We start from the raw sequence: 56840 nt of genomic DNA on the forward strand, positions 1-56840 counted from the left end.
GCCCTCCGGCACGAGGCGGCGCATCAGGCGGCGGTTGTCGCGCTGATCGAGGAAGAACCCGGTCTTCTGCGCTTCCAACGGCCGGAAGAACAGCTCAAGGTCGTCCTCGTGGAACGTGACCTTGTCGGGCAGGTCGCCCCACAGCACGCCGGCACGCAGGTCCAGGCCTTCCTTGCGGCGCTCGCCGGTGTCGCTGCGTTCGAACGCGGCGGTCGCGCCGGTTTCCTCGCGCAGCGCGCGCAGGATCAGGTCCCGGTGGCGTTCCACGCCGGCGTTGCGCAGCTGCACGCTGAGCACACTGCCGAATTTGTCCGCGATGATGCCGGGCAGGCCGTCCGCTTCGGCGTGCGAGACGCGCAGGGCGTCCGTGCCGGTGATGCGGCCCTCGCGGCGGGCGAGGGCCGCGCGGAGGCGGCGGCGGTAGAACGCTTCACCGATGTCCTCGCGTTCCAGCGTGAGCATGCGCAGGGGCGTGGCGCCCTCCGCGTTGAAGTACCCGCGGCCGATGAACGCGCCGCCCTCGGCGTGTACGTCGACGACGTCGCCCGCGCTGATGCCGGCGTCGGCGTCGAGAATGTCGCCGGCGTGCCCGAACGGGTAGCGTCCGAGGAGTTTGCGTTCCCGGCCTGCTTTGATCCTGACCTTCATCCGGGCAGGATACCGTCCCTCGTGGGCAATCACCCGGTGTTGACCCCCCATTCGCGTTACGCTGCCCGCAGAACGCCCATGTCGTCTGCGCCGCTGCTCCGCCCCACCACCATCTACCTCGAACCGGCCGTCCCCGGATACCCGCGCGGCCAGCAGATCCTCGCGCGTTACCCGGACGCCACGCGCATCGAGGTGCCCTCCCACTGGAACATCCCTGGCCTGCACGGCAACGCCGGGCTGGTTCACGACTGGGTGCGCACGAAACGCGACGTCCTCGTTCTCGGCGTGCGCAAGAGCTTCACGATGCGCGCGAACGGTCGCAGCGCCGACTGGATCGCGCCCGGCCCCGCCAACGGCTGCGCCATGGCGTGCGCGTACTGCTACGTCCCGCGCCGCAAGGGGTACGCGAACCCCATCACGACCTTCGTGAACATCGAGCAGACGCTGGACTTCCTCACGGACCACGCCCGCACCCTCGGCCCGAAACCCGAAGCGAACCAGGTGGACCCCGCCGACTGGGTGTACGACCTCGGGGAGAACAGCGACCTCAGCGTCGACGCGACCCTCAGCGACAACGTCCAGGACCTCGTGCGCCTCTACCGCGACCTGAACGGCGCCAAGATGTCCTTCGCGACGAAGTACGTGAACCGTGACCTTCTCCAGTACGACCCGGGTGGCGGCACCCGCATCCGCTTCTCGCTGATGCCGAGTCGCGTGGCGCGCATCGTGGACGTCCGCACCACGCCCATCCCCGAACGCATCGCCGCCATCAACGACTTCGTGGACGCCGGGTACGAGGTGCACCTGAACTTCAGCCCCGTCATCCTCTACAAAGGCTGGCGTGACGACTACGCGGAGCTCTTCACGCACCTGAATGACACGCTCAGCGCCCGCGCCCGCGCGCAGCTCGCCGCCGAAATCATCTTCCTGACGCACAACGAACAGCTGCACGACGTGAACCTCGGCTGGCACCCGCGCGCCGAGCAGCTCCTCTGGCAACCGCAACTCCAGGAAACCAAACGCAGCGAACACGGCGGCGACAACGTCCGCTACCGCACCGGCTTCAAGGGCCGCATGGTCCGCGAGTTCCGCGAACTCCTTGCGCGGCACCTCCCGGACTGCCGCGTCCGGTACGCCTTCTGATGCCCACCCTCGACGCCCTCGCCGCGTGGCTTCAGTCGCGCCTGCAGGAACCGCGCCCGCTCTGGCGCCCTGGCCCGCCGGATGTGCGTCACCTCGCGCTCGCCCTCGACCCGGACGACCTGCCGCAGTCACCCCGCGCGGACGCGCTGTTCCTGCACCGCGCGTTCCGCCTCGGTGACCGGTACGCCCCCCTGGGGGTTCTCACCGCGCACGACGGCTTCGACGCGCACCTCACGACCGGGCAGAACCACGCCCTCGCTCACGCCCTGCAGTGGCGCGACCTTCGCCCCCTCGACCACCAGGGCCGAACGTACGGCCTGACCGCCACGCCCCCGCAAGCGACCTGGCCGGCGCTCCTCGCGGCCCTCACGGACGAACTCGGCGGCGTGGAGGAAACCCGGCCGCCCACCCGCCCTGCAGCGCGCGTGGCGCTCATGAACGCCATGCGCCCCGAACTCCTCCAGGCCGCGCACGACCACGGCGCGAACGTGTACGTTACCGGTCAGCTCCGCCCCGGCGCCCTCGCGCGCGCCCACGAACTCGGCGTGGGCATCGTCGCGCTCGGGCACCGCCGCAGCGAAGTCTGGGGCCTTCAGCAGCTCGCCCGGGAACTCCGTGCGGCCTTCCCGGACCTGCGCCCGCACGTGCACACAGGCTAAGTCCTGACGCACGCGGTACAGTCCGGTCATGAACCAGCCCCTGCACGGCCGCACCATCGCCATCACCGGCGCCAGCAAAGGCATCGGTTACGCCCTCGCCCGCGACCTCACCGCCAGCGGCGCGACCGTCATCGCCGGCGCGCGCGACATCACCGGCCTCGACCTCCCCGGCGTCACCTTCCTGACCCTGGACGTCACCAGCGAACCCAGCGTCGACGCCTTCACCGCTGTTGCCGCGCAGGCTGGCGTGGACGCCCTCATCAACAACGCCGGCGTCGGCGCGTTCATGCCCGTCGAGGACATCACCCCCGAGGTGTACCACCGCGTCATGGACACCAACGTTCTCGGCACGATCCTCACCACCCGCGCCCTCATCCCGCACTTCCGCACGCGCGGCGGCGGGCAGGTCATCAACGTCACCAGCGACGTCTCCGCCCGCACCTTCGCGAACGGCGCGCTGTACACCGCCAGCAAGTACGCCCAGCGCGCCGTCACGCACGCCCTCGCGCACGAGGGGCACGCGTACGGCCTGCGCGTTACCGAAATCCGCCCCGGCATGGTCGACACGCACTTCGGCGACACCGAACAGGGCGCCGAGTACAAGGCCGCGTGGCTCAAGCCCGAGGACATCGTGCAGGCTGTCACCTACGCCCTGACGGCGCCCGCGCACGTCCGCGTGGACGAAGTGCTCCTGCACCCGGTCATTCAGGACGTCGCGTACTGAATCACGGGCGGGCCCGCCTGGCCTGCAGCCGAGGCCGGATGGGGCAGTGGCGCCCCGTCCAGCGGACGGCGCCGTTGAGGCTCGTCGGGTCGGCCCTGGTGGCCGGAGGACGCCCGGGTAAGGCTCGCAGGGTGGTAGCCCGCGCGAACCGTGCGCCCCGCACAAGCTCAAGGGACCATCACGCGGCGCTGAGCGTCCCCGCGCGCGGCCCTGCTACCCTGAGGCGCATGAAGCTGCTGCTGCTCCTCGCGCCCGCCGCGCTGCTCGCCTCGTGCGGCACGGGCCTGATTCCCCTCGGGAACTTCAACCTCCCGGACGTGACCATCACGCTGCCTGCCGCCAGCGCCAACAACGGGTTCGTGGCGTACTCCACCACGAACGCCGTCGCGGACGCCGACCCGCGCGTGGCGAGCATCACCAGCGTCACCATCGAGGCGAACGCGTTGTACACCACCCTGCTCGGAACGGCCACCAGCGCGGACATGTACGTCCGCACGAACTTCACCGGCTGCGACCAGAGCACCGCCGCGAGCGGGTACGTGCTGTGCCCCGTCGCGGGCGAGACGAACAACCGGATCAGTACCCTCACCCTCAAGGCGGGCACGCCGCAGGCGGCGGTGCTGACTGGCGCGGCCCTGAACACCGCCGTGAAGACCCGCCAGGGGTACTTCGGGTTGAGCCTCACTGCCGGGTCGACCGTCATGGGCGACCAGCTGAAACTCACGAACGTCATCGCCAAGCCGCGCCTGTAAATCCAGACGGGAAGCGGCCCGCGCTGAGGGGCCGCTTCCCGTCTGGTTGTGCGTTCAGGACAGGCTCGCCCGCGCAGGCTGCTCCGCGCGCAGGCGGTCAAGGTCCGCCAGCACCTCGGTGGCGTGGCCGCCCACGTTCAGGACGCGGTACACGTGCGCGACGCGTCCACCCGGGTCAATCAGGAACGTGCGCCGTGACGCCATGTTCAGGAGGCCGCCCACCACGCCCACCGCGCCGTACGCGCGCGCGATGACCTTGTCGCCGTCGGGCAGCAGCGGGAAGCTCAGGCCGCAGCGGTCCCGGAAGAGCGCCTGTTTCGCTTCCGTGTCCGTGCTCACGCCAATGACGGTCGCGCCGCGCCGCTCGAATTCCGGGAGGGCGGTTTCGAAGGCGCGCGCTTCGACGCTGCATCCGGGCGATGACGCGCGCGGGTAGAAGTACAGCACCACCCATCGTCCACGCAGGGCGGCGAGGCTCACGTCTTGCCCGTCATCACTGCGCGCGCGGAAGTCCGGGGCGAGGTCACCAACTCGAGGCGTCATGCGCGGATTGTACGGGCTGGACGGCGCGCGCGACCAGCGCCGGGGACACGGCATGAAGTGAACCCGGGGGGCCTCCAGGGGCGCTGCGGCGTGCCCCACTACCGGTCGGCAGCTCGGGCTGGCATCGCCTGAGGCCCTGAGCGTGGGCGGGTGGCGCGCTGCGTGAATGCCCGTTCATGCAAGTGAAGGACAAGGTGCGGCTTTGCTCAAGGGTTGCTCGGGGGACGCGGGTGGCGTCAGGCGGTACCGTGCGGGTAGTTTTCAACCTCCAGCAGGGCCACGGAAAGGGGTAACGCACGTGACGAACGAACAGTTGGGCGCGGACGCTGGCGGGCCGGTAGGCTCGCCAGCGCCCACTACCCCCATCAGGGTGCTTGAGACGCAGGTGTACCGCGGGCCGAACGTGTACGGGTACGAACCGATGATTCGCGTGCAGCTGGATCTGGGCGCGCTGGAAGGCGTCCGGGTGGGCACGCTGGCCGGACTGACGGAACGCCTGGTGGAGTTGCTGCCGGGCCTGCACGGGCACGCGCGGGGCGTGCCGGGTGACTTCACGCGCTGGTTGCAGGAGGACGCGGGCGTGGCGGACGTGGTGGAGCACGTCGCACTGGAGCTGCAGACCCTGGCGGGCACGCCCGTCCGGTCGGGCACGGCGCGGCCCGCGCGGGGGCAGGCGCCGGGCGCGCGCGTGCTGTACCGGTACGTGGAGGAGCGCGTGGGCCTGATCGCCGGGGCGGTGGCGCTCCGCCTCGTGCACAGCCTGCTCCCGGAGGGACCGCCGGCGCTGGAGGACGTGGACCTGCTGCTGCCTGGCAAGGTCGTGGCGCTCGACCCGGCGGACCCGTTCGAGTTCGAGGCGGAACTGGGGGACCTGCGGCGCCTCGTGCGGCGGTACGCGCTCGGGCCGACCACGCAGTCGCTGGTGAGTGAAGCGGAGCGGCGCGGCATTCCGCACCTGCGCCTCGATGAGGGCAGCCTGGTGCAGCTGGGGTACGGCCGGTACCAGCGGCAGGTGCGGGCGAGCATCACGAGCATGACGCCGTTCATCGCGACGAGCACCGCGAGCGACAAGGACCTCACGAAGCGGCTGCTGGACCGCGCAGGCCTGCCGACGCCGCAGGGCGCCGTGGTGCGCAGCGCGGACGAAGCGGTGCGCGCGGCGCGGCGCCTGCGCGGGCCGGTCGTGACGAAGCCGCTCGACGGGAACCACGGGCGCGGCGTGTCCCTGAACCTGACGGCGCCGGAAGACATCCACCGGGGCTTTGAGGAGGCGCGGCAGCACAGCCGGGACGTGGTGGTCGAGCAGTACTACGCCGGCAACGACCACCGCGTGCTGGTAATCAACGGTGAGGTGATCGCCGTGGCGGAACGCGTCCCAGCGCACGTGGTGGGGGACGGGACGCGCACGATCCGCGCCCTCGTGGACGCCGTGAACGAGGACCCGCGCCGCGGTGACGGGCACGAGAACGTCATGACGCGTATCAGCATTGACGAGCACGTCCTCCGGCTGCTGGAGCGCGCCGGCCGCACGCCGGACACCGTTCCCGCGGCGGGCGAAACGGTGTTCCTGCGCGACACCGCCAACATGTCCACCGGCGGCACCGCCGTCGACCGCACGGACGTGACGCACCCGGAGAACCTGACCATTGCGCGCCGCGCCGCGCAGGTGATCGGTCTGGACGTCGCCGGCATTGACCTGATCAGCCCGGATATCTCCCAGTCGGTCCACGAGACGGGCGGCGGGATCGTGGAGGTGAACGCCGCGCCGGGCTTCCGCATGCACCTGCAGCCCAGCGAGGGGCAGCCTCGGAATGTCGCCGGGCCGGTGCTGAGCATGCTCTTCCCGAAGGGCACGCCGTGCCGCATGCCGATCATTTCGATCACCGGCACGAACGGGAAGAGCACCACCTCGCGTATGGTCGCGCACATCATGCGGCACGCCGGGAAGGTCGTGGGTCTCACCACCTCGAACGGCATCTACGTGAACGGCGAACTCATCATGACGGGCGACACCACCGGCCCGAAAAGCGCGAAGGTCATCCTCAGCGACCCGAACGTCGAGGTGGCCGTGCTCGAAACGGCGCGCGGCGGCATCCTCCGCGAGGGCCTCGCGTTCGACCGGGCGGACGTGGGCGCCGTCCTGAACATCCAGCCGGACCACCTGGGCGTGAAGGGCATCAAGACCGTCGAGGACCTCGCGTGGGTGAAGGGCCTGGTGGTGGAGGTCGTCACGGACACCGGCACCAGCGTCCTGAACGCTGACGATCCCCTCACGCTGGCGATGCGGGCCAAGGCAAAGGGCCGCGTGACGTTCTTCTCCATGCGCGGCGGCATTGCCGTCTCCCCGGAACTGCAGCAGCACATCAACGACGGCGGCACCGCCGTCGTCCGCGAACCGACCGTGCTGGGGGACGAACTGGTCCTGTATGAGGACGGGCAGCGCCTGCCGATCATGCGCGCGCGGGACATTCCCGCGACGCTTGGCGGGTTCGCGGAGGTGAACATCGCCAACGCCCTCGCGGCGGCGGCCATGGCGGTCGCGCAGGGCGTGGAGCTGCCGGTGATCCGCGCGGCGCTCGGGAGCTTCAGCACGTCGTTCGAGCAGAGCCCCGGACGCCTGAACCTCTACGAAGGCCACCCGTTCCGCGTGCTCCTCGACTACGCCCACAACCCGTCCGGCCTGGAGTACCTGCGGGACCTCGTGCAGCACATGCGCCCGCGACGCGGCCGCGTGATCGGCGTGGTCGGCGTCGCCGGGGACCGCCGCGACGACGACATGCGCCGCATGGGCGAAATTGCCGCGGAGGCGTTCGACGAGATCATCATCCGCGAGGACGAACTGCGGCGCGGCCGCGCGCCCGGTGAGGGCGCGCGCCTCGTCGCGGAAGGGGCGCGCAGCGCGGGCTTCGCCGACGAGCACCTCACGACCATCCTGTCCGAGCCGGACGCCGTGGACCACGCGCTGCGCGCCGCGCGTCAGGGCGACCTGGTGGTGCTGCTCGCCACCGAGGTCGAGGACACCTGGGCGCAGATCCGCAACTTCAACAGTGCCCACGCACCCGCCGGGGGGTTCCCGGACGACACTCCACACCAAGGGACATACCATGAATGAACCGAAGCCCAACTGGGCCATTATCGTGCACGGGGGCGCCCACGAAGTGCCCGCCGGGAAGGAAGCCGCGTCCCGCAGCGGCTGCGTCGCCGCCGCGAACGCGGGCCGCAAGGTGCTGGAAGGCGGCGGCAGCGCCGTGGAGGCCGTGGAGGCCGCCATCCGCGTGCTGGAGGCCGACCCGACATACAACGCCGGGTACGGCTCGGCCCTGAACGCGGACGGACAGGTGGAGATGGACGCCGCCATCATGGACGGCGCCACCCTGGACGTCGGCGCCGTGGCGGGCCTGCCGGGCGTGCGGCACCCCATTTCCGTCGCGCGGCGCCTGCTGCGCGAGCAGGAAATCCTGCTGATCAGCGAGGGCGCCCGCCGCTTCGCGCGGGAGTCCGGCGCGGAACTGTGCGCGCCCGAGGACCTGATCACGCCGGAGCAGCGGGCGGCGTACGAGGACCACGACACGGTCGGCTGCGTCGCCCTGGATGCGGACGGGCACCTCGCGGCGGGGGCGTCCACGGGCGGGCTGAGCGGGCAGCGCGCAGGCCGCGTGGGCGACTCCCCGCAGCCCGGCTGCGGGTTCTACGCGGACGACGGAATTGGCGCCCTCGCGCTAAGCGGCGAGGGTGAGAGCATCGCGCGCATGATGACGGCCGCGCGCTTCATGCACCGCCTGCCGGACCACACCCCGGACGACGCGATGCGCGAGGTGCTGGAAGCCATGCGCCTGCGCGTCGGCGGCGACGGGGGCGGTATCGCCATCAAGGCCGACGGGCAGATCGGCTGGTGGCACAACAGCCCGCACATGCCCGTCGCGTACGCGTACGCAGGCCTGAACGAACCGCGCGTGTACCTGAAGAAGACCGAGGAGGTCGAGGACCGGTAGGCGCCGCCCGGCCCCTGACCCGTCCAGTCACCCTAGAATGCGCGCGTGCACCGCTTCGCGCGTCTGCTGGAGCCGCTCGCCCCCTACGCGGGGCGGGCGGTGCTGGTGGCGGTGTCCGGCGGGGCGGACAGCGTGGCGCTGCTGCTCGGGGCGCACGAGGCGGGCGCGCGCGTGGTCGCGGCGACGTTCGACCATCAGCTGCGCGCGGACTCCGCGCAGGACGTGGCGTTCGTGCAGGACGTGTGTGCCCGCCTGGGCGTGCCGTGCGAGGTGGGCGGCGCGGACGTGGCGCGGGTGGCGCGCGCGCGCGGGTGGAGCGTGGAGGCGGCCGCGCGGACGTTGCGCTACGCGTTCCTGACGCGCGCCGCGAAGGCGCGCAGGGTGGACGTGATCCTCACGGCGCACACCGCCCGTGACGACGCGGAAACGTACCTGATGGAGGCGCTGCGCGGCGAGGCGCACCCCACCGGCATCCCGGAAGCGAACGGGCACGTGCGCCGCCCGTGGCTGCGCGCCGCGCGCGCGGACGTGGAGGCGTACCTCCAGGCTCGCGCGCAGGCATGGCGGGAAGACCCCAGCAACGCGGACACGTACTTCACGCGCAACTGGGTGCGGCACGCGGTGATGCCGGTGCTCACAGCGCGCGAGGCGGGCGCCGAGGACCGCCTCGCGCGGACCGCGCGGCTCGCGCGGGAAGACGACGCCGCCTTGGAGGCGCTGGCAGCGCGCGTGACGCCGCACATGCCGAAAGGAGCCCTGCCGCGCGCGGTGCGGCGCCGGTATGTCACGCGGGCGCTGCGCTCGGCGCGCGCCGCCTACCACGCGGAGCACGTGGACGCCCTCGCGGACGCCCTCGCGAACGGCGGAACGACGCACGTGACCCTGCCGGGCGCGCGCACCGTGACCGTCACGGACGGGGAATTGCACCTGACGCCGCCGGCCACGCCGACGCCGGAGTTCCCCATCCCGCCCGGCTGGACGCTCCGCCACCGGCAACCCGGCGACCGCGTGCGCCTCCCCGGCGGGACCCGTAAGCTCAGCGACGTCCTCACGGACCGCAAGGTGCCCCGCGCGAACCGCGACGCCGTGTGGGTGCTCGCGCTCGGCGCGGACGTGCAGTGGGTGGGACTGCAGCCGCCCGTGTGGGCGGTCGGCGCGGCCGAGACGACCGGGGCGCCCGCCGACCTGGACCACGTGGCCATGGGGGAGGCCCTCGCCGCCGCCCGCGAAGCGTTCGGGAACGCGGAGGTCCCGGTCGGCGCCGTCATCACCGGCCCGGACGGTCAGGTTGTCGCGCGCGCCGCGAACACCGCCCGCGCGCACGGCGACATGACCCGCCACGCGGAACTCGACGCTCTGCGCGCCGCCGCCGCCACGCTCGGCACGGCGTACCTGACGGGCTGCACGCTGTACGTGACGCTCGAACCGTGCCCCATGTGCCTGGGCGCCGCGCTGGAGGCGCGCGTGTCCCGCATCGTGTTCGGCGCGCGCAACCCGAAGCTCGGCGCGCTCGGCGGCGTCACGGACGTCCTCGCGTACGCCTGGGGGCACCGCCCGGACGTGCAGGGCGGCGTCCGCGCCCGCGAGGCGAGCGCCCTGCTGACCGGCGCGTTCCGCACCTACCGCGCCGACTGACCCGCCCTCAGACGGGCCGGCCCGCCATCATGAAGCTGGCGGTCATGCCGCCGTCCACCGGGAGGATCGCGCCCGTGATGAAGCTCGCGGCCTTCGACCCCAGGAAGTACACCGCTTCCGCCACCTCGCGCGCCTCGCCGATGCGGCGCAGCGCGTGCAGGTCCTCGTAGTCCCGGCGGGTCTGCACCGGGTCGTCCGTCGCGGCGATGGCGTCCTCCACGGCTTCCGTGGCGATCGCGCCGGGCGCGACCGCATTCACGCGCACGCCGCGCGGCGCGAGGTCCAGGCACATGGCGCGCGTGAGGTTCACGAGGCCGCCCTTGGTGGCGTTGTACGCCGCGTTCCCCGGCTCCGCGAACAGGCCCTGCACGGACGCGACGTTCACGATGGCCGCGTCGCGCGGCATCAGGTCGATGACGGCGCGCGTGAGCAGGAGCGGCGCCGTGAGGTTCACGGCGATGGCCTGCGCCCAGCCGTCCTCCGGGACGTCCAGCACGCCGCCGGGCGCGCCCTGAAACGCGGCGTTGTGCACGAGGACGTCCACGCCGCCCAGGAAGGTGCGGGCGCCCTCCACGATGCGTTTACGCCCGCCGGGCGTGGCGATGTCGGCGCGCAGGCCACGCGCGCCGCGCAACTTTGGAGGCGTGTGGAGGTCCACCATCAGGACGCGCGCGTCCCGTTCCGCGTACAGTTCCGCGATGGCGCGGCCAATGCCGCGCGCCGCGCCGGTCACGATGACTCGGGGGGCCGTTTCACTCATGCGTTTCAGTGTGCGGCGCGCTCCGCGCGGGCGTGCGCGTTCCGTAAGGGCCGCTCAAGGCGGCGCGCGCGCGCGGGCGCGTAGGGTGGTCGGCATGAGCATCCGAGCGGTCATCATGGATCTGGACGGCACGCTGGTGGACAGCAACGACGCGCACGCCCGCGCGTGGGTGGCGGCCCTGCGTGACTTCGGCATCGAGCGGACCTTCGAGGACGTGCGCCCTTTGATCGGCATGGGCGGCGATCAGCTGCTGCCGCGCGTCGCGGACGTCGACCCGAACAGCGAGCGGGGCGAGGGGCTGACGCAGGCGTGGGCGGAACACTTCAAGCCGATGATCCCGGAGCTGCGCGCCACGCGCGGCGCGCGTGAGCTGCTGGAGGCCCTGCACGGCCGGGGGCTGCGCGTGATCCTCGGCACGAGCGGCGACAGCGACGTGATCGACCCGCTGCTGGAGCACATCGGCGTGCGCGACCTCGTGCCGGACCGCGTGACCGCTGACGACGTGGAGGCCAGCAAGCCCGAACCGGACATCCTGCACGCGGCGCTGCAGAAACTGGGCGTGGGCGCGCACGAGGCGCTGATGGTGGGCGACACGCCGTTCGACGCGGAAGCCGCGAAACGCGCGAACGTGCGCGTGGCGCTGCTGCGCGCCGGCGGGGATGAACGCGTGAACGCCGAAGCGTTCACGTTCGACGACCCTGCGGACCTCGCCGCGCACCTGGACGACGTGCTGCGCTGAGCGGCTTCCGGGCGGCGGGTTCGGCGCGGTACACTCGCCGCCATGACCGCCCATACCGAGGTGCCCCGCGACCTTCCGCTGATCGTGAGTGCCGGTGAGGCCCTCACGGACCTCGTCACGGCTGGAGGGGACCTCTGGCGCGCCCATCCGGGCGGCGCGGGCTGGAACGTCGCGCGCGCCGCGGCGCGCCTGGGCGTGCCCGCCGCGTTCGCGGGCGCCGTGGGCGACGACAACTTCGGTGACGACCTGGCCCGCGCGAGCGCCGACGCGGGCCTCGACCTGCGGTTCCTGCAGCGCGTGCCCCGCCCGACCCTCATGGCGGTCGTGCATCAGCTGACGCCGCCCGCGTACCGCTTCTTAGGGGAGGGCAGCGCGGACCTCGCGTTCGACGCGGACACCCTGCCGGACGGCTGGTGGGCCGCCGCGAAGTGGCTGCACCTGGGCGGCATCAGCCTCACGCGCGCGCCGCTCGCGGACGCCCTCGTGACCCTGATGCACGCCGCGCGCGCACGCGGCGTGCGCGTCAGCTTCGACCCGAACGCCCGCACCCCGCACCGGGACCCGGCGACGCGCCCCGTCTTCGAGGAGGTGCTGCGGCACGCGGACCTGCTGAAGTTCAGCGACGAGGACCTCGCGTTCTTCTACCCGGACGTCAGCGAGGACGACGCGCTGCGCGCCGTGCGCGGCTTGAACGCCCGTGCACCCCTGATTCTCACGCGCGGCCCGCACGGCGCGACGCTGGTCATGCCCGCGGGCCGCGCGGACCTGCCGGCCGCGCTCGTAACGGTCGCGGACACGGTCGGCGCGGGTGACGCCCTGATCGCTGGCGCGCTCGCTCACGCCGTGCAGCACGAGGCGCAGACCTGGGTGGAGCACCTGCGGTACGGTCTGCGCGCGGCCGCCGCCGCGTGCGCCCGGCCCGGCGCGTACGCGCCCACCGCCGCCGACGTGGCCGCGCTGCCGTGAGCGGATGAACGAACACTGCAGATGCGCAGGCCGCGCGTCTGCTACCGTGACGGTCAATCATGGCATCCCCCATTCAGGTCACCGCAGCGGGCTTGCAGCGCCTTCAGGGCAGTCTCGATCGTGAACGTGAACGCGCGGAGGAGGCGCGGCGCGTCCTGCGCGAGCAGATGGAAGCGAACGAAGCCGAGAGTCTCGGCCTGACCGAGGCGCAGCAGCACCTCGCCGCCATCGAGGCGCGCATCGAGGAACTGGAAGGCATGATCGCGGACGCCGAGGTCCTCCCGGCCAGCACGTCGGACGCGGTGGCGCTCGGCAGCACGCTGACGCTGCTGAACGTCGAGAACGGGCAGGTGCGGCGCGTGCGCCTCGTGAGCCCCGTGGAGGCCACCGGCAGCGTGGACGGGGTGGCGCTCATCAGCACGCAGAGCCCCGTCGGCGCGGCGCTGCTGGGCCGCCGCGTGGGGGAGACGTTCAGTGTCCGCCTGGGGGGGCGCACTGCGGAGTATCAGGTGCGCAGCCTTGAAGAGGCCTGAACGCCCGGGAGCGGGGACGCCGTAAGGGCCTGCGCGCGCTCAGGGAAGCGCGCGCGCGTACAGGCACGCCTTGAAGAACCCGTTCCACGCGTACGGCCACGTCTGCCCGCTCGACGCGAGCGCCGGGTTGTTGTGCCAGCCGGGGCCGGTGAAGAACGCCCACGCGTCCGTGTGCCGGCGCACGTCGAGCGGGCCCGCGCCGACCTCGTGGTTCAGGTAGCCGGCGAGGCGCGAGGCGCTCAGCAGCAGGTTCGGTGCGGGCCGGTTCAGCAGCGCGCGCACCTGCGCTTCGGTACGCGGGAAGCGCGCCAGGTGCACGCCGTGCGCGCGCAGGCGTTCCTCCTGCCCGAGCGCGTCCTGCCAGGACATCTGCGCGACCCCGACCGTCTGCGAGAGGCGCCCGGTCAGGCCGCTCGCGCCGTACGTCTGCGCGGCGCGTTGCGCGGCGGTGTCCGTGAACGTCCGCAGCAGCCCCGCGAGGCCGTACCCGCTGGCCTGCCCGGCCTGCTCGTTGTCGACGATGGCGGCCAGAATGGCGGGGGAGAGGTGCAGGGCGTTCGCGGCGCGCAGCAGGCCCGTGCGGTTCCCGAACACCACGTCCGGCGCCATGGGGACGGGCGCGTGCGCGCGGATGCGCGCGGCGAGCTGCGCGGACGTGCCGCGCTGTGGGCGCGCGAGCGTGTCATGCAGGAACGCCAGCCACCGCTCCACGTCCGCGAGGGCCGCTTCGGGGCTGCTGAAGACGCTGCGGCGTGCGCGGGCGGGGTTCTGGTTGCGAACCTCCGCGGCGATCAGGCGCATCAGGCTGGCTGCCTGCGCGCGCCCGAGTGTGCCGCGCGCGCGCAGGTACACCCGGAAGTGCCGTTCGAGCAGCGTCACGCGGCGCCGGTCGGAGGGCCGCAGGTCGTCGAGCGCGGCCGTGAACTCCGGCAGGGTGGTGGCGTACGCCTGGATGTCCGCGCGGGTCGCGTCCGGCACGGGCGCCAGAGGCAGTTCGGGCGTGTCGCGCGGGGCGACGCGGCCGTACAGGTGCCCGAGGTAGTACGCGGCGTTCGGGCTGAAGCTCACCAGGGCGAGCGCGACGAGCATGCTGATGGTCCGTCCGCGCCGCACGCGGCGCGGGTCCGGGCGCTGCGCGCGGGCCATCATCGCCCGTCAATCTACGCGCCGCAGGGGAGCGCCGCCAAGGGGCGAGCGGAACGAGAGCGGCCCCGGCGCGCGCCGGGGCCGCTCTCGTCGGGCGCTGCTCAGCCTTTCACGGCGCCGGCGGTCAGGCCGGACACGATGTTGCGCTGGAAGATCAGCACCAGGATGATCAGCGGGACCGTCACGATGACGCTGCCGGCCATGATCAGCCCGAAGGGATTCTCGTAGATGCTCGCGCCACTGAACTGCCCGATGGCGACGGGCACCGTCTTGGCCTTGTCGTCGCTGGTGAAGGTCAGCGCGAACAGGAACTCGTTCCACGCGTTGATGAACGCGAGCAGGCCGGTGGTGACCAGGGCGGGCGTCATGACAGGCAGCAGCACGCGGAACAGCGTCTGCATGGGCGTGGCGCCGTCCACGAACGCCGCTTCCTCCAGTTCGGTGGGGATGTCCCGCACGAAGCTCGTGAGGACCCACACCGTGAACGGCAGCGTGAAGATCATGTACGACAGCATCAGGCCCCACCACGTGTTGTACAGGCTCAGCGTGCGGATCGTGGTGTACATGCCGCCCAGCACGGCAATCTGCGGGAACACGCTGACCGCCAGGATGATGTACATCAGGATGGACTTGCCCTTGAAGCGGAACTTCCCGAGCGCGTACGCGGACAGCGCGGAGAGCAGCAGGCTGATGATGACCGTGCCGACCGCGACGACCAGCGAGTTCAGGAGGTTGCGGCCGAACGGCTGGCCGCGGAACACATCCACGTAGTTCTGGAAGGTGGGATTGTTCGGGAACCACTGCAGCGCCTGGCTGCTGAGCTGCGCGGAGTTGGTGAGGCTGGTCTTGATCGCCCAGTAGAACGGGAACAGGATGTAGAAGAGCACGGCGGCGATCAGCACCCAGAACAGCGCCTGGCCGAGCGCGCGAAGGGCAGGATTCTTGTTCATGACGGTCCTTTCCGGGGCGCTCAGTCGAATTTGACGCGCAGGCTGGTGACGTAGATGACCGTGAAGATCATGATGACGAGGAAGATCAGGATGCTCACCGCGGAGCCCAGGCCGAACTGCGCGTTCTGGATCATCTCCTGCCGCGCGTACATGCTCATGGTCATCACTTCGGGCGCGTTCCCCTTCACGATGTAAGGCATGTCGAACACGCGCAGCGCGTCGAGCGTGCGGAAGATCAGCGCGACCAGCATGGCGGGCGTGAGCAGCGGCAGCGTGAGGCGCCAGAACTGCGTCCAGCGGTTCGCGCCGTCCACGTCGGCGGCCTCGTACATGTCGCTGGGGATGCTCTGCAGGCCCGCAAGGAGCAGCAGCGCCATGAACGGCGTGGTCTTCCAGACGTCCACCGCGACGAGCGCCCACAGGGCCGTGTCCGGGTTGCTGATGAACGACTGGCCGTTCTGCAGCACGCCGAGTTTCTGGCCCCATTCGCTGAGGATGCCGAACGAGTCGTTGTACATCCAGTTCCACATCTGCGCGCTCACGACGGTCGGGATGGCCCACGGCACGAGGATGGCGGTGCGCAGCAGCCCTCGCGCGCGGATCTTGCTGTTCAGGATCAGCGCGAGACCCAGGCCGAGGACGGTTTCGAGCAGCACGGACACGCCCGTGAACTTCACGGTGTTCCACACGGACTGCCACCATTCTGGAATCTGCAGGACGCCGAGGCCCACGCCGTCCTCGGTGGTGAACCAGTAGTTGCCGAGCCCGATCCATTTGGGCGCGGCGTCGGTGTTGATGTTGTATTCCGTGAAGGACAGGTAGATGGTGCGCAGCAGCGGGTAGCCGGCCACGGCGGCCAGGACGATCAGGGTCGGCAGCAGCAGCCACAGCGCCGTGCGGGCGCGGGTGGCCGCGAGACTGCGGGTGCGGCGGGCGCGGGGTGTGGTGGTCATGGGCGCTCCTGAAGGGTCAAGTCGAGGTACGGAAAAAAGGTGCCCCCCTGGGGCACCTTGGCGTGACGGTGGGGGTGGGCGTATGGCCAGGCCCCGGGGGGGTTACCAGCCGCGACCTTTGATGCGGTTGATCTGCGACTGCAGGCTGCTCAGGGCCGCTTCCGGCTGGGCTTTCTTGGTGAGGACGCTGTACACGGCGGTGCTGAAGGCGTCGCTGACCTGGTTGTACTTGCTGCCCGTGATGGTCGCGGGGCGCGCGACGGCGTTCGTGAACACGTTGTACAGGCTGCCGAAGAACGGCACGGCCTTCAGGACGCCCTGGTCCTTGTACAGGCTGGCGATGGTGGGGTTGTAGCTGGCCTCGATGGCGCGGCGCTTCTGCTCCTGCGCGCCGGTCATGTAGCGCACGAGGTCGGCGGCTTCCTTGGGGTGCTTGCTGTAGGCGTTCACGGCGAGCTGCCAGCCGCCGAGCGTCGCGGCGGGTTTGCCGCCTTTGCCGGCGGGCAGGGCGGCCACGCCGATCTTGCCTTTCACGGCGCTGCCTTCAGCCTGGCCGGCGGCGTACGCGTACGGCCAGTTGCGCATGAACGCGGCGTTCCCGGCCTGCCAGACGTTGCGGGCTTCTTCTTCGCCGTAGGTGGTGACGGCGCTGGGCGCGATGCTGCCGACGAAGCCCTGCGCGGCCTTGAGGGCGGCGACGGCCTGCGGGTTGTTGATGGTGACCTTGCCGCTGGCGTCGACGATGCTGCCGCCGCCGAAGCTGCTGATCCACTCGAGGGCGTCACAGGTGAGGCCTTCGTAGTTCTTGCCTTGGAAGACGAAGCCGACGAATTTGCTGTTGGCTTTGCGTTCGCCGTCCTGGATCTTCTTGGCCATTTCGGCGAGTTCGTCCCAGGTTTTGGGCGCGCTCTTGTAGCCGTACTTGGCGAGCAGGTCCGTGCGGTAGTACAGGACGCCTGCGTCCGTGAAGAACGGCATGCCGACGAGTTTGCCGTTCACGGTGTTGTTCTTGACGATGGCGGGGAAGTGCTGCGCGACTTCGCTCTGGGGGATGTATTTGCTGAGGTCGAGGAGGTGCTGGCTGATCAGGCCGGGCCAGACCACGTCGATCATGTACACGTCCACGTCGCTGGCGCGCGCGCCGAGCTGCTGCTGGTAGAGCGCGAGGCGCTGGTCAGTTTCTTTGGGCACCTGCACGAGTTTGACCGTGTTGCCGGTCTTTTTGGCCCAGGCGTTGGCGCCTTTCTGGCACTCGTTGTATCCGCTGCCGACGCTGTCGCAGGCAAAGGTGAGGGTGACGCCGGCCGCGTGGGCGCTGTTGGCGAGGGCGCACGCCGCGGTGACCGTGATGAGGGCAAGGGCCTTCTTCATGCATGACTCCTTCTGGATGCACACTCTCTGGGAGCGGTTCCAATGGTGAAGTGAACTGACGCCCGAAAGGTACACCCGCGCTTCACCACGTGTCAAACACAAAAAAACGTCCCCCGGACACTATGAGAACCGCTCACAGCGCGCAGGACGCATAAAAACGCACAATTTGCAGGACAACCGACCATAAATCCTGACATTTCCCAGGCTGAGCTTGTATAGAAGCTGGGTAGGGAATATTCATTCCTGAAGGAATTCTCAAGGCAAGCGCTTTCACACACAGCGTCCGGGCAGGCACCACAACCCAGCCACCCACACGACCGCAGGGCAGCCCCCGGACCTCGCCGGACGCCCCCTGCCCCTCCACCCCTCAGCGAGGACGGTCTGCCTGGCCCGACACGTAGTACCGCGCCGTCCGGTGCCCACTCCCGCGCTTCTCAATGTGCCCACCGGTACACAACGCGTTCAGCACCCGCCACGCCTGCTGCGTGTTCAGCCCGCACGCCTCCCGCAGGTCTGCATTCCCCACGCCCTCCTCACGGCGCGCCAGTTCCAGCGCCACCTCACGCGGCCCTGCCGGCACGCGCGCCGGCGCACCCGGACGTGCCGGCGCCATCCGCATGGGTGCCACGCTGCTCACCGCGCGCTTGAGCGCCGCGCGCGAATCCGCCGACAGCTCGTACAGCCGCGCCGTTCCCCGTCCAGTGTGCGCAATCAGGCCGCGGTCCTCCATCATCTGCAGCAGCCGCGGCGTGCGGTCCTCCGGCAACTGCAACGCCTCCGCCAGATGCGCGCGCGACACTTCCCCCTCGCGCTTCAGGACACTCAGGACAATCAGCATGTCCAGGCTGAGCGTCTGCATCTCCTCCTGCTTGCGCGCCACGAACCGCACGAACTCCGCATCGAACCCCGGGTTGTGCAGCGCGAGCGTCACCGCGTCCGGGTACGTCGTGAACTCCGGCGGTTCCTTGCCGTGCCGCAGCATCAACTGGTACATCTTGTCCACGCCCACGCCCGCGCGCTCCACGAACCCCAGCTTCGCCAGCACCTCCGCCAGCAGCGGATTGCGGCGCTTCGGCTGGTGCCGAAGCACGTTCTCCGACGTGATGCCGCCCGGGAAGCCCCCCGGGTTGCTGATCTCCAGCCGGTCCGGGAAGTGATGCACGTGCACCACGTCACGCACCGTGTAGTCACGGTGCGTCAACGCGTTCAGCAGCGCCTCGCGGTACACCGCCTCGTCGAAGTCCCACACCTCGATGCGAAACAGCCCCACCTGCACCGGCGTGAACGCGTTACGCGCCTGAATCAGGTCGTGCAGGCGCGCCAGCAGGCTCGCCAGCGGCCGCAGCAGGTCCTCGCGGAACTGGAACTCCACGTCGCTCGTCGCGTGGTGGTAGTAGCACACTTCCGCCTGCGCCACGAACGTCCGAAGCGCCCGCGGCGTGCCCGCCAGCAGAATGCCGGCGATGGTGGGCCGCCACTCGCCCTGCACGTCCACGATCAACCCCAGCTCCGACAGGAAATCCAGGTCCGCGAGCTGCGCCAGCGCGCCCCGCTGCCCCATGGCGCGCAGGCGCGCCACCTCCACCGGGTCCAGGTCCGACAGGCTCCCCGTGGGCGGCACCGTCGACGTGTAGTCCAGCTGCACCACCCGGTCAGACGTGGCCCCCGTGACCGGCACCAGATGCGCGCCGTCCCACGCGACGACCTCGCCGTCCGGCGCGGCCAGCACGTACGGCGCCTGCGGCACGAAAATCAGCAGGACGCGCACGTCCTCGCCGGGCACGCGGTGATGCTGCACGTTCACGCTCAGCTTCCCGCCGGACAGCTCGAAAATCGCGTGCGTCACCTGCAACGGGTGAATGTCCGACGCGTCCTGCACGCCGTTTTTCCCGACGCCCACCACGATGGTGCCGCCCTTGGTGTTCGACAGCGCCACGGCGTACCGCGCGAGGTCCTGCGGGCTGATGTCCACCGGCAGCACCACTCGCGCCTCCGAAGGCGGCGCGTGAATCAGAGGATCAGCAACACTCGACACAACGCCGCAGTATAAAGCCGCGCCCACCCCACCCCGCCAGTGCGCCGCCCCGGACGCTCAGGGCCGGGCGGACGGCGACGCCCACAGGCGTTCCACGCGCACGCCGTCCGGCCCGCACCACACCAGCGCCGCGCGGGCGCCCACGCCGAACACCACCGCCGCCTGCCCGAAGTGCCGCCCGAGCGCCACGGCGTCCCGCAGGCGCGCGCCTTCCAGCAGCAGCGACGCCTCGCGCCAGCGCCCGTCGCCGTTCACGGCCACGCGGGAAGGCACGCCCAGCGCGTCCACCTGCTCACGCAGCGCCCCGTCCGCGCGGGCGTTCACCTCCGCGCTCGCCAGCTGACCGCCCGGATTCCACGCGGTCACGACCGCCCACGCGCGCCCACCCGCTGCCCACGACGGCGAAGCCAGACGCGCGGGCTGCACGCCGCTCAGCCGGAACCGCTCGGCGCGCGTGCCGTACGTGGCGTTCAGGAACGCCGCGCGCAAGGCCTCACCGGTGCGCATCAGCTCGCGCCGACCAGGGCGTCCACGCGCACCAGACCACTGCCGAACTTCAGCAGCACCGCCACCCGCTGCCCGCGCGTGTACCGCCCCGCCAGGACCACGCGGTACAGGCCCTGACGGGACAGCACCGCCCCGCGCTGCATCGCCACGCTCTGCACCACCACGCAGCGCGGCGCGCACCGCATCAGCTTCCCGCGGCCCACCGGCCCCCACACGCCCAGCAGCGTGTCCGCCGACATGACGCTCACGGACGCCTCCAGCAGCACCCCGCCTGTCGTCGGCGACAGCGCCGCGTTCATGACGGTGGGGGGGCGCGCGGCACTCGACAGCAGCGTCACCGCGACGGCGGCGAGCACCGCGCGTCTCATGCGTCGGCCTCGTCGGTGTCCGCGTCCGCGCTGCCGCCCTCATCGACGTCCACGTTCGTCTTCGTGAGTTCCCGCAGCACCGATGTCGCGAAACTGCCCTTCGGCAGCGTGAACGACACCTCGTACCCGTCGTCGGTGGCCGTGACGCGCGCTTCACCAGGGAAGATGCGGACCACGCGCCGGTCCCCCTTGCGCGACGAGAACGCCTCCGGCGTCAGCCCGAACGGCGCGAGCGCCTCGGCCTCCAGCACCCCGGCGTCCTCGGTGAGCGGCTTGATCTTCCGGCCGAACAGCGTGCCCGTCGCGCTCACCTCCCCGCGCGCCGCGCGCGGGGATTCCGCCTCGGCGTCGTCCACGCGGAACACGCCGCCCGTGTCGCGCTTCTTGGCCATGTCGCCGCGCAGGAGCGCGGCCAGCAGGCCGCGCTCCACGCGCAGGCTCACGAAGCGGTTGAACACCAGGCTCTGCACGCTGCTCACCAGGAAGCGCCGCAGGCGCGGGTCACGCAGGCGCGACTCGCCGCGCAGGACGCGCGCGCCCTCCTCGGCGTTCAGGCCGCCCAGCCCGAACCGCTGCGGCCCGAAGTAGTTCGGCAGGCCGAACTGCACAAGGGCGTCCAGTGTCGCGCGTGCCTGCTCGGCCGTGCCGGGCGCGCCACTTACCCGCACCGTGAAGCGGTTCCCGGCGAGGTGCCCCATGCCCAGCTTGTTCGTGTGCCGCGTGACGTCCAGGACACGCACGCCCTCCACCGAGAAGGTCGGCAGGCGCGCCTCGTGCTTCGCGGGAATACTGAGGTACTGCGTGGTGACCGCGTGGCGGTCCTTGAGGCCGGCCACGCCGATGTCGCGGTCACGCAGGCCCAGCTGGCGCTGCAGCTCCTGCACCACGAACGCAGTCGTGTGCCCGGTCTTCTCGACGTGCAGGTACAGGTGATCGCCGTCACCGGACAGGGGATAGGCGGGCAGTTCATCCACGCGGAACGCCTCGGGCGTCACGCGCAGGGCGCCGCCCGTACCGGGCGTGCGGGTCAGTGGGGCGAGGTCCGCCCAATCAAACGTCAACTTCACGACGCCTTAACATAGCCCGACCAAATGAGAGTCCGCGCAGGACCCCGCCGCCGCAGCAGCCCGGCGCGCCGCGCACGTCTGCTACGCTCCCCCGGTGCCCCTCACCCTTGAGACGCTCACCGACGCCGTGTACGGCGACCTCCACCCGCACGCGCGCACCCTGCAGCCCGCCGAGCAGCACCGCGCCGCCCTGAGCGAGCACCTCACGTGGCACGCCACCGACGCGCTCAGTGACGACTTCGCGCGCGGGTACGCCGCGAGCGCTGCCGTGCCCGGCACCACGCCCGACGACTACCGCAACCGCTGGGTACCCGTCAGCCCCGACCTGCAGGTGCTGTGCGGCCCGCGCTTCGAGGGCATGGACCTCGCGCGGCCCTTCGTGGAAGTCGTGGGCGGGAGCCGCCCCCTGGAACTCGCGGACCTCCCGCACGTCACGGACGCCGTCCGCCGCGCCTTCCGCATGTTCCAGCCGCGCTACGCGCGCCTGTACCGCCCCGAACCGGACGGCGCGGTGCCCGGCGCGCACCCGGACCGGCGCTTCGTCGGCGCCACGCTCGGCACCCTGCGCGCCGCCCCCCTCCCGGACGGCCTGCGCGCCGCCCCCCCGCAGAACTTCGACTTCCGGCCCGCGTACGAAGCCGCGTACCGCGCCAGCGCCGACGCGGACCCCCACCACCCCACCTACGCGCAACCCGAAACTCTGGACGCGCTGCAGGACTACCTGAACGACGGGCTGCTGTTCGAGGTGCGTCTGCACGGCCGCTGGGTAGGCCTGATTGCCGCGCTGCCCACCACGCACCTGGGCCTGAGCGGCCTGGAAGTCGCCGAACTCACCCTCGCCCAGGACGCCCGGGGTCAGGGGCTCGGTGCGGCCCTCACGACGCTGCTCGCGCGCGCCGTTCCCCACCCCGACACGGACGTCCTGCTCGGCACCGTGCACGCCCGCAACACCCCCGCCCTCAAAGCCGCCCTGCGCGCCGGACGCACCGACCTGGGCGGCTGGGTGCAACTGCCCCTCTGAAGCGCGCCCGGGACACGTCGTGCGGCGGCCGACCCCCCGGGCGGGGCCGACCGCCGCACGTTCATACAACACCGCCCGCTCCGGCTGCCTATACTTGCGGTGTCCTTCGTCCTGGCGCTGTCCCTGACCCACCCACGTCATCGCCTCTTCAGCCGGCGCACGCCGCACCCCCACCCATGCCCAACCGCCTTCAGTCCCGCGTCCGCCCACCGCGCGCCACCAGTACGCCGCCCCAGGCGGTCAACCTGAGTTTCGCGCGCGCCCGCACGCTGTCCACCCTCGCTGGAGCGCTCACGCAGGCCCGCACCGCCGACGAGATCCGCCGCGCCGTCCTGACCTTCACGCCGCCAGCGGTGCTCGCCTACGCCATCAACCTCATGACGCTCGGCGATGACCAGCACGTGCACCTGATCGGCCAGCAGGGGTACGCGCTGCACGTCATGCAGCCCTACGCGCACCTGCCGCTCACGCAGCCCGCGCCCAGCACCGACGTGATCCGCAGCGGCGAAGCGCTGTACCTCACCCGCGCTGACCTGCACGCCCGTTACCCCGACATCACCTGGGACGAGCGCACGCACGCCATCGCCGCGCTCCCCCTCGCGGCGGCCGGCACGCCCTTCGGCGCCATGGTCGTCTCGTTCGATGACCCGGGCGTGCCGAGCGCCGAAACCCGCGCGTTCCTGGAGGGCGTCGCGGGCCTGTGCGCCGTCGCGCTGGAACGCGCCGCGTGGACCGAACGCGCTGAACGGGCCATCCGCGAGCAGGCCGAGGAGCGCGCCTGGCTCACGAACCTCGCGGACGCCAGCGCACGCCTCGCCGACGCGCGAGGCGTGCCCGACACGCTGAGCGTCAGCGCGGACGTCGCCCTGACGCTCGGCGACTGGACGCTGCTGAGCCTCCCAGGCCCGGACGGCACCCTGCACGCCCGGGCCATCGCGCACACCGACCCGGTGCGCGCCGAGGGTGCCCGCGCGCACCTACGCGCCGCTGTCCTGCCCACCGAACCGCTGCCCGGCCTCACGGACGCCTACCGCAGCGCCCGCCCCGTCCTGCACAGCGACGTGAGCCCCGAGGCGCTGGCCGCCCTGGACCTACCGGACGCCGCCCAAGCGGTCCTCCGTCAGCTGCGCGTACACAGCGTCCTGCATCTGCCGCTGCTCACGCACGGCCGCGCCATCGGCGTCCTCACCGTCCTGAACGAGACGCGCCCGTTCGAGGACGGCCAGCGTCTGTACGCCCAGAACCTCGCGGGCCGCATCGCCGCCGCCCTCGACAATGCCCTGCTCTACCAGGACGTCGTGGAGCGCGCCAGCGGCCAGGAAGCCGTGATGGAAGCCCTCACCGAAGGGCTGCTGATCCTCGACGAGGACGGCACCGTCATCCTCACCAACCCCAGCGCGCCGCAACTGCTCGGCCTGTCGCCCACCAGCATGATCGGCGTACCCATCGCGGACCTCGTAGGCGCCACCCTCGACCTCGACGGCGCGCCCACACCCGTCACCGCCGAAGACATCGTCGGCCTGCCCAACGCCCTGGACCTCGTGCGCGGCGTCGACACCCCCAGCGGCCGCCGCTGGTTCAAGCTCGGCGCGCGACCCCTGCAGCAGGGCGGACGCCAGCTCACCGTGTGCACCTTCGCGGACGTCACCGACGCCATCGAGCGCGAACGGCGCCTCGTGCACCTCGCGCACCACGACGACCTCACCGGCCTCCCGAACCGCCGCGCGCTGCGTGAGCACCTGCAGCGCGCCCTCCACAACGGCCCGTGCAGCATCGCCCTGCTGGACCTGCAGGGTTTCAAGGGCGTGAACGACACGTACGGTCACGACTTCGGCGATCAACTGCTCATCGCTGCCGCGCGCGCCCTGCAGGCCGCCGCGCCGCCCGGCGCGATCCTCGCGCGCCCCGGCGGGGACGAATTCGCGCTCCTGCTGTGCGGACCGCACGACTGGGCCGCCACCTGGGAACGCTGGCTCGACGCACTCAGCGTCCCCTTGCGCGTGGGCGGCACCGCGTGGCGCACCACCGTGAACGCCGGGTACGCCGTCGCGCCCGAGGACGGCACCGACGTGCGCAACCTCCTCGCCGCCGCCGACCTCGCGCAGCGCGCCGCGAAACACGCCCTGCAGCCCCTCGCGCCATTCCGCGCCGAGTACCGCCAGGCCATCGAGCGCCGCACCGACCTCGAACAGCACCTGCGCGTCGCCCTGCAACGCCATGAGTTGCGCGTGGCCCTGCAGCCGATCCTGCACGTGCACGACCTGCAGGTCATGGGGTACGAGGCGCTCGCCCGCTGGATCCGCCCGGACGGGCAGTTCGTGTCCCCGGCGGAATTCATCGCCGTGGCGGAAAGCACCGACCTGATCCACCCGCTCGGGCGGCAGATGGCGCACCTCGCCCTGCGCGCCCTCACCCGCCCCGGCGTACCCGAACACACCTGCGTCACCATCAACGTCAGCGCCGTGCAGCTCGGCCGCGCGCACTACCACGAGGAACTCACCGCGCAGCTGCGCGCCGCGAACGTCCCCCCGAACCGCCTGATCCTCGAAGTGACCGAGAGCGCCGTCATCAACGACCAGCCCACCGCCCGGCGCAACCTCCTCGCGCTCGCCGAAACCGGCGTGCACATCGCCCTGGACGACTTCGGGCACGGCTACTCCAGCCTGAAGCTCCTGCAGATGCTCCCGTTCACCATCGTGAAAATCGACGCGGAGCTCATGCGCAGCGGCATGCGCGACCCCACGTTCCTGCGCGCCATCATTCAGGTGGCGTCCGCGACCGGCGCGTCCGTCGTCGCCGAAGGTGTCGAAACCGACGAGCAGCTCCGCACCCTGCGCGACCTGAACGTGCCCCTCGCACAGGGGTACCTGCTGGGCCGCCCGCAACTCGTGGAATTCCCGCCGGACACGCTCACCAAGGAGGCCCCCTGACCATGCCCACCCTCGACGTCCCCCAGGTGTCCGCTGACCTCGCCAGCACCCCCCATACCCGCGCGCTGTGCCGCGCGCTCAGCGACCTCGCCGCCACGCACGGCGCCCTGCCCGGCACCCACCCGGACGCGCCCCTCACCTGGACGCTGCCCCTCCCGTTCGGGCGGCACTTCGCCGTGCACTTCCCGGACGCCGGCACCCACCCGGACGCGCCCGCTCTGCAACTGCTGCAGAGCACCCTGCCCACCATCGCGGGCCGCGTCGTCGACCGCGAATGGCAGGGCATCACCGACGCCGCCGTCGACGAACTCACCCGCGCGCACGACGAGGACACCGCCCTCACGCGCCTGCAGGCGCTCGTGAGTGCCCACGTGCCCGCCACCGCCACGTGCACCCGCGACGCCGCGCACCTCGACGCGGGCGTGCACGGCGACGACCACACCCTCACGCTCCCCATCCACGCCCGCTACCGCCCCCTCGTCGCGCTCACCCTCACTGGTGACCTCCGGGGCTGGACGGCCGATGACCGCGCGCGCGTCACGCGCCTCACGCGCGTCGCCGGCGCGCTCATCGAGCAGATCCGCGCGCAGACGGTCGTGGAGCACCTCCTGAACTTCCAGCGGGTCAGCCTGCACACCCCGCCCAGCGAGCTGTACCGGGCGCTGATGGACCTCGCCATCCAGTGCGTGCCCGGCGCTCAGGCCGGCAGCATCCTCGTGTACGAAAACGACCAGTACGTGTTCCGCGCGTGGCACGGCTACAGCGACGACGAGTTCGAGGGCGTCGCGTTCAGCGCGCAGCAGCAGCAGCAGTGGTACGGCCTGAGCGCCCAGGAGTGGCACGACGCACAGCCGCGCCTGCTCAGCGCCGCCGACGTGCCCGTGCGCGGCGCCGGCTTCATCCGCGACGACGCGCACAAGGCCGACACGCTCCCTAGCGTCGAACGCATCCAGGTGAACCTCGCCGTGCCCATCCTGTACGAGGGTGAGGTGTACGCCATGCTGAACCTCGACAACCACACGCGCGCGCAGAGCTTCGACGCGGACAGCGTGCAGGCCGCGCGCCTTGTGGCCACGCAGGCGGCCCTGATCGTCCACGAGGTGCACGCCCGGCAGCACGTCCGGACGCTTGCCACCACCGACGCCCTGACGGGCCTCGGGAACCGCCGCGCGTACGACGACGCCCTGCGGCGCGCGCACCTGCACGGCGCGCGCGAGAACGTCACCCTGATGGTCATCGACATGGCCGCCTTCAAGCAGCTCAACGACCTGCACGGGCACGCCGAGGGCGACGACGCGCTGCGCACCGTGGCCCGCACCCTGCTGTGGTCCGTGCGGCGCAACGATCAGGCGTTCCGCTGGGGCGGCGACGAGTTCGCCGTGATCCTGCTCGGCGCGACCGAGAGCGACGCGGACGTCGTCGCGCGCCGCTTCGCGCGCCTGCTGCCCGCGCCGCTGCGCGCGCACATCGGCATCGCGCAGCGCGGCGCGACCGCCACGCCCGCCGAATGGGCGCGCCTCGCGGACACCGCCATGTACACCGCCAAACGCCAGGGGCTGCCCATCACGCGCGCCAGCACCCTGGAGCACGTCACGTCCGGCACGCCCGACCGAAGCGACGACCTGCGCTGACCCACCCGGACGGGCCCAGGCTCAGGGGGCGACCTGCACGCGCGCGCGCCCCGCGCGCTTCGCGTCGTACAGCGCCGCGTCCGCACGCGCCACCCACGTGCGCTCGTCCTCGGCGGCGTGCGCGAGCGCCACGCCGAAACTCGCCGTGAGCCGCAGCCCCCCCGGGTACGCGTGCCCCGCGATGCGCGACGCGAGCGTCGCCGCCGTCGCCTGCGCGGCACTCGCCGTGACGATCACCAGGAATTCCTCGCCGCCCCAGCGACCGAACTGCGCGTCGCCGGGCAGCGCGCCCGCGAGCAGCGCGCCCGTCTCGCGCAGCACCTCGTCGCCGACGTCGTGCCCGTGCGTGTCGTTCACGCGCTTGAAGTGATCCAGGTCAAACAGGATCACCGCCGCCGGCGTGCCTGCGGCCTGCGCGAGCCACGCACTCAACTGCCGACGGTTCGGGAGGCGCGTGAGGGCGTCCTCGTACGCGGAGCGGGCTTCGCGCAGCGCCCCGCCCAGCAGGCGGCTCCACAGCAGGCACATCGCGATCAGCACCGCGTGCGACAGCGCCAGTTGCAGGCACGCGTTCACGGCGCTGACCTTGCGCGCGGTCGGCACGTCCGGCCACGCGAAGAACAACGTCATGACCAGCAGCAACGTGAAGTACAGCAGCGTCACGGCTCTCGCCGCGCGGCGCGGTGATAGCACCAGGAACGCCGTGAGGTACAGCAGCGGCAGCCACGTGGCGCTGCCCGTGATGTTCGTGAGGTCCTGCTGATGCACCGCGCTCCACGCGAAGTGCCCGACGCTGCTGAGCGCCGCGATGGTGAAGTACACGGCGCTGACGGCGTGGTGGGCGCCGGGCCGGCGGCGCAGCCACGCCAGCAGCGCACTCAGCTCCACGAGCAGCAGCGTGAGCGCCACGACGTACCCCGCGCCCCAGCGTTGCAGCACGCTCAGCAGCAGCGTCAGGACGGCGCCGACCACGCTGACGCGCAGGATGACCAGCAGGGCCTGACGGCGGATGGGGGCAAAGGGGTCGGTGAGGGACGGGGGGACCATGGAAGCGTCCTCAACCTACCCCGCGCCCGGTTACGGCACTGTCACATGCGGAGAGTCACCCGCGTGCGTGGCCGGGGCGAACCCGCGCGCATACTCACGCGCCCGCGTGCGTGGCGTCCACATCCTCCACCCAGACGCGCTGCGCGACCTCCACGCTCAGCAGCACCTCGTGGCCGGCCACCATCACGCGCAGCACACCCGCCAGCAGGTCCGCGAACGTCACGCGCACCTCCGCGCCGGGCACCAGGCCCGCACCCACCAGGTGCCGCAGGCGCGCCGGGTCGTCCTGCGCGACGCGGCCCACGCGCACGACCTCGCCGACGCCCACGCCGCTCAGCGCGCGGGTCGCCACGCGCGGCACCTCACCCGCCAGGGTCGGAATCGGGTCGCCGTGCGGGTCGTGCGTCGGCTCGCCCAGCGCCGCGAACAGCCGCGCCTCCAGGGCCTCGGAAATGTGGTGCTCCAGCCGGTCCGCTTCGTCGTGCAGTTCGTCGAGGGGCACGCCGAGCGCGCGGTGCAGGTACGTTTCCAGCAGGCGGTGATGCCGGATGATCTCCAGCGCGACCTGCGTACCCGCTTCGGTGAGCTGCACGCCCTGGTACGGCTGGTACTCCACGAGCTTGAGTTCCGCGAGGCGCTTGAGCATGCCGGTCACGGACGCGCCGGAAATACCCAGGGTCAACGCGAGGTCCTGCGTGCCGGCTTTCCCTCCTTCGCTGCGCTCGTAGATCGCTTTCAGGCAGTCCTCGGTGGGGGGGGTCAGGCGTTCACGCACGGGGCCATGATACTCACAACGTCGCGCCCGCCCCGGTGGCGCGCGACGCGGTCAGGCGATCTGATCGAACGTGTCGGCGTCGAGCAGCTCCGGCAGGCACCGCATGGTCAGCAGCACCCCGGCGACGCCGCTCACAGCGGCAAAGACGACGTTGACCCACAGCAGGGCGACGGCGCCAACCAGCAGCAGGACCGCCAGCATGGCGAGCCAGGTCACGGGGAGAGCGTTCATACCGTCAATGTAAAAGGCGTCCGCGCGTTGTACATGCGCCGCTTGGCCAGGAAGCGTTTACGTGCCCTCCATCAACCCTTAAACCCACGACCGGTCCATACAACTGCACGTTTTCCCACAAAGCTGGCCCCTGCAGAACCTCACGTGTCCGGCAGGCTGCGTTTGACGCGCAGCAGCACGATGCCGCCCCACAGGCCATTGCGCGGCCACAGCAGCTTCTCCACCCGCATCTCGCGGCCGTCCAGCAGGATCTCGTCACCCACGTTCGCGGCCTGCGCGCCCGGCCGGAGAATCACCGTCGCGGACCGCTGGTCCTTCAACCAGCGCACGCGCGCGATGTCCTCCGGCCCGAAGTGCTGCATCCCTGTCAGCGTGCACCCCCGGCCCTCCGGGTGGGTGGGGCGCACGTAAGCGTCGCTTTGGCCGCCCCTCATGCGCCCCGCTGGCCCACCCACTTGTAAGGATTAAGAGATTGCCCGTCTGGTCCAATGGGCGAACCTTCCCTCCGACCATGCCCAGACCCGCGCCCACCCCCACCCACTGGCCTGCCACGCAGGCGGCGCGCGCGCGTTCCCGGGGGGACCTGTGAGCGTCCGCTTCCGCACGCCCGGCTGGTCCGTGCGCCGCCCCACGCGCGCCGCGCCCGGTGCGCCCGCCGACGAGCTCGTCCGCCTCGGCGCCCTGATCGCCGACACCACCGACCCGGACGCCCTGCTGCGCGGCGCCCCCGCCCTGCTAACGCCCACGCTCGCCTCGGGCGCCGCCACGTACACCCAGGACGGCGACCTCTGGACGCGCGCCGGCGCGTCCGGCGACCTCGCGTTCCTCCCCGAGCACGCCCAGGGCGCCGAGTGGGCCGCCGCGCGCGGCGCCCACCCCCTCACGGCGCACGACGAGCACGTCGGGCTGCTCGTCGTGCGCGGCGCCCCCCACGACCCGGGCACGCCCGCGCGCCTCGCAGAGTTCACGCGCCGCCTCGCCGCCGCCGTGCAGCAGGCGCGCCGGCTGCACGACAGCCAGGAGCAGGCGCGCCTGCACCGCACCATCATCGAATCGCTGGCCGAGGGCGTCCTCCTGATGGACACCAGCGGCCGGTTCCTCGCCGTGAACGCCACCGCCACCGAGCTGATCAGCAGCCTCAACCGCTCCGGCGTTCACGGCGCCGCGCACCCCCTGCGCGCCGACGGCACCCCCATGCCGCACGACGAACTGCCCCTCGTGCGCGCCCTGCGCGACGGCGTACCCCTCTCGAACGTCACGCTGGGATTCCGGCCGCACAACGGCCCGGAACGCTGGGTGCAGACGAACGTCCGCCCGCTGTTCCACCCGCACACCACCGAGCCGTACGCCGCCGTCGCGTCGTTCGTGGACGTCACCGAAAGCCGCCGCCTGCACGCGCGCCTCACGCATCAGGTCGCGCACGACGAACTCACCGGCCTCCCGAACCGCCTGAGCTTCGACGCGGACCTCGAAGGGGCACTGCACGACCAGCAGCCCATCCTGCTCGGCATGCTCGACCTCGACGAACTCAAGCAGGTCAACGACGAACACGGCCGCGACACCGGCGACGCCCTGCTGCGCGCCGTCGCCGTCGCCCTGCAACGCCACCTGCCCGAAGGGGCCCGCGCGTACCGCCTCGGCGGCGACGAGTTCGCCCTCATCGCCCGCAGCGGCCCCGGCGCCGCCGCCGCACTACGCGAGCACGTGCAGCGCGCCCTCGAACGCGTCCGAGACAAGGGATACCCCACCGTGAACGCCTCCCTGGGCCTCGCCAGCGCCCCCGAAGAAGCGCACGCCGCCAACGACCTCAAACGCCTCGCGGACGGCCGCATGCTGCGCGAGAAGGTCGCGCACCGCGCCGCGCGGCAGTTCGGGACGCTCGGCGCGCCCGAAGCGCACGCCGCCACCGTCGCCAGCGACGTCCTGCTCGGCGCCGTGCAGTCCACGCTCGCCATGATCGCCCGCGAAGGCGACTTCGAAATGCAGCGCGGCTGGAGCGCCCTGCTGGACGCCGCCGTCGCCGCCACGCCCGGCGCCGAGGGCGGCACGCTGTACGTCCGCGAAGGGGAGACGTTCGTGGTGCGCGCGCAAAGCGGCTTCTCGGACCTGATGCTCGGCCTGCGCGAAAGCATTGAGGAAGCCCACACGTGGTACGGCCTGGAACTTGAATGGACGCAGGGCCGCGCACGCCTCCTCACCGGCCAGGACATCCTCCGCCGGAACGCCGACACCCAGGCCATCGTCGACAGCCCCGACCGCGCCGACCTGTACGCCACCGCCGGCGAGGTGCAGGCCCTGCACGCCACCCTCACCGTCCCCGTCGTCGTGGACGGCGAGGTCGTCGCGCAACTCAACCTCGACGCGCTCACCCGCGACGACGCCTTCACCCCCGACGCCGCCCGCATCGCCGAGGCGTTCGCCGCGCAGATCGCCGCGCTCATCGCCGCGAGCGCCCGCCGCACGCAGGAACGCACCCGCCGCCGCGAACTCGAAGTGCTCGTTGCCGTCACGACCGCTCTGCACAGCGCCCACCACATCGACGACGCCGAAGCCATCCTGGTCGAGCAGGCCCAAGCGCTGCTGGACACCGGCCACGCCGCGTTCCTCCGCTACGACGCCGCCCATGAGGTCCTGCGCGCCGTGCAGGCCACCGGTTGCTACGTGGACGTCCTGCACCTCGACCTGCCGCGCGGCCGCAGCATCTCCTGGGGCGCCCTGGAAGCGCGCGACGTGCTGCGCGCCACCTCCAGCGTCACCGACGACCGCGTCCGCTCCTTCCCGGGCCTGCTGCAGGGCCCCGTCATGGCCGCGCCCCTGCACACCACCAGCGGCGTGCCGCTCGGCGTCCTGCTGGTCATGCGTGACTACCCCGCCCCGTACAGCGACCTCGACGAGCGCCTGCTGCGCACCATCGCCCTGTCCGGCGCGAACACCATCGAGCGCCTGCGCGGCACCCGCGACCTCGCCCGCCGCGCCGAGGACTTCCGCGCGCTCGCGGACCTCTCCGTCGTGCTCGGCGCCCTCAACGACCCCGCCGAGATCGCCACGCGCGGCGCCGACCTCACCCGCCCCCTCGGCGACGCCCACGAAGCCGGCTTCGTGAGCCTCACGCCGGATCTGCGCGCGCCCGGCGCGCCCCAGCACGCCTGGGCGGCCCTCGCCCGTAACCTCGCGCGGGACGCCGCCTGGGTGCGGCCCGTCGCGTGGACGGACGAGCGCAGCGCGCCCCCGTACGCCACGACGCGCCTCCCGCACATCCGCGCGGGCGTCGTCGCGCCCATCCGCGCGGACGGACGCCTGATCGGCGCGCAGTACCTCGGCTGGAACACCCCCACCGACGTGCCCCCCACGCTCATCGCCGCACTCACACGCGTCGCGGAACTCACCGCGCAGGCTTTCGAGCGCAGTGTCCACCTCGCCGCCATCGAAGGCACCCGCGAGGGCGCGCTCCTCGCCCTCGGCGTGTCCCTGGAAATGCGCGACTTCGAAACGGCCGGGCACACCGAACGCGTCGTCGCCCTGGCCGAGCAGCTCGGGCGCGCCCTGCACCTTGACGCCGACACCCTCGAAGGGCTGCGGCAGGGCGCGTACCTGCACGACGTCGGGAAGCTCGCCGTGCCGGACCGCATCCTGCTCAAGCCCGGCAAGCTCGACGCGGACGAGTGGGCGGCCATGCAGCGCCACGCCCCCCTGGGCTTCGAACTGACCGCCAGCATCCCCACCCTGCACCCGCGCGCGCGCGACGTCGTCCGCCACCACCACGAACGCTGGGACGGTACCGGCTACCCGGACCGCCTTGCCGGCGCCGACATTCCCCTGGTCGCCCGCGTGTTCTCCGCCTGCGACGTGTACGACGCGCTCACCAGCGAGCGACCGTACAAGCGCGCCTGGACGCACGAGGAAGCCCTCGCGGAACTGCGCGCCCAGGCGGGCCGGCAATTCGATCCGCGCGTCATTGAGGCGTTCCTGACGCTCCCGCTGCAGACGTCGGCGCCCGCCGCCCCCGCCGACTGACCCGGTTCCCGCCCCGGATGGCCGGGTCGTTCGCCGCACGGCGCTGTCAGAAGACTGTCACGCCCCCCCGTTACCTTAAGAACGTCCCTGGAGGTTCCGTCGCGTGTCCGGCAGTGTTCAGCATCATCTCAAAACCTTTCGGCTGATCACGGCCCTGTCCCTCGCGCTGATTGCGCTGCTGAGCGTCACGTCCCTGCTCACGCTCGCGCACCGCGCGCAGACGCACGGCCGCGACGCGCGCCTGATCGACGTGTCCGGGCGTGAACGCATGCTCTCGCAACGCATCGCGCTCACCACCCTCGAACTCACGCGCGCCTCCACGCCCACCGCCCGCGACCTGCTGCGCGCTCAGCTCGACACCGACATCGCCCGCATGGCCGACGCGCACGCCCGCCTCACCGACGCGCACTCCGACCTGTACCCGAACGGCACCCGCGACGCCGACCTGAACGCCGTCTACAACGCCGAATCCACCCTCTCCGCCAAGGTCACCGCGTTCCTGCAGGCCGCCCGCACCGTCGCGCGCACCACCGGCCCCGTCCGCGACGACACCGACGAGGTCCGCACCATCCTCGCCGCCCGCGACGGCCCGCTGCTGCCCGCCCTGGACGCCGCCGTCACCGTCCACGCCCTGCGCATCGAAGCGAAATTCCGGCAGTTCACCACCCTCGCCAGCACGCTGCTCGGCCTCACGCTCGTGCTGCTCGCGCTCATCGGCTTCGGCGTGCTGACCCCCCTCATGCGCCGCTACGCCCGCGCCGCCGCCGCCCTCACGCAGGAACGCAACTTCGCGCGGCAGGTCATGGCCTCCATGGGGCAGGGCCTCGCCCTTGCCGGTCCGGACGGCCGGTACCGCTACGTCAACCCGGCCTTCGCGGACCTGCTCGGCTGCGCCCCCGAAGCGCTGCTCGGCCAGCGCCCCTCGGCCATCCTGATGGAACACGCCGACGTCCCCCACGAAGGCCGCCTCGAAGTGACCCTGCGGGGCCCCGGCGGCCACCCCATTCCCGTGCTGCTCACCTCCGTCCCCCACGACTGGCCGGACGGCACCGGCCACATCATGGTCATCACCGACCTCACCGAACGCCACGCCGCCGAAAGCGCCATCCGGACCCGTGAGCGCCTGTACCGCACGCTCGCCGCGAATTTCCCTGACGGCGCCCTCCTGCTGTTCGGCCACGACCTGCGCCACACCATCGTCGACGGCCAGGGCCTCGGCGCCGTCGGCCTGCGAAAGGAGAACCTCGAAGGGCGCACCCTTCAGGAAGCCCTGCCGCCCGCCATCGCCGCGCTGCTTGACGGTCCGTACCGCGCGGCGCTGCGCGGCGAGGAATGCCAGCAGGACATCACCGCGCTGGAACGCACCTTCGTCATGCACACCGTTCCCGTCCGCGATGAACACGGCAGCGTCCTGGCCGGCATGGCCATCGTGCAGGACGTCACCGAACGCCGCGCCGCCGAAGCCGCCCGCGAACGCACCGCCGCGTACACCGCCGCGCTCCTCGACGTCACCCGTCTGTCCGAAACGGACCTCGCCCCCGAGGACGTCGCCGCGCAGGCCCTGCAGATCGTCGCCTGCAGCGCCGACGTCGACTGGGCCGGCGTCATCATGTTCGAGGGCGACTACGCGCACACCACCACCGCCTGGAGCGCCCCGACCGTCAGCGAACCCTTCCGGGACATGGCCACGCAGGGCCTGATGCGCGGCCAGGGCCGCATCTGGGACGTCATGGACGCCGGCACGCCGCTGTTCATGGACGACTACCTCAGCGCCCCTGGCACGTACCCGCCCTTCATCACCGAGGGCGTCCGTTCGGCCGCCTGGGTGCCCCTCACCACCATGGGCGCCCAACGGTTCATGTTCACGGCCGCGCGCATGCATCACCCCCGCCCGTGGGACACCCAGGACCAGGCGCTGTTCAACGCCGTGGCCCGCACCGTGCAGCTCTCGCTGGAGCGCCGCGCGCACGTGAACGCCCTGCGTGACGCGGCCCTCACGGATGTCCTCACGGGCCTGCGTAACCGCCGCGCCTTCGAGCAGGACCTCGAAGTGGAACTCGACCGCGCCGCACGGCACAAGTACAGCGTCGGCGTGCTGCTCGTCGACCTCGACGGCCTCAAGGTGCTGAACGACGCCGAAGGGCATGAACGCGGCGACGCCCTCCTCGTCACCTTCGCACGGCAACTCCGCCAGCAGCTCCGGCTGGAGGACGGCGTGTACCGCCTCGGCGGTGACGAGTACGCCGCGATTCTCGTGCACGCCGACGAGTACGGCCAGCCGAGCCTCGAACGGCGCCTGCGCGCCGCCGTGAACGGCACGCGCGCGGCGGGCTTCCCGGGCATGGACGCCAGCGCCGGCCTCGCGTTCGCGCCCCGCGAGGAGCGGCACATGTCCGCCCTGCTGCGCCGCGCGGACGAACGCATGTACGCCCAGAAGGAACAACACCGCGCGCAACGCCGCGCGGCCCGCTCCGAACCCGCCAGCTGACGCGCCGCTCCACCCCGAGAGCACTCGAGGAGGGTGCCCCCGGCGTGTAGCCCAGTGCCCACGGGTCGGCGGTCCAGACGGCTGAACACGCCTCAACAGCTCACCTGGCATGACGTATCGGGGTCCTAAGTGGTTCGCGGAAACCCTCGTCGAGGGGCCGATGCGGCGCCCAGCTCGGTGGTCTGCAAGCGGCTGTAGGTGATGGACGCCATGCTGGAGCGCGGGGCCGCGCGAAAGTGATCGTCACGTGCCACAGCGCTTGGCTCACCCATGCCGGAGCAGCCGCGGGCACTGCAACGGTCGCCGGAGGTGCGCGCCTCAGGGGGCGTGCATGTGCGACCATTCAGGCATGGAGCCCTGGATGGTGGCGGAGATAGAGCGGTTGACGGAGCGGTACGGCACGGTCCCTCCGCCCTGGGTGGTGGTGCCGGACGAGCATCCCTACAGCGCCTACTGGCGCATGGGGGGCGGCGAGAGCCTCGTCATGGTGTGGGGCGCCTGGTGGGACGCGCAGGGGCTCGATGAGGCTGCGCGGGTTGCGTACTTCCGGCGTTTCCCGCCGCAGCCCCGCTGGCTGGAGTGGATGCTTGAGGTCCTGTGGGATCTGCCTGAAGCAGAGGAGGAAGCGGGCGAGGTGGACCGCGCGCCGTACTTCAGGCGCGCCGAGGCGCTTGGGTTCGGAAGTCAGGCCGCGTACGAGCGGGACCTCGACGACCCCCGGCCCTGACGCACACACGTCAGATCATGAAGGAGGCGCCCGCTCGCGGGCGCCTCCTGGTCTTGCGGGGGGTTAATGCATCATCGTGGGCGCGGGGGCGTCCTCGTTCTCGTTGCTGCGGGCGTCCTGGGGGTGCTTACGGAGGGGCACGACGGGCAGCAGGAAGGTGAAGATCAGGCCGACGAGGATGATCCAGATGCTCGTGCCGATCATGTGCTTCACGGCGGCGGTGAAGCCGAGTTTCATGCCGTCGGAGATCTGCTGCGCGACCTTGGTGGCCTGCTGGTCGAAGCTCTGGCGGATCTTGCTGAGGGCGCTGGTGGTGGCCTGCTGCGCGACTTGCGCTTCGCTGGCGAGGATGCCCTGCTGGACCTGGCGGGCGGTGGCCTGCGCGGCCTGTGGGGTGGCGAGGGCCGCGGCGGGCAGGGCGCGCAGCTGCGTTTTGAGGGTGTCGGGCGTCTGGGCGTTCCCGAGGAGCGCCTGGCGGCCCGCTTCGCCCTGCTGGAGCGCGCCGGCGATGGTGTTCGCCTGGGCGGTGAGCTGCGTGTGCACCTGGGCGCGGATGCCGCCGTTCTTGAGGGTGGCTTTGAGTTCGGCGGGCAGCTGGGGGTTCTGGAGGACCTGCTGCGTGGCGGCCGCGTCGCCGTTGAAGGCGCGTTCAATCTGCTGGTACTGCTGGTCGAACGCGGCCTTGATTTGTTTGCTGGTGTCGTTGTTGCCGCTGCTGGCGCGCATTTCGCCGAGGTTGATGTTCTTGGCGGCATTTTCCATGCCAGCGACTTTGGGGAGGTACTTGGGCAGTTCGCTCTGGAGGTTGTTGAGCAGCAGCGTGCCGAAGATGGCGGCGCCGATGGTCGTGCCGATCTGGCGGAAGAACTGGCTGCTGCTGGTGGCGACGCCGATCTGGTGGAGAGGGACGGCGTTCTGGATGGCGATGTTGAAGAGGCTCATGGACGGGCCGAGGCCGAGGCCGACAATGAACATGCGCCAGCCGAGGTCGAAGCGGGTGGTGTGAACGTCGATCTGGGTGAGGACGAACACGCCGAGAATCAGGATGATGGTGCCGCCGAGCAGGAACGGTTTGTAGTTGCCGGTGCGGCTCACGAGGTTGCCGGCGGTGATGCTGGAGAGGATCAGGCCGGCCATCAGGGGCAGCATGGACAGCCCGGAGTTGGTGGCGCTGACGCCCTGCACGGTCTGCATGAACAGCGGGAGGAACATGACGATGCCGATGAACGCCATGTTGATGATGAAGCTGGCGAGGTTCGAGATTGTGAAGGTGCGGTTCTGGAACAGGTCCAGGGGCAGGATGGCGTCCTTGTTGCGGCGTTCCGCGAGGATGAACAGCACGAGGCTGACGGCGGACACGGCGAACAGCGTGATGATGCGGGCGCTGTCCCAGGGGTAAGTGGTGCCACCCCAGGTGAGGGCGAGGAGCAGCGGGATGGTGGTGGCGATGATCAGGACCGCACCGAGGTAGTCGATTTTGCCGGCCGCTTTGTGGGTGAGGCTGGGCATCTTGGCGATGATCATGAACAGCGCGACGGCGCCGAGGGGGAGGTTCACGTAGAACACCCAGCGCCAGCCTTCGATGAAGTACCCGAGCAGGGTGACGCTGCCGTGGTCGGTGAGGAACCCGCCGATGATGGGGCCGAGGACGCTGGACAGGCCGAACACGGCGCCGAACAGGCCGCCGAATTTGGCGCGTTCGGCGGGGGGGAACATGTCGGCGATGATCGCGAAGGCGCTGGTGAAGAGCGCGGCGCCGCCGAGGCCCTGCAGGCCGCGGAACACGATGAGTTGCAGCATGCCGCCGCCGAAGAGGTTCCCGAGGAAGGCTTCGCCGCTCATGCCGCACAGGGCGCTGCCGAGGAGGAACAGGGCAATGCCGATGATCAGGATGGGTTTGCGGCCGTACAGGTCGCTGAGCTTCCCGTAGATCGGGACCATGACGGTGCTGGCGAGCAGGTACGCGGTCGTCACCCAGGAGTAGTATTCGAGGCCGCGCAGCTGTTCGATGATGCGCGGCATGGCGGTGCTGACGATGGTCTGGTCGAGGGCGGAGAGCAGGAACACGACCATCAGGCCGATGAGGGTGATGCTTTTTTCCTGCTGCGTGAAGATGCGCGGGGCGGGGGAGGCTGTGGTCATGCGGTGGTTCCTTCGGGGCAGGGGGTTTCGTCGGTGAGGGCGTTCATGGCGTCGTTGAGGGTGCGTAGCTGTTCGGCGTCGAGGCGCGCGAGGCGGTGGCCGACGAGGGTGTGGACGACCGCTTCGGTGTCGTGAATGAGGGCCACGCCTTTGTCGGTGACGGTGAGGCGGGTGCGGCGGGAGTCGCGCTCGTCAATGTGACGTTCGATGAGGCCGCGTTTGCAGAGGTCGTCGAGGTAGCGGCTGATGAGTGTGGAGGGGATGCGGAGTTCCTGCGCGAGCAGCTTGGGGTACTGGAGGCCCTTGTGGATGCTTTTGAGCAGGATGAAGCTGCGGGGGTCGGTGTCGAGTTCTCGGTGGAGCCGGGGTTCGACCTCCTGGGCGAGGGCGCGGTTGAAGCGCCAGAGGACGCCGAGGAATCGGCTGATTTCCTCGGCGTCGTGGGCGGTGGGGGATGCCGACATGCATCCACTCTAGCTAAATAGATAACTAAAGTAAAGTAAATACTTCAGTCAATCAGTGCCACTAGTGGAATATGCCTAGAAACGCGGAGAACGTTTGATGTTAAACTAAATTATGAATCTGCTCGGCCTCCACCACGTCACCGCCATCACCGCCCACGCCCGCGAGAACCTCCACTTCTACACCCACACCCTCGGCCTGCGCCTCGTCAAAAAAACCGTCAACCAGGACGACGTCCGCGCCTACCACCTCTTCTACGCCGACGCCCACGGCACCCCCGGTACCGACCTGACCTTCTTCGACTGGGACGCCCCGCCCGAACGCCGCGGCACCCACGCCATCACCCGCACCGCCCTGCGCGTCCACGGCGAACGCGCCCTCCAATGGTGGGCCGATCACCTCCACGCGCACGGCATCAACGCCAACCCCATCACCACACGCGACCACCGCGCCGTCCTCGACTTCGAGGACCCCGAAGGGCAACGCCTCACCCTGATCGACGACGGCGGCCACGGCGACGCCCACCCCTGGACCCACAGCCCCGTCCCCGCCGAACACCAGATCCGCGGTCTCGGGCCCGTCACCATCAGCGTGCCCACCCTCCGCGCCACCAACACCGTCCTCACGCGCGGCCTCTTCATGAACCCCGCGCGCACGTACCCGCACCCGGACCACCCCAACCACACCGTTCACGTGTACACGATGGGTGAAGGCGGCGCGCACGCCGAACTGCACGTCGCCGTGCAACCGGACCTGCCTGTCGCCCACCAGGGCGCCGGCGCCGTCCACCACGTCGCCTTCCGCGTCCCCGACGAGGACGCCCTGCACGCCTGGGCCGAACACCTCCACAGCCTCGGCCTGCGCACCAGCGGCGAAGTTGAACGCTACTACTTCCGCAGCCTGTACTTCCGCGACCCCAGCGGCGTCCTGTTCGAACTCGCCACCGACACGCCCGGCTTCACCGCCGACGAGCCCATCGACACGCTCGGCACCCGCCTCGCCCTCCCGCCCTTCCTCGAACCGCGCCGCGCCGACATCGAAGCGCACCTCAAACCCCTCGACTGAACCGGGCAGGCAGGCGGGAGCGGCCTATGGCTGCCGCTCTCGTCTGCCTGCTCCATTACGTGCGCAGCAGACGGTAACGGCGGCGCGCCACACCCAGCACCCAGGCGCGGACCGGCAGCCCAGACCGCTCGCACCCATGACAGAGCGCCCGGATATCCCGGAGCGCCGCCACAACGGCGCCCTCCACGTCCTGCACCCCGGCCGCGCGCGCCTCCACGAGCAGTAGCGCCGCGAACCGCCGTACGCACTCCGCATCCGCGCCGTCCTGATCCAACGCTCCAAGCAATTGCGCGTCCGTCCATGTATGCAACGTGTCCGGAGCTGAAAAAAACGCCATGGCTCCAGTCTGCCCATGGGCGTGCATGGCTGGACACGGCACCCTTCACGCAGCGCAAACTTTCCTCACGCATGAAGCTAACCCTGAAGTGCGGCCTACAATTCACGCGCCGTAAGGTTACCTGAACAAGCCGTCCCAATGCGTCCAGGCCATGCGCGGTTCCCCATAGTCCTCAGGGTGGAACAAGCGCTCATCCAACTCATCCTGAGGTAGAGGGCCTCTTCGAAGAGGTCGCCAAGTGGGAGGAGAGTGGCCTGGACAGATTGCCCCCGACCCGGAGGCGCCTGGCTCAAGCTGACCCTGCCAGACCCCATATAGAACTCCCCATGTGGGCCACCGCTGGCCTTCACAGAGCTGCGCAGGCCGCCATGAGCAGGAAGAGTGAGCGGACCACGCGCACGCGAACGGGAACTTGAGGTAACATGCGCTCATGCATAACCGGAGGGATATCCTTGGTGCAGCTTGAGTCCGGCGCGGTCGCGACCGGCCGCGTCACCCGCGTCACCGATTTCGGGGCGTTCATTCAGTTCGAGAACGGCGAAACGGGCCTCGTTCACATCTCGCAGATCGCGCACTCCTTTGTGCGCTCGGTCAGTGAGCACCTCCAAGAAGGCGAAAACGTCGAAGTGAAGGTCCTCGGCCGCGACGAGCGCGGTCGCCTGGACCTGTCCATCAAGGAACTTCAGGACGAGCCTGAGGAGATACCCCGCCCGCGCGCCATCGGTCGGCAGAGCCCGCAGTTCGAGAACAAGCTCCGCTCGTTCATGCGCGACGCCAAAGAGCGCACCACCGGCGGCGAGCGCCGTGGCAGCGGCGGCAAAAAAGGCGGACGCCGCTAAGCGCAACGCACTGAAGGACCAGAGCGCCGAACCTGCACAGGTTCGGCGCGCGTCTTGGCTGCCGCGAACACGCGGCGAGGCCTGGCGGCCCGCAACCTCCATGACCGCGCGGTCCCTGAAACGCCGAGAGGCGGGCGCGCCGGACCGCATGCGCCCGCCCCTCAGCCCAGCCTTACTCCTGCGACGTAATGAACGGCAGGTTCCGGTCGAATTGCGAGCGGTCCAGGCCGTACCCGTACACGAACGCGTCGGGGATGGTGAACCCCAGGTAATCGACGGGCACCTCGGCCTTGCGGCGGCTCGGTTTGCTGAGCAGTGCCGCGACCTTCAGGCTGGCCGGACCGCGCCCTTCCAGGTAGTGCAGGAGGTACTGCATGGTGATGCCGGTGTCGACAATGTCCTCCACGAGGACGACGTGCCGCCCGGACAGCGGGATCGACAGGTCCTTCACGAGGCGCACCTCGCCGCTCGACTGCTTGGCGTTGCCGTAGCTGCTGATCTGCATGAAGTCGACGGTGATGGGCAGGCGGACGGCGCGCACCAGGTCCGAGAAGAACGGGAACGCACCGTTCAGGACGCAGATGAAATGCGGCTCCTTGCCGGTGTACTCGGCTTCGAGCTGCTGCGCGATCTCAAGGACGCGCGCCTGAATCTGCTCCGCGCTGATCTGCACGGGACCGTTGCCGGGAGTAAACGTCATGCCCTGTAAGGTAACACGTCCCGGTATACTCCGCGCATGACGTTTGACCGCGTGCCCGGCGTTCTCGGGCGGATCGTCCGCGAGCGCGCGCAGGACTACGCCGACGCGCCCACTGACCTCGGCCCCGCCCGCCCCCGCCCGCGCCTGTTTCACGCGGCGCTCGCCCGTGAGGGCCTGCACCTGATCGCGGAAGTGAAGCGCGCGAGCCCCAGCCAGGGCCGCATCGCGGACCTCGACCCGCGCGCGGCGGCCCTCGCGTACGAACGGGGCGGCGCCGCCGCCGTGAGCGTCCTCACGGAGCCGCGGCACTTCGGCGGGGACGCGCAGGCCCTGCTGGACGTAACGGGCGCGCTCACCATACCGGCACTCCGCAAGGACTTCGTCGTGCATCCCGCGATGCTGCGCGAAGCGGCCGAATGGGGCGCGCGCGCCGTCCTGCTGATGGTCAGCGTCCTCGGCGAGGCCGTCGGCACGTACCTCGAGTACGCGCACCACGTGGGCCTGGACGCCCTGGTGGAAGTTCACGATGACGCGGAACTCGACATCGCCCTGGCGGCCGGTGCGGAAATCATCGGCGTGAACAACCGCGACCTGACGACGCTGCACATCGATCTGCGCACCGCGCCGCGCCTGATTCGCCGCGCGCGCGACGCGGGCTTCACCGGGCTGCTGGTCGCCGAGAGCGGCTACAGCGCCCCCGCCGACCTGGAGCACGTGCGCGGCCTCGCGGACGCCGTGCTGGTCGGCAGCAGCCTCGCAGCGAGCGGGAACCTGGAGCGCGCCGCGCGCGACCTGATGACCGCGTGACCCTGACCCTCACGTTCCTCGGCACGAGCGACAGCCAGGGCGTGCCGCGCTGGTCGTGCACCTGCGCCGTCTGCGCGGACGCACGCGCGGGTGGCGCCAACCGCCGCACCCGCTCCAGCGCGCTGCTGCGCGGCGCGGGGGAGAGCGTGCTGCTCGACTGCGGCCCGGACCTGCACGCGCAACTCACCCGCGAGGGCGTCACGCACCTCGACCACGCGGTCATCAGCCACGCGCACAACGACCACCTGATGGGCCTCGGCGACCTGCTGGACGTACGCGCCGCGCCCCGGCCAGTCATCCACGCGCCCGCCGACGTCATCCCGGAAGTCGCGGCGCGTTTCGCGTACGCCTTTCGGAACGCGTCCCCGGTGCGGGCCCTGCCGGAGGTGGGACTGCAGGCGGCGGGCCTCACCCTGCGGGCGTTCCGCGTGCCCCACGGCGACAACGGCGACAGCCACGCCTTCCGCCTGGACGGCCCCAGTGTCCGCGCCGCGTACGTCACGGACGCGCTGCGCATCCCGGACGCGCTCGCGGCGCAGTGGCTGAAGAACCTCGACCTCCTGATTCTGGGCACCAGCTTCCGCGCCGAAAGCCTCGACGCAACGCGGACTCACCGCAGCGTCTACGACGTGCACGAAGCGCGCGCCCTGTCGTGGGCCGTTCGGACACCGCGCGTGCTGCTCACGCACCTCAGCCACGACCACGATGTGCGCGCCCCGGACCTCCCGCACGGCTGGGCGTATGCGCACGACGGCCTGACGATCACCCTGGCGTGACGCACCACGCGCCCACCACAATGGCCGCCTACTACGCTGCCGGCACCGAAGCGACCTCTGCGCAGGAGAGCAGAAGTCGCTCTCGTTCGTGATGACGCTCAGTGCAGGTACGTGCACGGAACGCAGTGCCTCCGAAGCGCTCAGGTCAGGCCGCGAGGCTGCACCGCTCATCAATGCGAGCACGCCACCCCTCACGAAGCTGAAAGCGCACCCGTTCGTTACGTGCGGGGGGCCAGGCACGCCCAAGTCACTGCCGCGCTGGTGAACCGCCAGGGCACTCGCGTCCTGCGCACTTCTGGGTAGCCATACGACGACGGTGGCCGCCTCCCGGCCAGGCTGCACCGCGGAAAGGCAAGGAGGGTGGCGCACTGCGCCACCCTCCTCCGGCAGGCGGAGGTTACGTCAGCGCCGCCCCGGACGTTCACGCCACGTGAGCAGCGCGATGACCAGCGTGAACGCCACGAAGCTCAGCACCGGGATGGTGATGATGTCCGACACGGCTTTGTTCGCGTCGCCGAAAATCGGCCATTTCGCGTCGCAGCCGGCGGTGGTCTGCCCGACGCCGCAGACCTTGAGCGCCTGAATCACGCCCCAGTCTTCCAGGTTGTGCACCATCGCCACCAGCCACCCTGCGACCGCGAGCGGCAAGGCGTACGCGCGCCCACCCGGGTCCGCGCGGAATGCGGCGACACCCAGCACCAGCACCAACGGGTACATGCAGATCCGCTGGAACCAGCACAGCACGCACGGCACGAACTGTCGCACCTCGCTGAAGTACAGGCTGCCCATCGTGGCGAGAATCGCCACGACCCACGCGGCGTACACGCGGTTCTCGCGCGTCACGCCCGGCTCATTTCTGCGCGTCCTCGATGGCCTGACCGAGCGCGTCCGCGTGGAAGTTCGCAATGTACCGGCCGTTCACGTACACGCTGGGCGTGCCGTTCACGCCGGCTTTGTCGCCCTGCGCTTTGTCGTCGTTGACTTCCTTGAGCGTCGCCTGGTCTTTCAGGCAGGTGTTGAACGCGGCGGTGTCGACGCCGTCTATGGTGCCCGCGAGGTCCTGCAGGGCCTCTTCGGTCGCCCAGACGGTTTTTTCGTCCTGCTGCCCGCGGAACAGCGCGTGGTGGTACGCCCAGAATTTCTCGGTGCCCTGGCGCGCCATGCATTTCGCGGCGACGGACGCGCGGGTGGAGTCGTCGTCGCTCAGGCCGAAGTTCTGCGCGAGGAACGGGTACGCCATGGCGACCATCTTCACCTTGCCGGTGTCGATGTATTTGCTTTTGAGGGTCGGGAGGTCCTCCTCGTCGAAGCCTTTGCAGACCGGGCATTTGTAGTCCTCGAAGACGATCATCGTGACGGGCGCGTCCGCGCGGCCCAGCACGGGACGGCCCGTGAGGTCGAAGGTCTGCGCCTGGGTGTTGCCGTTCCCGTGCCGGGTGAACAGGGCGAGGGCGATCAGGACGGCGGCGATGACCGTGCCGATCAGGAGGGCCATGCGGTTGGCGTTGCTGCCGCCGTCCCGCTGGAGGTTCGGTTTGCTCATGCGGCCTATCGTACCGCGCGCGCCGCGTCCTGCACGTCAAATGCAGCCAGCGCCCGCACGGTGGCGGGCGCTGGCGCGGAGGAGGGAAGGTCAGCGGCGCGCAGCGGCCACGGCACGCCGGGCGAAACTCAGGATCGTGCCGAACACGGCCGCGCCGCACGCGTGCATGAGCAGCGTCCGGTTCGTGGGGAGCGTGACGGTCGCGTCCAGCAGAGGCGCGATCTTCGCGGCGAGCAGGAACGGCGCGGCGAACACCACCAGGCTCACGGGGAGCACCAGCGCTCCGCCGGAGTGCTTGACGAGGAACGCCGCGAGCAGCGCCGTGAACACCAGCGGGAACAGCACGTTCCACTGCGGGATGGGCGCCGCCCCGAAGGTGATGAGGCCTTCGGGGCCGCACAGGTACGGGAGCACGCCGAGCGCGGCGGCGGTGTACCCGAACCAGCCGCTCACTTCGTCGGCGATGTACGCGAGCGCCACCCACGTGGCGATCTTCAGCGGCCACGCGAGCGGGGACACCAGCACGAAGAACGTCACGGCGAGGGCGCCGAGGCCCAGTGCCCACACCAGCAGCCCGCGCGTGGTGGGGGGCAGGGGCGCCGGCCGGGACGGCGTCGGCGAGGGCGCGGGGGCGGTCACTTCGCCACCGCCTTCTTGGCGCTGGGTTTACGGGCGGGTTTCTTGGCGGGCGCGGCCTCCACGAGTTCGCGCGCTTCGGCGTCCTCGCGGGGCCTGGCGGGCACGATGCCGGGCACGCGCGCGAGGTACGCGCCCGTGTGGCTGGTGGGGTGCGCGGCGAGTTCCTCAGGCGTGCCGATGGCGACGACCAGGCCGCCGCGCACGCCCCCTTCCGGGCCGAGGTCGATGAGGTGGTCGGCGCTCTTCATGACGTCGAGGTTGTGCTCGATGATCACCAGGGTGTTCCCGGCTTCCACGAGCCGTTCGAGGACCATCATCAGCTTGCGGACGTCCTCGAAGTGCAGGCCGGTGGTGGGCTCGTCAAGGATGTAGATGGTCTTGCCGGTCGCGCGTTTCGCCAGCTCCGAGGCGAGCTTGATGCGCTGCGCCTCCCCGCCGGACAGGGTCGTGCTCGGTTGCCCGATCTTCATGTACCCCAGGCCGACGTCGCACAGCAGCTGCATCTTCCGCTCGATGCTGGGAATCGCCTCGAAGAACTCACGGGCGTCCTCGACGGTCATGTCGAGCACCTCGCTGATGTTCTTGCCGTTGTACTTCACTTCGAGCGTCTCGCGGTTGTAGCGCGCGCCCTTGCACACCTCGCACGGCACGTAGATGTCCGGCAGGAAATTCATTTCGATCTTCACGACGCCGTCGCCCTTGCAGGCTTCGCAGCGGCCCCCCTTCACGTTGAAGCTGAAGCGTCCAGCCTGATAGCCGCGGCGGCGCGCTTCGGGCGTACGCGTGAACAGGTCGCGGACGTCCGTGAACACGCCCGTGTACGTGGCGGGGTTGCTGCGCGGCGTGCGGCCGATGGGGGACTGGTCGATCTCGATGACCTTGTCGAGGTGCTCGATGCCGATGATCGCGTCGGCCTTGCCGGGCGTGGTTTTCGCGCCGTTCAGGTCGCGAGCGAGCGTGGCGTGCAGGATGTCGTGAATCAGCGTGCTCTTGCCGCTGCCGGATGGGCCGGTCACGACCGTCATGGTGCCGAGCGGAATGTCGATGTTGACGTTGCGCAGGTTGTGTTCGCGCGCGCCGCGCACGCTCAGGCGCTTGCCGTTCCCGCGCCGGCGGGTGGTGGGCACGTCGATCTTGATCTCGCCGCGCAGGTACTTGCCGGTGAGGCTTTCCGGGTTCGCCGCGACCTCCTGCGGCGTGCCGACCGCGACGACGTTCCCGCCGTGCACGCCCGCGCCCGGGCCCATGTCCACGACGTAGTCGGACTCCATCATGGTTTCCTCGTCGTGCTCCACGACGAGCAGGGTGTTGCCGAGGTCGCGGAGGTTCTTGAGGGTACCGATCAGGCGGCCATTGTCTTTGGGGTGCAGGCCGATGCTCGGCTCGTCCAGGACGTACAGCACGCCGGTGAGGCCGCTGCCGACCTGCGTGGCGAGGCGGATGCGCTGCGCCTCACCGCCCGACAGGGTGTTCGCGGTGCGGTCCAGGCTGAGGTAATCCAGGCCGACGTCCACGAGGAACCTCAGGCGCGTGCGGATGGCCTTCAGGATGGGCGCGGCCACCGCCGACCCGAACTCCCCGAGGGTGTAGGCGTAGTGGCGCGGGCCGTGCACGCGCGCGGTGCCGCCCATGCCGCCCTCCAGGTACGGCGCGATGGTGTCGTGATTCAGGGTGCCGTCCTGCAGCTCCCCGAAGTACCGGTCGGCGTCGAGGACGCTCATGCCGCTCGCCTGCGCGATGTTCACGCCGCCGACGCGTACCGCCAGGATCTCCGGCTTGTAGCGCGTGCCGCCGCACGTCGGGCACGGCTGGAGCTCCATGAGTTCCTCCAGCTTCTCGCGCATGTATTCGCTCTCGGTTTCCGCGTAGCGCCGTTCGAGGTTCTTCACGACGCCCTCGAACTCCGTCTGGAAACGCATGGTTTCCTTGCCGGCGCGGCGGTACACCACCTCGAACGGCTCGGGCACGCCCGTCAGTACGGCCTTCTTGACTTTTTCGGGCAGGTCACGCCACGTCGTTTTCAGGTCGAACTCCAGGTGCTCGCTGAGCGCCCGCAGTTTGTCCCAGTAGTACACGCCGCCGCCCGTGCCCTTCTTACTCCACGGGATGATGGCGCCGCCGGCGATGCTGAGGTTCTCGTCGATCACGAGGTCCGGGCTGAACTCCAGTTTGCTGCCGAGGCCGGCGCAGTCGCCGCACGCGCCGTACGGGCTGTTGAAGCTGAAGCTGCGCGGTTCGAGTTCCTCGAGCACGCTGCCGTGCTCCGGGCACGCGAACTTCTCGCTGTACAGCTCCTCGGCGCCCTCGTCGGGCAGCAGGATGCGCAGCAGGCCCTCGCCGCGGCGCAGGCCCGTCTCGACGCTTTCGGCGATGCGGGAGCGGTCCGTCTCGCGCAGGACCACGCGGTCCACGACGACGTCCACGTCGTGCTTCTCGAACTTCTCGAGTTTCAGCTTCTCGGCCTCGTCGAGTTCGTACAGCACGCCGTCCACGCGGGCGCGCGCGAACCCTTCGCGTTTCAGGTCGCTGAACAGCTTGCGGTACTCGCCCTTGCGGCCGCGCACGACCGGCGCGAGCAGCAGCGCGCGCTTGTCCGCGAACTGCACCAGCAGCTTGTCGGTGATTTCGCTCGCGGACTGCCGCTCGATCTTGCGGCCGCAGATGGGGCAGTACGGCGTGCCGACGCGGGCGTACAGCAGGCGCAGGTAGTCGTGGATTTCGGTGACGGTGCCGACGGTGCTGCGCGGGTTGTGGCTGGTGGTCTTCTGGTCGATGCTGATGGCCGGCGAGAGGCCTTCGATGGCGTCCACGTCGGGCTTTTCCATCAGGCCGAGGAACTGGCGGGCGTAGGCGCTCAGGGACTCCACGTAGCGGCGCTGCCCTTCGGCGTAGATGGTGTCGAACGCCAGGGTGCTCTTGCCGCTGCCACTCACGCCGGTGATGACCACGAATTGGTTGCGGGGCAGTTCGACGGTGACGTTCTTGAGGTTGTGCTCACGCGCGCCGCGCACGATGATGTTCTGCAAGCTGCTCACTCCTCTCGGGGGTTCGCCCCCGGACGCGTTTCGTTCAGGTCAGAAGCAGGGTCGGGTCTTACTGAATCAACGTGACATTCTAGCACCCGGACGCACCATCACGGGCGCCCCGAGTACATTCCCCAACCAACCCTCAACCCCCACAGGGCGCCACGCACCGGCACCTACGCCAGCGGATGCGACAGGCGCCAGTACGCATGTCCACCAATGGACCGCGTCCCCGCCACCTCAAACCCCAACCGCTCGTACAACCGCCGCGCCCCCACGTTCCCCTCGTCCACCAGCAGCGTCACGCGCGGAAACCCACGCTCCCGCGCGAGCGCCACCGCGAACTGCACCAGCTGCGTCCCCACGCCACGCCCCTGATACGCGGCGCGCACGCTCACCGTATCCACGTAGAACTCGCCCGCTTCGGTTTCCTCCTCAATCACGTAGTGCGTGTTGTCCGTCAACGCCCACGCGCGCCGCAGGAACGGCCAGTCCAGCATCCGCGCGCGCGCACCGTCGTACGCCACCAGCACGCCCGCCATGTGCCCGTCCACCTCCGCCACCCACGCGTTGCGGTAACTCAGGCGGTTGTCGTCCTCCTCGTCCTCCTGAAAGAACGCCCGCAGTGCTCCCGCCGCGCGCGACACGGTCGGTTCCACCGTCAGGGTGAGCGCAATGTCCCCGATGGCGTCCACGATGAGCGGCACGCACGCCCGCGCGTCCCCGGGCACCGCCGGACGGATGGTCAGCATGCCGCACCTTACAGCACCCCCGGACGCGGCCGCATTGGGCGAAACGTCCTCCTTTCGCGCGCGCACCGCGCCCTACACTGAAAGGCATGAGCGAGCGCCGCAAGACCGTCACGGCCTGGGTGGGGAACGTCCCCGTCGGGAGTGACCACCCCATCGTCGTGCAGTCCATGACGAACACCGACACCGCGAACGCCGAAGCGACCGCCATTCAGGTCGCGCAACTCGCCCGCGCCGGCAGCGAAATCGTCCGCGTCACCGTCAACAACAAAGCCGCCGCCGCCGCCATTCCCCAAGTGGTGCAGCGCCTCGCCGACGTCGGCATTCAGGTGCCCATCGTCGGCGACTTCCACTACAACGGGCACATTCTCCTGCGGGAATTCCCGGAAACAGCGCGCCTCCTCGCGAAGTACCGCATCAACCCCGGCAACGTCGGCGCGGGCGGCCAGCACGACAAGAACTTCGCCACGATGATCGAGGTCGCCCGGGAGTTCGACAAGCCCGTGCGCATCGGCGTGAACTGGGGCAGCCTCGATCAGCAGGTGCTCGCCCGCATGATGGACGAGAACGCCCGCGCCGCCGCCCCGCGCGGCGGCACCGACGTCATGATCGACGCGATGATCGTCTCCGCCCTCGACAGCGCCCGCTTCGCCGAGGAGCTCGGCCTCGCGCACGACAAGATCCTCATCAGCGCGAAAGTCAGCAGCGCCCCGGAACTGTGGAGCGTGTACCGCAAGCTCGCCGCGCAGTGCGACTACCCGTTGCACCTCGGCCTCACCGAAGCGGGCATGGGCATGAAAGGCATGGTGGCGTCCGCCGCCGCGCTCGCGCCGCTGCTGCAGGAAGGCATCGGCGACACCATCCGCGTGTCCCTCACACCCGAACCCGGCGCGAGCCGCAAACTCGAGGTGGAAGTCGCGCAGCAGATCCTCCAGAGCATGGGCCTGCGCCAGTTCCTCCCGCAGGTCACCAGCTGCCCCGGCTGCGGCCGCACCACCAGCAGCTTCTTCCAGGAACTCGCGCAGAACATCCAGAACTACATCCGCGACCAGATGCCCGTCTGGAAAGCCCAGTACCCCGGCGTGGAGGAAATGCAGGTCGCCGTGATGGGCTGCATCGTGAACGGCCCCGGCGAGAGCAAACACGCGAACATCGGCATCAGTCTCCCCGGCACCGGCGAGGACCCCCGCGCGCCCGTGTACCAGGACGGGCAGCTGCTCACGACCCTCAAGGGCCCGCGCATCGCGCAGGACTTCCAGGAGCTCCTCGAAGCGTACGTGCAGCGCCGCTACGGCCAGGGTGAGAGCGTCACCCGCTGAAGTCCGCAGCAGAGGCGCGCCGGGCAGACCCGGCGCGCCTCTGTCGTGGCCGTCGCCTGAAACGCCCCTCACCTTCCGCCGTGCATAATGCGCGCATGAGCACCTGGGGCACCGGCAGTTTCGAGAACGACAGCGCCGCCGACTTCCTCGCCGAAGTCACCGAGGACGGCATGGTGGCACTTGAGGAAGCGTTCGAGGTCATCCTCGACCCGGACATGGAGTACGTGGAAGCCGAGGAAGGCGCCCGCGCCGTCGCCGCTGCCGAGATTGTCGCGGCTGGCGCCACCGGCGACACCACGCGCGTGACGGACGCCGCCCTGCGCGCCTGGCTGGACGAACAGGCGCCCGAGGACTTCCAGGGCCTGCAGCCGCTCGCCGTTCGCGCGCTCGACCGCGTCCTGAGCGACGACAGCGAACTGCAGGACATCTGGGCGGACAGCGACGACGCCGAAACGTGGGCGAACGACGTTCGCCGCGTCCTGCACGCGCTTGCCTGAACACGGCGGAGCAGCCACATGGCCGGGCGACTCTGGTGGTACCTCACCCCACATGAAGCAGAGGCGAACGTCGCACTGCAGGCCCCGCGCGAGCGCGAATTCCACGCGGGGCGTTACGTCCCAGCCGTGATGTTTCCGCGATTCCCGGTCACGGACACAACGCCGGGTCCGGGCGTGCAGCCTGCCAGCATTGACGAGGCCATCGAGGACGCCGCGGAGAGTTGCTGTGGAAACGAACGGGAGTCCAGCGTTGTCGCGGCCCTCACGGCCGAAGAGCGCCTGCAGTTCTTCGGCCCCCTCCAACCGCCACGCGCAGATCGAAGCGATCCTTTCCGACGCCCTGTCGACCATTGAGCGTGGACAGGGCGTCTACACCGCCGTTTACGACGGTGCGACCCCTACCGGATGGGTCTGGACGGGGTACTCGTACGACTGACCCTCACGGTGCAGGTGCGAACGGAGCGCCCGCGCCGCTCGTGCTAGCGTGGCGGAATGGCAAGAATCACCCTGAAAAGCCCGCGTGAAATTGAAGCGATGCGCCGCGCGGGCGCGCTCGTGGCGGAAACGTTCCGCGTGCTGGAGCCGTTCGTGGTGCCCGGCGCGAACCTCGCGGACCTGGACCGCATGGCTGAGGAGTTCATCCGCTCGCGTGGCGCGGTCCCCGCGTACGTCGGGTACGGGCCGCGCAACAACCCGTTCCCTGCGACGCTGTGCGTGAGCGTAAACGAGGTCATCTGCCACGGTATCCCCACGCCCCGCAAACTCCGCGAGGGCGACATCGTCGGCGTGGACATCGGCGTGCTGATGGACGGCGTGTACGGTGACGCGTGCTACACCTACACGGTCGGGCACGTGACGCCCGCCGTGCAGAAACTCGTGGACACCACCCGCGATTGCCTGATGGCGGGCCTGGACGTGGTGCGCCCCGGCGCGTTCACGGGCGAGATCGGGGACGCCATCCAGACCATCGCGGAGGCCCGCGGGTTCAGCGTCGTGCGGGAGTACACCGGGCACGGCATCGGGAAGCGCCTGCACGAGGAGCCGACCATCTACCACCACCGCGAGGGCGGCCGCGGCGTGAAGATGCAGGCGGGCATGGTGTTCACGGTGGAGCCCATGATCAATCTCGGGAAGCCCGGTACGCGCCTGCTCCCGGACGGCTGGACGGTCGTCACCGCGGACGGTCAGCCGAGCGCGCAGTTCGAGCACACGGTCGTCGTGACGCCCACCGGGTACGACATCCTCACGAACTAAGCGCCGCAGGAAGCCAGGAGGGGCGAGCCGCGCGGCTCGCCCCTCCTGGCTGGCGGTGCTTCAGTTCAGTTGGCGCTGTCCTGCGCGATGACCGCGCCGGTCTGGTCGCGGACGATCACGCGGGTGTACGTGCCGGGCACTTCGATGCTCACCCAGGGGCTCGTGAGCGCCTGCGTGGTGAAGCTGTCCGCGCCGGGCGCGGTCGTGCGGACGTTCACGGTCAGCGTGCCTGCGCTGGCGTTCACGCTCAGCACGTCAATGCCGTACCCGCCGGTGCTGCGCTGCCCGAGGAAGATGGTGACGTTGCTGTTGCCGCTCGTGAGTGCCGGGGCGCCGGGCGTCGGGAGCGTGCGGGCGTTCGCGGCGCGCCACACGCTGCTCAGGGCCGCCTGCGTGGTGGAGAGCTGCACGGTGGCGTTGCCGTCGCTGACGGCAGCGTTGCTGCCGCTGCCGACGCGGCGGAAGGACAGGGTCGTGTTCACGTTGCCACCAGGAGCGGGGGAGGGCGCGGGCGTCACCACAGGGGTGGGGGCCGGGTTGGGCACCACGGCAGCGGTGCTGAGGATGTTCGGCTGCAGGTACAGGCCCGTGCGGGCGTACGGAAGGCCGCCCGGTTCCGTGCTGAGTTTCGCGTCGGGAATGGCGGCGTCCGGCAGGACCGCCACGGCGAGGCGGCCCTGACCGAGCAGTTCGCGGCCCACGGCGTCCGCCTCGTCGGCCGTGAGGTTGCCGGCGCCGCGCAGCAGCGTGTTCAGGGTGCCGCGCGTGCTGACGACCTGCCCGGCGTTCAGCGCGCCGCTCAGTTTCAGCCACGTGCTGCCGTCGGTGTAGTACACGCCCGTGACGTTCTCGTTCGCGAGGACGCTGAAGGTGCCGTCCGTGGCGCGGGAGACGTTGACGCTGGGGTTGGTTTTGCGCAGGGTGGGTGCGCGGTAGGTGGCCTTGCCGTTCACGCTGAGGCTGCCGTTCACGCCCAGCGGGTCCTGCACCTGCGGGCGCAGCTCAACGCTTTCGCCGTTGAGTTTCAGGTTGCTGCTCGCCTGACCGTTGAGGTTGCCGTACACCCACGCGATGCGTTCCTGCGTGCCGCCGTACAGTAGCGCCTCATGCACTTGGAGTTGACTGGGCGCTTGCGTGGCGCAGCCGCCGAGCAGGGCCGCGCTCAGGGTGAGGGCGGCCGGAAGGGTTTTCTTCATGGGGCTCACTCTAAGCGGGCAATCTGACCTTCGACTGAATGCGCCCTTCATGAACCGCAGACGTCCAGCCGCGTGGGTCAGCGCGTGTCGAGCAGCTCACGCGCGTGCGTGAGGGCCACGTCGCTGGTGTTGCCGCTCAGCATGCGGGCAATCTCCTCGAGGCGCTCCTCGCGGTTCAGCAGGCGCACGCGCGTGACGGTGCGGCCGCCCTCCAGGTGCTTCTCGACTTTGTAATGATGGTCGGCGCGCGCGGCGATCTGCGCAAGGTGCGTGACGACCAGCACCTGCCGCTCCTGCGCGAGCGTCGCGAGCTGCTCGGCGACCTTCACGGCGGCCGCGCCGCCGATACCGGCGTCCACTTCGTCGAACACCACGCTGGGCGTGTCCGCGCCGAGCACCGTGCTGATGGCCAGCATGACGCGCGACAGTTCCCCGCCGGACGCGACCTCCGCGAGGTCACCGAGGTCCTCGCCGGGGTTCGCGGTGAAGCGCAGCGTGACGTTGTCCAGCCCGTGCGGGCCGGGTTCCGTGAGGGGCGTCAGGCCGAACGCGAGGCGGGCGTGCGGCATGCCGAGCTCCCGAACGACGCCCTGCAACTGCGCGGCGAGCGGCTTCCCGGCGCGTTCACGCGCGGCGCGGAGGGCCTCGCCGGCGCGGAGCATGGCCTGCCGCAGCGTCTCCACGTGCGCTTCGAGCGTGCCGGAGTCCTGCTCGTCGCGTTGCAGCGCTTCGAGTTGCGCGGCGACATCATGGCCGTACGCGACGACGTCCGCGAGGGTCGGGCCGTACTTCGTCTGCAGCTTCCCGAGCTGCGCGAGGCGCGTTTCGACGTTCGCGAGTTCTTCCGGGTCGGGCGCGCTGCGTTCGGCGACGTCGCGCAGTTCACCCACGACGGCCTGCACGCCCGCGAGCGCCTCACGCAGCTCGTTCTGGAGTTGCGCGACGTTCGGGTCGAAGCGTGCGGCGGCGTTCATGGCGCGCAGCGCCTCCGCGATCAAGGCCTGCGCGCTCACGTCCGCGTCGGACAGCAGGTCCAGCGCGCTGGCCGCGCCAGACGCGATGGTGTCGAGGTTCGCGAGGCGGTCCAGTTCGGTGCGCAGCGGCTCCTCTTCGCCCTCCTGCGGGTTCACGGCGCTGATCTCCTGCACCTGGTAGGTGAGCAGGTCGATCTGGCGCGCGCGGTCGCGTTCGCCGGCGCGCAGGGCCTCCAGGCGCGCGCGCGCTTCGCGCCACGCGGTGTACGCGGCGGTGTACGCGCTGACTTCGCGCGTGACGAGCCGGTCGAGGAGGCTGCGTTGGTTGGCGGGCGTGAGGAGGCTCTGCGCGCTGTGCTGCCAGTGGATGGTGAGGCGCGTGCCGGTCCAGTCGGCGAGGTCGCGCAGCGCGACGACCTCGCCGTCGACGCGGGCGGTGCTGCGTCCGGCGCTCGTCACTCGGCGGGAGGCGACGTCCTCCCCCCAGAAGCCCGTGACGAGCATGTCAGGCGCGCCGGTGCGCACGAGGTCGCTGTTGGCGCGCCCGCCGAGCAGCAGCCCGAGAGCGTCCACGATGATGCTTTTGCCCGCGCCCGTTTCGCCGGTGAAGGCATGGAAGCCCGCATGCAGGTCCAGGTGGAGGCCTTCAATGGTGGCGAGGCGCTGCACCTCCAGGCGTGTGAGGTGCGGTTCACTCGTCGCTCGGGTCACGCCGATGAGTATACCGAGGCGTGCGTGCAGGAAGGTTCCTTGATGCCCTCTTGCCCCAGGCGTTCACGCGAAGGTCGGCCCCGGTGGACGCAGCGCCTGAAGGGGCGGGCCTCCCGTTGAGCTGCCGGGAGGCCCGCCTCTTCGGGGCCCGGTTACGACTCCGAGTCGTTGGGCAGGGCGGCGCGGCCATGCTCGTCGGGCGTCACGACGTCCACGACCGTGCGCGGCTCCAGCGTCGCCGCGCTGTCCAGCAGGACGTCCAGCACGCCGGACGCGCGCGCGTCGTTCACGGCGCGGTGCGTGATGATCTCCCCGACGTTCAGGATCACGCGGTCCTGCGGGTCGAGGATCACGCGGTTCACGGGTCGCCCGAGCGCCGCCTGAATGCGGCGCTCCTCCAGGCTTTCCTCGGCGCGTTCGCGCTGCTCGCCGAGCCACTCGCGCGCGCGGTCAAGCAGGTTCCCGGCGCCTTCCTTGAGTTGGTGCGCGCCCGCGGCGAGCTGTTCGCGCGGGTGCGCGCCGTCGCTCGTGGCGCCGGATGCCTGCGTCGCCTGAATCAGGGCATCCTCACGGCCGAGGGTGCGGGCGAGGTCCAGGGTGGCGGGCGTGACGATCTGCCCCTCGGCGGCGATGATGGTCCCGCCCGGCCCGCGCACGTCGGTGCGGACGCGGCGGCCCAGGACGCCCACTTCCGGGTTCGTGGTGGTCACGATCAGCGTTTCCGGTGAAGCTGCAGGGTCGACCGGGACGCCCGGGCGTTCATTCACGCCCTGCACCGTCCCGCGCATGACCGCGGCGACGAGCGCCCCGAGCCGCCCGGCCTCGTCCGCGCGGACCGCGTCGACGGACGTGACCGTCTCGCCGCGCTGCACCAGCACCTCGCCGGTTTCCGCCGTGACGTCCGCGCCGGCCACGCGGCCCGTCACGTACTCCATCTGCCGTTCACGCGTGGCGTCTGCGATGCGCTCCACGCCGCCCTGGACGCGCTGACCGAACGTGGCCGCCGCGTCGGAGAGTGCGGCGCCGCCTGCGACGGTGAACAGGCTGCCGAGCGCGCCGTGGCGCTCCGCCTCCAGCGCGTGCCCGTCCGTGATCACCTCGCCCTGCGTCACGATGGGCGTGCCGTCCTCCGCGAGGACGGTGGCGCTCGCCGTCTTGCCGACCACGAACGCCCGCTGGCGCGTGCGGACGTTATCCGCGACGCTCTCGGTCGCTTCGCGCGCGCGGTCCCGCAGGCCGCCGGCGGCGTCCTGTAGGTTCTGCCCGGCGCTGGCGAGCGCGCCGCGCAGCCCGCCTTCCTCCTGCTCCTCCATCATCAGCGCCACCTCGGGCGGGACGATGGCGACGTCCTGACCGATCTTGACCTGTTCGGGGGCGGGCACGAACGTGCGGCCGCTTGCGAGGTCCGAGAAGATCCCGCCGGTCATGTCGTACCCGACGACGCGGCCGGTC

At 70.7% G+C, this 56840-nt stretch carries 50 protein-coding genes (2 of these 50 cut by a window edge); 23 read left to right on the top strand and 27 right to left on the bottom strand.

Translation table 11 applies throughout. The features are described 5' to 3' along the window. Window positions 1-648, bottom strand: partial view of a class I SAM-dependent rRNA methyltransferase gene (locus tag DEIMA_RS08650; RefSeq protein WP_013556863.1) — the 5' portion only. Its footprint begins 522 nt before the window's first position; 648 of the gene's 1170 nt are visible here — the first part of the coding sequence; its start codon is at window positions 646-648; its stop codon lies beyond the left edge, outside the window. A gap of 78 nt (window positions 649-726) precedes the next feature. On the opposite strand from DEIMA_RS08650, the gene DEIMA_RS08655 reads away from it, so the two are divergent. From DEIMA_RS08655 to DEIMA_RS08670, 4 genes are all read left to right on the top strand, one after another. After that, complete coding sequence (locus DEIMA_RS08655; RefSeq protein ID WP_013556864.1) at window positions 727-1791, top strand: spore photoproduct lyase family protein; 1065 nt, start codon at window positions 727-729, stop codon at window positions 1789-1791. Continuing rightward, complete coding sequence (locus DEIMA_RS08660) at window positions 1791-2450, top strand: Nif3-like dinuclear metal center hexameric protein (RefSeq protein WP_013556865.1); 660 nt, start codon at window positions 1791-1793, stop codon at window positions 2448-2450. The genes DEIMA_RS08655 and DEIMA_RS08660 overlap by 1 nt, the downstream gene beginning before the upstream one ends. Before the next feature lie 28 nt (window positions 2451-2478). Beyond that, window positions 2479-3174 (top strand): SDR family oxidoreductase, encoded by a 696-nt coding sequence (locus DEIMA_RS08665; RefSeq protein ID WP_013556866.1) that lies wholly within the window; start codon window positions 2479-2481, stop codon window positions 3172-3174. A 227-nt stretch (window positions 3175-3401) separates the two neighbouring features. Next, window positions 3402-3926 carry a hypothetical protein gene (locus DEIMA_RS08670; protein WP_013556867.1) on the top strand — a complete coding sequence of 175 codons (525 nt, stop codon included), beginning with the start codon at window positions 3402-3404 and terminating at the stop codon, window positions 3924-3926. A gap of 54 nt (window positions 3927-3980) precedes the next feature. Here the strand turns inward: DEIMA_RS08670 and DEIMA_RS08675 are convergent, their stop codons facing one another. Continuing rightward, window positions 3981-4469 carry a peroxiredoxin gene (locus DEIMA_RS08675; RefSeq protein WP_013556868.1) on the bottom strand — a complete coding sequence of 163 codons (489 nt, stop codon included), beginning with the start codon at window positions 4467-4469 and terminating at the stop codon, window positions 3981-3983. 370 nt (window positions 4470-4839) lie between these two features. On the opposite strand from DEIMA_RS08675, the gene cphA reads away from it, so the two are divergent. From cphA to tilS, 3 genes are read left to right on the top strand one after another with little or no spacing between them, the layout of a single operon-like run. Continuing rightward, window positions 4840-7581, top strand: a complete 2742-nt coding sequence (gene cphA / locus DEIMA_RS08680) for a cyanophycin synthetase (RefSeq protein ID WP_245528306.1) — start codon at window positions 4840-4842, stop codon at window positions 7579-7581. Continuing rightward, the gene (locus DEIMA_RS08685; RefSeq protein ID WP_013556870.1) at window positions 7574-8461 is read left to right on the top strand and encodes an isoaspartyl peptidase/L-asparaginase family protein; all 888 of its coding nucleotides are present in this window, start codon (window positions 7574-7576) and stop codon (window positions 8459-8461) included. Before cphA ends, DEIMA_RS08685 begins: the two co-directional genes overlap by 8 nt. A 45-nt stretch (window positions 8462-8506) precedes the next feature. Next, window positions 8507-10096: a tRNA lysidine(34) synthetase TilS gene (gene tilS, locus DEIMA_RS08690; protein WP_013556871.1), complete on the top strand. Its 1590-nt coding sequence runs from the start codon at window positions 8507-8509 to the stop codon at window positions 10094-10096. A gap of 7 nt (window positions 10097-10103) precedes the next feature. Here the strand turns inward: tilS and DEIMA_RS08695 are convergent, their stop codons facing one another. Beyond that, on the bottom strand, window positions 10104-10856 hold the full coding sequence (locus DEIMA_RS08695) for an SDR family NAD(P)-dependent oxidoreductase (RefSeq protein WP_013556872.1): 753 nt from the start codon (window positions 10854-10856) through the stop codon (window positions 10104-10106). A 94-nt stretch (window positions 10857-10950) separates the two neighbouring features. On the opposite strand from DEIMA_RS08695, the gene DEIMA_RS08700 reads away from it, so the two are divergent. The 3 genes from DEIMA_RS08700 to DEIMA_RS08710 are packed head-to-tail and all read left to right on the top strand — an operon-like array spanning window position 10951 to window position 13094. After that, window positions 10951-11595, top strand: coding sequence for an HAD family hydrolase (locus DEIMA_RS08700; protein WP_013556873.1), 645 nt, complete (start codon window positions 10951-10953; stop codon window positions 11593-11595). Between the two features lie 42 nt (window positions 11596-11637). Further along, on the top strand, window positions 11638-12561 hold the full coding sequence (locus tag DEIMA_RS08705) for a carbohydrate kinase family protein (protein ID WP_013556874.1): 924 nt from the start codon (window positions 11638-11640) through the stop codon (window positions 12559-12561). Window positions 12562-12620: 59 nt separating this feature from the next. Next, window positions 12621-13094, top strand: coding sequence for a GreA/GreB family elongation factor (locus DEIMA_RS08710; protein WP_013556875.1), 474 nt, complete (start codon window positions 12621-12623; stop codon window positions 13092-13094). A gap of 39 nt (window positions 13095-13133) precedes the next feature. Here DEIMA_RS08710 and DEIMA_RS08715 read toward each other — a convergent pair whose 3' ends face one another. From DEIMA_RS08715 to truD, 8 genes are all read right to left on the bottom strand, one after another. Further along, window positions 13134-14243: a hypothetical protein gene (locus DEIMA_RS08715; protein WP_013556876.1), complete on the bottom strand. Its 1110-nt coding sequence runs from the start codon at window positions 14241-14243 to the stop codon at window positions 13134-13136. 98 nt (window positions 14244-14341) lie between these two features. Continuing rightward, window positions 14342-15190, bottom strand: coding sequence for a carbohydrate ABC transporter permease (locus DEIMA_RS08720; RefSeq protein WP_013556877.1), 849 nt, complete (start codon window positions 15188-15190; stop codon window positions 14342-14344). Between the two features lie 20 nt (window positions 15191-15210). Beyond that, window positions 15211-16143: a carbohydrate ABC transporter permease gene (locus tag DEIMA_RS08725; protein ID WP_013556878.1), complete on the bottom strand. Its 933-nt coding sequence runs from the start codon at window positions 16141-16143 to the stop codon at window positions 15211-15213. Between the two features lie 102 nt (window positions 16144-16245). Beyond that, entirely contained in the window at window positions 16246-17514 is a 1269-nt protein-coding gene (locus DEIMA_RS08730; protein WP_013556879.1) for an ABC transporter substrate-binding protein, read from the bottom strand. A 367-nt stretch (window positions 17515-17881) separates the two neighbouring features. Next, window positions 17882-19549, bottom strand: coding sequence for an AlbA family DNA-binding domain-containing protein (locus DEIMA_RS08735; RefSeq protein ID WP_245528307.1), 1668 nt, complete (start codon window positions 19547-19549; stop codon window positions 17882-17884). A gap of 57 nt (window positions 19550-19606) precedes the next feature. Next, window positions 19607-20056: a DUF3293 domain-containing protein gene (locus DEIMA_RS08740; RefSeq protein WP_013556881.1), complete on the bottom strand. Its 450-nt coding sequence runs from the start codon at window positions 20054-20056 to the stop codon at window positions 19607-19609. Next, a complete protein-coding gene (locus DEIMA_RS08745; protein ID WP_013556882.1) occupies window positions 20056-20424 on the bottom strand; it encodes a hypothetical protein in 369 nt (122 codons plus the stop codon). The genes DEIMA_RS08740 and DEIMA_RS08745 overlap by 1 nt, the downstream gene beginning before the upstream one ends. After that, window positions 20421-21491 (bottom strand): tRNA pseudouridine(13) synthase TruD, encoded by a 1071-nt coding sequence (gene truD / locus DEIMA_RS08750; protein ID WP_013556883.1) that lies wholly within the window; start codon window positions 21489-21491, stop codon window positions 20421-20423. The genes DEIMA_RS08745 and truD overlap by 4 nt, the downstream gene beginning before the upstream one ends. Before the next feature lie 94 nt (window positions 21492-21585). On the opposite strand from truD, the gene DEIMA_RS08755 reads away from it, so the two are divergent. The 3 genes from DEIMA_RS08755 to DEIMA_RS16915 all read left to right on the top strand — a co-directional run bounded on the left by DEIMA_RS08755 (window position 21586) and on the right by DEIMA_RS16915 (window position 27073). Then, a complete protein-coding gene (locus tag DEIMA_RS08755; protein WP_013556884.1) occupies window positions 21586-22512 on the top strand; it encodes a GNAT family N-acetyltransferase in 927 nt (308 codons plus the stop codon). A 176-nt stretch (window positions 22513-22688) separates the two neighbouring features. Beyond that, window positions 22689-25442, top strand: coding sequence for a putative bifunctional diguanylate cyclase/phosphodiesterase (locus tag DEIMA_RS08760; RefSeq protein ID WP_013556885.1), 2754 nt, complete (start codon window positions 22689-22691; stop codon window positions 25440-25442). 2 nt (window positions 25443-25444) lie between these two features. Further along, window positions 25445-27073 carry a GGDEF domain-containing protein gene (locus DEIMA_RS16915; RefSeq protein WP_013556886.1) on the top strand — a complete coding sequence of 543 codons (1629 nt, stop codon included), beginning with the start codon at window positions 25445-25447 and terminating at the stop codon, window positions 27071-27073. A gap of 21 nt (window positions 27074-27094) precedes the next feature. On the opposite strand, the gene DEIMA_RS08770 is transcribed toward DEIMA_RS16915, so the two are convergent. The 4 genes from DEIMA_RS08770 to DEIMA_RS08785 form a co-directional block, all read right to left on the bottom strand. Then, entirely contained in the window at window positions 27095-28120 is a 1026-nt protein-coding gene (locus DEIMA_RS08770; protein ID WP_013556887.1) for a GGDEF domain-containing protein, read from the bottom strand. Window positions 28121-28214: 94 nt separating this feature from the next. Beyond that, window positions 28215-28895, bottom strand: coding sequence for a metal-dependent transcriptional regulator (locus DEIMA_RS08775; protein WP_013556888.1), 681 nt, complete (start codon window positions 28893-28895; stop codon window positions 28215-28217). 51 nt (window positions 28896-28946) lie between these two features. Continuing rightward, window positions 28947-29126: a hypothetical protein gene (locus DEIMA_RS08780; RefSeq protein WP_013556889.1), complete on the bottom strand. Its 180-nt coding sequence runs from the start codon at window positions 29124-29126 to the stop codon at window positions 28947-28949. A 140-nt stretch (window positions 29127-29266) separates the two neighbouring features. After that, complete coding sequence (locus tag DEIMA_RS08785) at window positions 29267-29488, bottom strand: hypothetical protein (RefSeq protein ID WP_043816598.1); 222 nt, start codon at window positions 29486-29488, stop codon at window positions 29267-29269. Window positions 29489-29711: 223 nt separating this feature from the next. Here DEIMA_RS08785 and DEIMA_RS16920 point away from each other — a divergent pair, with 223 nt between their 5' ends. The 3 genes from DEIMA_RS16920 to DEIMA_RS08800 all read left to right on the top strand — a co-directional run bounded on the left by DEIMA_RS16920 (window position 29712) and on the right by DEIMA_RS08800 (window position 36355). Continuing rightward, a complete protein-coding gene (locus DEIMA_RS16920) occupies window positions 29712-33140 on the top strand; it encodes an HD domain-containing phosphohydrolase (RefSeq protein ID WP_013556891.1) in 3429 nt (1142 codons plus the stop codon). A 103-nt stretch (window positions 33141-33243) separates the two neighbouring features. Then, a complete protein-coding gene (locus tag DEIMA_RS16925) occupies window positions 33244-35628 on the top strand; it encodes a diguanylate cyclase domain-containing protein (protein ID WP_013556892.1) in 2385 nt (794 codons plus the stop codon). Window positions 35629-35977: 349 nt separating this feature from the next. Then, the gene (locus DEIMA_RS08800) at window positions 35978-36355 is read left to right on the top strand and encodes a hypothetical protein (RefSeq protein ID WP_148234934.1); all 378 of its coding nucleotides are present in this window, start codon (window positions 35978-35980) and stop codon (window positions 36353-36355) included. 63 nt (window positions 36356-36418) lie between these two features. On the opposite strand, the gene DEIMA_RS08805 is transcribed toward DEIMA_RS08800, so the two are convergent. Both DEIMA_RS08805 and DEIMA_RS08810 read right to left on the bottom strand, forming a co-directional pair. Further along, window positions 36419-38497, bottom strand: coding sequence for an MDR family MFS transporter (locus tag DEIMA_RS08805; RefSeq protein WP_013556894.1), 2079 nt, complete (start codon window positions 38495-38497; stop codon window positions 36419-36421). Beyond that, window positions 38494-38961, bottom strand: a complete 468-nt coding sequence (locus DEIMA_RS08810) for a MarR family winged helix-turn-helix transcriptional regulator (protein WP_013556895.1) — start codon at window positions 38959-38961, stop codon at window positions 38494-38496. The genes DEIMA_RS08805 and DEIMA_RS08810 overlap by 4 nt, the downstream gene beginning before the upstream one ends. Before the next feature lie 112 nt (window positions 38962-39073). On the opposite strand from DEIMA_RS08810, the gene DEIMA_RS08815 reads away from it, so the two are divergent. Continuing rightward, complete coding sequence (locus DEIMA_RS08815; protein ID WP_013556896.1) at window positions 39074-40024, top strand: ring-cleaving dioxygenase; 951 nt, start codon at window positions 39074-39076, stop codon at window positions 40022-40024. 55 nt (window positions 40025-40079) lie between these two features. On the opposite strand, the gene DEIMA_RS08820 is transcribed toward DEIMA_RS08815, so the two are convergent. Next, window positions 40080-40361 (bottom strand): hypothetical protein, encoded by a 282-nt coding sequence (locus tag DEIMA_RS08820; RefSeq protein ID WP_013556897.1) that lies wholly within the window; start codon window positions 40359-40361, stop codon window positions 40080-40082. Window positions 40362-40813: 452 nt separating this feature from the next. On the opposite strand from DEIMA_RS08820, the gene DEIMA_RS08825 reads away from it, so the two are divergent. Then, window positions 40814-41200: a S1 RNA-binding domain-containing protein gene (locus DEIMA_RS08825; protein WP_043816600.1), complete on the top strand. Its 387-nt coding sequence runs from the start codon at window positions 40814-40816 to the stop codon at window positions 41198-41200. A gap of 172 nt (window positions 41201-41372) precedes the next feature. On the opposite strand, the gene hpt is transcribed toward DEIMA_RS08825, so the two are convergent. Further along, window positions 41373-41900 carry a hypoxanthine phosphoribosyltransferase gene (hpt, locus tag DEIMA_RS08830; protein ID WP_013556899.1) on the bottom strand — a complete coding sequence of 176 codons (528 nt, stop codon included), beginning with the start codon at window positions 41898-41900 and terminating at the stop codon, window positions 41373-41375. 36 nt (window positions 41901-41936) lie between these two features. On the opposite strand from hpt, the gene trpC reads away from it, so the two are divergent. Next, window positions 41937-42707 (top strand): indole-3-glycerol phosphate synthase TrpC, encoded by a 771-nt coding sequence (trpC, locus tag DEIMA_RS08835; RefSeq protein WP_013556900.1) that lies wholly within the window; start codon window positions 41937-41939, stop codon window positions 42705-42707. Next, window positions 42704-43483 (top strand): MBL fold metallo-hydrolase, encoded by a 780-nt coding sequence (locus DEIMA_RS08840; protein WP_013556901.1) that lies wholly within the window; start codon window positions 42704-42706, stop codon window positions 43481-43483. The genes trpC and DEIMA_RS08840 overlap by 4 nt, the downstream gene beginning before the upstream one ends. Before the next feature lie 402 nt (window positions 43484-43885). On the opposite strand, the gene DEIMA_RS08845 is transcribed toward DEIMA_RS08840, so the two are convergent. The 5 genes from DEIMA_RS08845 to DEIMA_RS08865 form a co-directional block, all read right to left on the bottom strand. Then, window positions 43886-44326: a disulfide bond formation protein B gene (locus DEIMA_RS08845; RefSeq protein WP_013556902.1), complete on the bottom strand. Its 441-nt coding sequence runs from the start codon at window positions 44324-44326 to the stop codon at window positions 43886-43888. Between the two features lie 7 nt (window positions 44327-44333). Next, window positions 44334-45026: a DsbA family protein gene (locus tag DEIMA_RS08850; RefSeq protein WP_013556903.1), complete on the bottom strand. Its 693-nt coding sequence runs from the start codon at window positions 45024-45026 to the stop codon at window positions 44334-44336. Window positions 45027-45116: 90 nt separating this feature from the next. Next, window positions 45117-45665 (bottom strand): hypothetical protein, encoded by a 549-nt coding sequence (locus tag DEIMA_RS08855; RefSeq protein WP_013556904.1) that lies wholly within the window; start codon window positions 45663-45665, stop codon window positions 45117-45119. Further along, the gene (gene uvrA, locus DEIMA_RS08860) at window positions 45662-48691 is read right to left on the bottom strand and encodes an excinuclease ABC subunit UvrA (protein WP_013556905.1); all 3030 of its coding nucleotides are present in this window, start codon (window positions 48689-48691) and stop codon (window positions 45662-45664) included. The genes DEIMA_RS08855 and uvrA overlap by 4 nt, the downstream gene beginning before the upstream one ends. 173 nt (window positions 48692-48864) lie before the next feature. After that, entirely contained in the window at window positions 48865-49440 is a 576-nt protein-coding gene (locus tag DEIMA_RS08865; RefSeq protein WP_013556906.1) for a GNAT family N-acetyltransferase, read from the bottom strand. A gap of 86 nt (window positions 49441-49526) precedes the next feature. Between DEIMA_RS08865 and ispG the strand changes: the two genes are divergently transcribed. The 3 genes from ispG (at window position 49527) to map (ending at window position 52507) form a co-directional block, all read left to right on the top strand. Further along, window positions 49527-50756, top strand: coding sequence for a flavodoxin-dependent (E)-4-hydroxy-3-methylbut-2-enyl-diphosphate synthase (gene ispG / locus DEIMA_RS08870; protein ID WP_013556907.1), 1230 nt, complete (start codon window positions 49527-49529; stop codon window positions 50754-50756). A gap of 95 nt (window positions 50757-50851) precedes the next feature. Further along, a complete protein-coding gene (locus DEIMA_RS08875; protein WP_013556908.1) occupies window positions 50852-51253 on the top strand; it encodes a DUF4259 domain-containing protein in 402 nt (133 codons plus the stop codon). Window positions 51254-51745: 492 nt separating this feature from the next. After that, window positions 51746-52507 (top strand): type I methionyl aminopeptidase, encoded by a 762-nt coding sequence (map, locus tag DEIMA_RS08880; RefSeq protein ID WP_013556910.1) that lies wholly within the window; start codon window positions 51746-51748, stop codon window positions 52505-52507. 65 nt (window positions 52508-52572) lie between these two features. On the opposite strand, the gene DEIMA_RS08885 is transcribed toward map, so the two are convergent. The 3 genes from DEIMA_RS08885 to DEIMA_RS08895 form a co-directional block, all read right to left on the bottom strand. Continuing rightward, window positions 52573-53703 (bottom strand): protease complex subunit PrcB family protein, encoded by a 1131-nt coding sequence (locus DEIMA_RS08885; protein WP_013556911.1) that lies wholly within the window; start codon window positions 53701-53703, stop codon window positions 52573-52575. Window positions 53704-53780: 77 nt separating this feature from the next. Then, window positions 53781-55388 (bottom strand): DNA repair protein RecN, encoded by a 1608-nt coding sequence (locus DEIMA_RS08890; protein WP_013556912.1) that lies wholly within the window; start codon window positions 55386-55388, stop codon window positions 53781-53783. Window positions 55389-55540: 152 nt separating this feature from the next. Further along, window positions 55541-56840, bottom strand: the 3' portion of a protein-coding gene (locus DEIMA_RS08895; RefSeq protein WP_013556913.1) for a PRC-barrel domain-containing protein. It continues 350 nt past the right edge of the window; only the last 1300 of its 1650 coding nucleotides appear in the window; its start codon lies beyond the right edge, outside the window; its stop codon occupies window positions 55541-55543.

It is taken from the genome of Deinococcus maricopensis DSM 21211, assembly GCF_000186385.1.
GTDB lineage: Bacteria > Deinococcota > Deinococci > Deinococcales > Deinococcaceae > Deinococcus_B > Deinococcus_B maricopensis.

Bases quoted from the DNA above. Each gene is read 5' to 3' on its own strand.
- DEIMA_RS08655 (WP_013556864.1), top strand. From the start codon at position 727: ATGTCGTCTGCGCCGCTGCTCCGCCCCACCACCATCTACCTCGAACCG.
- DEIMA_RS08660 (WP_013556865.1), top strand. From the start codon at position 1,791: ATGCCCACCCTCGACGCCCTCGCCGCGTGGCTTCAGTCGCGCCTGCAG.
- DEIMA_RS08665 (WP_013556866.1), top strand. From the start codon at position 2,479: ATGAACCAGCCCCTGCACGGCCGCACCATCGCCATCACCGGCGCCAGC.
- DEIMA_RS08670 (WP_013556867.1), top strand. From the start codon at position 3,402: ATGAAGCTGCTGCTGCTCCTCGCGCCCGCCGCGCTGCTCGCCTCGTGC.
- DEIMA_RS08675 (WP_013556868.1), bottom strand. From the start codon at position 4,469: ATGACGCCTCGAGTTGGTGACCTCGCCCCGGACTTCCGCGCGCGCAGT.
- DEIMA_RS08685 (WP_013556870.1), top strand. From the start codon at position 7,574: ATGAATGAACCGAAGCCCAACTGGGCCATTATCGTGCACGGGGGCGCC.
- DEIMA_RS08695 (WP_013556872.1), bottom strand. From the start codon at position 10,856: ATGAGTGAAACGGCCCCCCGAGTCATCGTGACCGGCGCGGCGCGCGGC.
- DEIMA_RS08700 (WP_013556873.1), top strand. From the start codon at position 10,951: ATGAGCATCCGAGCGGTCATCATGGATCTGGACGGCACGCTGGTGGAC.
- DEIMA_RS08705 (WP_013556874.1), top strand. From the start codon at position 11,638: ATGACCGCCCATACCGAGGTGCCCCGCGACCTTCCGCTGATCGTGAGT.
- DEIMA_RS08710 (WP_013556875.1), top strand. From the start codon at position 12,621: ATGGCATCCCCCATTCAGGTCACCGCAGCGGGCTTGCAGCGCCTTCAG.
- DEIMA_RS08715 (WP_013556876.1), bottom strand. From the start codon at position 14,243: ATGATGGCCCGCGCGCAGCGCCCGGACCCGCGCCGCGTGCGGCGCGGA.
- DEIMA_RS08720 (WP_013556877.1), bottom strand. From the start codon at position 15,190: ATGAACAAGAATCCTGCCCTTCGCGCGCTCGGCCAGGCGCTGTTCTGG.
- DEIMA_RS08725 (WP_013556878.1), bottom strand. From the start codon at position 16,143: ATGACCACCACACCCCGCGCCCGCCGCACCCGCAGTCTCGCGGCCACC.
- DEIMA_RS08730 (WP_013556879.1), bottom strand. From the start codon at position 17,514: ATGAAGAAGGCCCTTGCCCTCATCACGGTCACCGCGGCGTGCGCCCTC.
- DEIMA_RS08740 (WP_013556881.1), bottom strand. From the start codon at position 20,056: ATGCGCACCGGTGAGGCCTTGCGCGCGGCGTTCCTGAACGCCACGTAC.
- DEIMA_RS08745 (WP_013556882.1), bottom strand. From the start codon at position 20,424: ATGAGACGCGCGGTGCTCGCCGCCGTCGCGGTGACGCTGCTGTCGAGT.
- DEIMA_RS08760 (WP_013556885.1), top strand. From the start codon at position 22,689: ATGCCCAACCGCCTTCAGTCCCGCGTCCGCCCACCGCGCGCCACCAGT.
- DEIMA_RS16915 (WP_013556886.1), top strand. From the start codon at position 25,445: ATGCCCACCCTCGACGTCCCCCAGGTGTCCGCTGACCTCGCCAGCACC.
- DEIMA_RS08770 (WP_013556887.1), bottom strand. From the start codon at position 28,120: ATGGTCCCCCCGTCCCTCACCGACCCCTTTGCCCCCATCCGCCGTCAG.
- DEIMA_RS08780 (WP_013556889.1), bottom strand. From the start codon at position 29,126: ATGAACGCTCTCCCCGTGACCTGGCTCGCCATGCTGGCGGTCCTGCTG.
- DEIMA_RS08785 (WP_043816598.1), bottom strand. From the start codon at position 29,488: ATGCAGCACTTCGGGCCGGAGGACATCGCGCGCGTGCGCTGGTTGAAG.
- DEIMA_RS08800 (WP_148234934.1), top strand. From the start codon at position 35,978: ATGGAGCCCTGGATGGTGGCGGAGATAGAGCGGTTGACGGAGCGGTAC.
- DEIMA_RS08805 (WP_013556894.1), bottom strand. From the start codon at position 38,497: ATGACCACAGCCTCCCCCGCCCCGCGCATCTTCACGCAGCAGGAAAAA.
- DEIMA_RS08810 (WP_013556895.1), bottom strand. From the start codon at position 38,961: ATGTCGGCATCCCCCACCGCCCACGACGCCGAGGAAATCAGCCGATTC.
- DEIMA_RS08815 (WP_013556896.1), top strand. From the start codon at position 39,074: ATGAATCTGCTCGGCCTCCACCACGTCACCGCCATCACCGCCCACGCC.
- DEIMA_RS08820 (WP_013556897.1), bottom strand. From the start codon at position 40,361: ATGGCGTTTTTTTCAGCTCCGGACACGTTGCATACATGGACGGACGCG.
- hpt (WP_013556899.1), bottom strand. From the start codon at position 41,900: ATGACGTTTACTCCCGGCAACGGTCCCGTGCAGATCAGCGCGGAGCAG.
- trpC (WP_013556900.1), top strand. From the start codon at position 41,937: ATGACGTTTGACCGCGTGCCCGGCGTTCTCGGGCGGATCGTCCGCGAG.
- DEIMA_RS08850 (WP_013556903.1), bottom strand. From the start codon at position 45,026: ATGAGCAAACCGAACCTCCAGCGGGACGGCGGCAGCAACGCCAACCGC.
- DEIMA_RS08865 (WP_013556906.1), bottom strand. From the start codon at position 49,440: ATGCTGACCATCCGTCCGGCGGTGCCCGGGGACGCGCGGGCGTGCGTG.
- ispG (WP_013556907.1), top strand. From the start codon at position 49,527: ATGAGCGAGCGCCGCAAGACCGTCACGGCCTGGGTGGGGAACGTCCCC.
- DEIMA_RS08875 (WP_013556908.1), top strand. From the start codon at position 50,852: ATGAGCACCTGGGGCACCGGCAGTTTCGAGAACGACAGCGCCGCCGAC.
- map (WP_013556910.1), top strand. From the start codon at position 51,746: ATGGCAAGAATCACCCTGAAAAGCCCGCGTGAAATTGAAGCGATGCGC.
- DEIMA_RS08885 (WP_013556911.1), bottom strand. From the start codon at position 53,703: ATGAAGAAAACCCTTCCGGCCGCCCTCACCCTGAGCGCGGCCCTGCTC.